Here is a 56,599-nt window from a genome sequence, read left to right as displayed (position 1 = left end):
ATCAACTGCACGAACTGACCCGCAACCTGCTCGCCCCCTGGGTGCACCAGGCCCAGGCCAACGCCAGGTTCTTCGCCAACCAGGGCCACTGGTGGTCGCAGATGCCCGGCGCTGATCGCCTGGCGGCGGTCAATGAACTCTTCCACCGCATCGGCAAGGATTACGAGAAGCCCGAGTGGGGCATCAACGAAATCGACGTCGATGGCGAACGCGTGCCGATCGTCGTGCACGAAGAAGTAAGCAAGCCGTTCTGCAAGCTGCTGCGCTTCAAGCGCCACAGCAATGAAGCCGACCAGCTGCACACCATGCTCAACCAGCCGTTCGTGCTGGTCGTTGCGCCGCTGTCAGGCCACCATGCCACGCTGCTGCGCGATACCGTGCGCACGCTGCTGCGCGACCACCGCGTGTACGTCACCGACTGGGTGGATGCGCGCATGGTGCCGGCCAGCGAAGGCGAATTCGGCCTGGACGACTACATCGCCTACATCCAGGAATTCATCCGCCACCTCGGCGTGGAGCGCCTGCACGTGGTGAGCGTGTGCCAGCCGACCGTACCGGTGCTGGCCGCGGTTTCGCTGATGGCCAGCCGTGGCGAACCGACGCCGCGCACGCTGGTGATGATGGGTGGCCCGATCGATGCGCGATGCAGCCCGACCGCAGTGAACAACCTGGCCACGCAGAACCCGCTGTCGTGGTTCGAGAACAACGTCATCCACACCGTGCCGGCCAGCTATCCCGGCGCCGGTCGCCGCGTGTACCCGGGCTTCCTGCAGCACGCCGGCTTCCTGTCGATGAACCCGAGCCGCCACTTCAGTTCGCACTGGGATTTCTATACCGACCTGGTCAAGGGCGACCTGGAAGACGCCGACGCGCACCGTCGTTTCTACGACGAGTACAACGCGGTGCTCGACATGCCGGCCAGGTACTACCTGGATACGATCCGCGTGGTGTTCCAGGACTTCCTGCTGCCGCGTGGTGAGTGGGTGGTCAACGGCGAGAAGGTCGATCCGTCGGCGATCCGCGATACCGCGCTGCTGAGCATCGAGGGCGAGCTGGACGATATCGCCGGCCTCGGCCAGACCGAAGCCGCACAGGCGCTGTGCACCGGCATCACTGCGGACCGCCGTGAGCATTTCATCGTCGAAGGTGCCGGCCACTACGGCATCTTCAGCGGCCGTCGCTGGCGCGAAGTGGTGTACCCGAAGGTGCGCGACTTCTTCGCCGCGCATGCCGAAGCACCGGCGGCGAAGGCCACGAAGAAGAAGAGCAACGTCACCCCGTTGCGGCGAAAGGCGGGCTGATTCCCGGCAGGGGTCGGATCCCTTTCCAACGGAAAGGGCTCTGACCCCAGCATGATGGGATCCGGGGTCAGAGCCCTGTTCTGCGAACAGGGATCCGACCCCTGGCCTGTTACAACCGCACCAGCAGGTTCTTGGCGATCAGCCCGTGCAGCTTGCCGATGCCGCGTGCCAGATGCATCGTCAGCAGCAGCAGCAGCGCGCCCGCCGCAGCAACCGTGATCGCCACCAGCGGCGATGCAGCCATCGGCAGTACGTTCACGCCATCGACGTACACGCCCGGAATGTCGCCACTGAAGATCGCCGCGACCGGCGCCCAGATCAGGCTCAGCGACAGCGACAGCAGCGTCACCGCGAGGGTGAAGTAGATGACGCCCAGCGGCAGCATCAGCACGAAGTACAGCAGGGTCAGCCAGGTGCGGCCATCGGTGAACATGTCGCCGATGCGCTGCAGCCAGGTGCGGCTGCGATCGGTGTAACGCGGACGGCGCGGCATGCGCTCGCCCAGCAGCGCTTCCACCAGCCGCCCTTCCAGCAGCGCCAGCCCGCGCACCGAGCCGAAGAACAGCACGGTCAGCGGAATGCCCACGATCAGGATCAGCAGGCCCAGCGACAGCGACAGGCCGGTCACCACCCAGGTGAAGAAGAAGATGCCGGTGGCCAGCGACAGCAGCATGTAGAACAGCGCACCGTAGGTGTGCGGATCGGTCACCACACCGAAGAAGCGCGCCAGCAGCGAGCGCTGCACCGGCGCCGGCGGCGGTGCGGCCGGCTCGACGCCACTGGCTTCGGCCGCTGCGCGCAGCACCGGTGCGGTATCCGCACGCGGCGTGCGCAGCGCGCGGTTCACCGTCACTTCGGTCTCGCGGTAGATCTCGGCCACTTCGTCCGGGGCGCCATAGCTGCCAGCGACGTCGGCGATCACCTCGGCCTCGCTGCGGCCGGGCTGCGCCGCCAGCTCCGAGCGCAGGTATTCCTCGGCGTCGTACAGGGCGTCCTGCACCATCGCCGGGTCGGCGCCTTCCAGCGCCGCGCGCAGCTGCGCCAGGTACTGCGGGATGGTCGTGGGCAGGGCTCGGCCTGCCAGGCTCGGGTCGTTCATTGCGGTACCCCCTCCAACACGGAATCGACGGAATCGCGGGTGGCCTGCCAGGCCTGGCGCCACTGCGCCAGCACCTCGCGGCCACGTTCATTGATGCGGTAGTAGCGCCGCGGCGGACCGCTGCTGGACGGCTCCACGTGGCTTTCCAGCAGACCGGCAGCCTCCAGGTTGCGCAGCACCGGGTACAGCGCGCTCTGCTTGCCGCTCAGCACGCCCTCGCCCACCCGCTCCAGCTCCTTGGCAATGAGGTAGCCGTACAGCGGCTCCCCGGCCCGGGCCAGCACCGCCAGCAGGGCCAGCGACACCGTTCCGGCGCTGAGCTCCTTCTGGAACTTCTTCAGCTGGACATCGTCATCGGACATGACCGGCCCTCCACTACGTTGAAGTCCACAGTAGTGCGAAGTTCGGTATAGCGAATGTGTCGTTAGTCATCGTGCCGGTTGGCGTGGCCGGGCCGCTCGCGCAGAATCGAAGCCTCGTTCATGTTCCGGGGATCCCATGCCGCACCTTCGTCGCCTTGCCCTGACCGCCCTCGCCCTGTCCTGCCTGCTGCCCGCCATGGCCAGTTCGGCCACGCCCTACCGCAGCCCGCAGCAGATCCTCGACGCATCGGCGGCCAGCGACTGGCGCACCCCGGACCCGGCCAACCTGCTGTACATGGACCTGCCGGCGGGGCGGGTGATCATCGAGCTGGCGCCGCAGTTCGCCCCGCGCCATGTCGCCAACATCCAGACCTTCGCCCATGAGCACTTCTGGGACGGCACCAGCATCTACCGCTCGCAGGACAATTTCGTGGTGCAGTTCGGCGATGCCGACGCCGATGACGCAGCCAAGGCCAGGCCGTTCGGCAGTGCCGCACGCAAGCTGCCGGCCGAGTTCGAACGCGCCAGCGCCGGCCTGAAGGTCAGCGTGCTGCCGGACCGCGATGGCTGGGCTGCGCAGACTGGTTTCGTCGACGGCTTCCCGGTCGGCCAGGACCCGCAGGCCGGCAAGGCCTGGCTGGCGCACTGCTACGGCATGCTCGGCGCCGGCCGCAGCAATGAAGAAGACAGCAGCATCGGCGCCGAACTGTACGTGGTGACCGGCCAGTCGCCGCGCCAGCTGGACCGCAACATCACCCTCGTCGGCCGCGTGCTGAAGGGCATGGAGCTGCTCAGCGCGATCCCGCGCGGACCGGCGCCGATGGGCTTCTACACCGACCCGAAGCTGCGTACGCCGATCGTGTCGATCCGCCGCGCCAGCGACGTACCGGCGGCAGAGCGCACGCCGATCCAGGTACTGCGTACCGACTCGAAGACCTTTGCCGATACGGTGGAGGCACGGCGTAATCGCGTGGATGATTTCTACAAGCGTCCGGCCGGGCATATCGATCTGTGCAATATTCCGGTGCCGGTGCGCTGACGGTTTCCTGCGCGTGACGCGTGCTGAAGGTGCTTCACTGTTCATGGGCGTCACTTTTCTTTTCGCGCGAAAAGAAAAGTAACCAAAAGAAACGCGCCGCCAGGTCGCGAGCCGCCGTGCTTCGCACGTCGGTCCCCTGCGCTTCTCGGTGAATCAGGGGACGGTGCCGAACTCGCTGCGCTCAGACATCGGCACCTCTTCGCCCCTGATTCCCCTGCGATGCTCGGCTCACTCAAGGCGGACCCAAGGTCAAGAGCCACAGCTGCACGACGATGCATGGTAGTGCCGGGCCGGGCCCGGCGAGCGAAGCGACCGCTTCTGCCTTTGATCTTGGATCCGCCTTGAGCGAGCCGAGCACCGCAGGTCCGGCGAGGGCGAAGAGGCGCGGGTGTCTGAGCGCAGCGAGTTCCCGCGCCGTCCCTCGACGGGCCGAGGAGCGCAGGGCACCGGTGCGCAGCACCGGCTCGCGGCCGGCGGAACGTTTCTTTTGGTTACTTTTCTTTGCGTACAAAGAAAAGTAACGCCCATGAACAGTGAAGCACCTTCAGCACGCGCAACGCGCAAAACGCCAATTCCTCAGCCCTTCTGGCTCACCGCCACGCTACCCAGAATCAACACACCCGCAATCAGCATCTGCACCGTCACCGGCTCCCCCAGGAACAACCACGCAAACGCCGCGCCGAACAGCGGAATCAGGTACGTCACCGTCGACGCCCGTGACGGGCCGATACGGCCGATCAGGCGGTAGAACATCAGGAACGCCAGCCCGGTGCAGGCCACGCCCAGTGCGATCGCCGCGCCCCACGCCTTCAGCGGAATCGCCGCCTGCGGCCAGTGGGTCACCGCCATCGGCAGCATCCACAGCGAGGCACACGACAGCGTTGCCGCCGCCGCGGCCGCCGACGGCAGGCCGGTCATGTGCCGCTTCACCAGGTTCACGCCCAGGCCGTACAGCAGCGAAGCCGCCGCACCGGCCAGCACCGCGGTGCCGATACTCAGGCCGGAAACCTTGGCGGTGGCCAGCACCACCACGCCAGCGAAGCCAACCAGCAAGGCACCGGCGCGGCGCATGCCGATCTTCTCGCCGAAGAACAGGAAGGCGATCAGCGCGGCGAACAGCACGGTCATCGCATTGCAGATCGCGCCGATCGCCGCCGGCGCCTGTTCCGCTGCATAGGCGAACAGCACGAACGGCAACGCCGAGTTGATCAGGCCGATCGGCGCCAGCCACAGCCAGCGCCGCGGCGGGAACTGCGCGCGGGCGCGCCACAGGAACGGCAGCAGCACCAGCGCACCCAGCACCAGCCGCACCTCGACCAGCGCGAACGGGCCGAACGACGGCACCGCCACCCGCATGAACAGGAACGAGCAGCCCCAGATGGCGCCCAGCAGGGTCAATTCCAGCGGCGTGCGCCAATCGCGCTCGGCCGCCTGTGGGACCGCATTCATGCCTTGCCTCCGTACATCGTCAATTCCTCGCCAAGGCGGACAGGATCAGGCGCAGACGCCCGCCGCACAAGCGCGTAGTATCGCTGCCAGCCACAAATATGGTTTGAGGCTCGACATGCTGCTACGCCCTTCCCTGCTACCCGCACTGGCCGTGTTCGCGGTCGCCGCGCGCCACCAGAACTTCGCCCAGGCCGCCCAGGAGCTGCACCTGACCGCCAGCGCGGTCAGCCACCACGTCCGCCGCCTGGAAGAAGTGCTGGAAGTACGGCTGTTCCTACGCCACGCCCGCGGAGTGCGCCTGACTGCCGAGGGCCGGCAACTGGCCGACGCCGCCAGCGCCGCCTTCACCGATGTCGCGGCCGTCGCCCATCACCTGCAGCCGGATGCCGACAGCGTGCCGCTGCGGATCACCACGCTGCGCTCGCTGTCCTACTGCTGGCTGCTGCCACGGCTGCCGCGCTTCACCCAGGCCTACCCGCACATCCGCATCGAGCTGCATACCGGCAGCGGGCTGGATCGCTATGACGACAACGGCCCGGAAGTGGGCATCCGCTACGGCCTGGGCCAATGGCCCGGCCTGCGTGCGCAGCACCTGATGGATGACTACCTGTTCCCGGTCGCCTCACCGGCACTGGCCGGCGTCGAAACGCTGGTCGATCCGGCGCGCATCGCCGACCTGCCGCTGCTCACCGACCTGTCGCCGCAGGGCTGGCGCGACTGGTTCCGCCACGCCGGCGTGCGCACGCCGTCGCCGCTGCCACCCATGCACACCTTCGCCGACAGCACCGATGCGATGCGTGCAGCGGTGTATGGCATGGGCGCGGTGCTGGCGCGCACCCACATCGCCCAGCCCTATCTGCAGCGCTACGAGGTGGTGCGCCTGCCCGGCCCGGCGCTGAAGGCGCGCTATGCGTACCACGTAGTGCATGCCGAAGGACAACCGCCCAGCCCGGCCGCACGCCTGTTCATCGACTGGCTGCTGGAGCAGGCGCAGGACGAACGCACACCGATTCCGGCATTGCCGGACAGCCTGCTCGGGCGCCCGGCCACACGCGCCTGACTGCACCCTCACCCGTTCTTTGCCCGGCGCTGGCTAGGCTGCAGGCAACTCCACAACGTACCTACGCCATGGCCATGCTGCGACTGCGCATCACCGGAACTGAAGACGACGCCCGTGCCATCAGCGACCTGCTGCTCGGCCTGGAGGGCATCGAGCATGTCGAGGAAACCGACGACCTGATGCCGCACATGGACGACGACGATTCCAGCTCGGCCGGGCTGTCCGACGACATCGGCCCGGGCATCCATGAGCTGGAAGTGGAAGTCGGCAATGAAAGCACCGCGCAGAAGGTGCGCGACGCAGTGCAGGAACTGGCGCTGGAGCTGGATGTGTTCGTCGAGTACGAGACCGACGAGGGCTGATGCCGGCGGGCTGCCGGCATCAGCCTCCACCTCAGAGGTTGGGCGGCAGCTTGCGACGGCGGCGGCGCCACCATGCACGCACACCCCAGGCCGCGATCAAGGCCAGCACCGCCACCGGCAGCAGCGCGGCGACGGCGCGGATCAGGAACGCAACGCTGGTGCTGAGGATGCTGCCCGACTCGCTCAGCGCCTCGCCGATCTCGCTGCGGCTGCGCTGGCCGGACGTGGTATCGAAATGGATCGTCACCAGCTGGGTATCGATGCGCCGGCGCTGCTGCGCGGCATCCTTGCTGGCCTGCTCGACACCCGCCTCGATCTCGGACAGCCGCGTGGTGATCGCCATCAGGTCCTCGATCTTCAGGTCCTTGCGGTCCTGGTAGGCCAGCAGCCGCGCGTGTTCCTTCTCCAGCCGCGCCTTGGTCAGCGCGGTGTCGGCCACGGCCTGCGCGAGGTCCTCGGCACGCGTGTTGCGCGACTGCAGCGTGCCGCCCTCACCGGCCAACGCGATCAACGGCTCGGTGCCCTTCGGTGCAATCCGCACCTTGACCTCGCCGCTGGGCTGCTCGCCGCTGCGCTGGTCTACCTGCAGCACCGCGCAGTCACCGAACTTCGCGCTCTGGCAGGCCTGTGCCACATGCTGGATGCGCGGTGCGATCTGCGCCGCTTCCAGTTGCACCTGCACGTCGTGTTCGTAGGCGAGGAATGCGCCTTCCGGTGAAGCGATGGCAGCCTCGGCCGCCGTGGCGCCCGCATCCGCCGCCATGTCGCCCTGCTTGGCGCAGGCGCCCAGCGCCAGCAGCAGCACCGGCATTGCTGCCATGCACGTCCACGCGCGCACCGGCCTCACAGTGCGGCCCCGTCGTAGGAGGTCACCGCCAGCGTGGCCAGATCCACTGCAGGCACGCAGCGCACGTTCACCGCCACCATCGGCATACCGCTGCGCGGATCCACCGCCTCGCTGTAGGGGGCAATGCCGCATTCGCGGCAATGGTGATGGTCGATGTGGGCCTTGTTGAAGTGGTAGGTGGCCACGTCCGCCGGATCGGTGCTCAGCTGGAACGCTTCGCGCGGGGCGAACCACAGCAGGCTGCCACGGCGGCGGCACATCGAGCAGTTGCAGTCGATGACGTCGCTGATCGGCGCCCCGGCCTGTACGGTGAATGCGATCCTGCCGCAATGGCAGCTTCCCTGGTATTCCATGTTCTGCGCTCCTTTGGAGGGTCCTTGTCTGCGCCCATGGTAATCCTATGGCACGGGGACAAAGCAGCCACGCGGCCCTATGCTCAGGGTTCGACCCCGTACAGGAACGCCGATGCGCCCGCATCTTCTTGCCCTCGCCCTGGTCGCCGCGCTGGCCGGTTGCCAGCCGGCCGACGCCCCGACCAACGCTTCCACCCCGGCCACCAGCCAGCAGGCCGGTGACGCGGCGGTCGATGCCGCCTTCGCCGACCTGTCCAAGCGCGCCCTGGACACCTGGATGCAGCTGTCGCCGGTCAGCGCTACCCAGATCGGTGACCACCGCTACGACAGCGAGCTGGACGACCTCAGTGCCGCCGGCCAGCAGAAGACCCTGGCAGCCTACAAGGCGCTGCTGGGCGAGCTGGACAAGATCGAGGTGGCCAAGCTGGGCCGCGAGAACCAGGTGGACGCAGCGATCCTGCGCAACCAGCTGCAGTCGGAAATCTGGAACGCCGAAGTGCTGCAGTCAGGCAAGTGGGACCCGCAGCTGTACAACGGCATCGCCGGCAGCGCGATCTACGGCCTGATGGCGCGCGAGTTCGCGCCGCTGCCGGAGCGCCTGAAGTCGGCCACCGCGCGCATGGAAAAGCTGCCGGCGATCTTCGCCCAGGCCCGCGAGAACCTGGATCCGGCGCGCGTGCCGAAGATCCATGCCGAGACGGTGGCCAAGCAGAACAAGGGCATCCTCAGCATCGTCGATACCTTCATCACCCCGCACATCGGTGAACTGCCGCAGGCCGACCAGCAGCGCCTGCAGGCCGCCATCGACGGCCTGAAGAAGGCGGTGGACGAGCAGCAGACCTGGCTGGACAAGACCCTGGTGCCGAATGCCAAGGGCGACTTCCGCATCGGTGCGGAAAAGTACGACCAGAAGCTGAAGTTCGCGCTGAGCTCCTCGCTGTCGCGCCAGGAGATCGGTGAGCGTGCACGCGCCGAACTCAAGCGCGTGCGCGAAGACATGTACGGCATCGCGCAGACCGTGCTGAAGGACAAGCCGGGTGCGCCGGAGATGCCGGCCCAGCCGACCGGCGAGCAGCAGCAGAAGGCCATTGAAGCTGCGCTGGAGCTGGCCTACGCCGACAAGCCGGCACGCGACAAGGTCGTCGACGATGCCAAGGCCGCACTGGAGCAGTCCACCGCGTTCGTGCGCGAGCACGATCTGATGACGCTGCCCGACGCGCCGGTGGACATCATCCTGATGCCGGAATTCCAGCGTGGCGTGGCCGTGGCCTACTGTGATTCACCGGGTCCGCTGGACAAGAACCTGAAGACCTTCTACGCCGTGTCGCCGATTCCGGACGACTGGAACGACAAGCAGGTCGACTCGTTCCTGCGTGAGTACAACTCGCGCATGATCCACCTGCTGAGCATCCACGAAGGCACCCCGGGCCACTACCTGGAAGGCTGGCATTCGGCCAAGTTCCCCTCCACCCTGCGTGCGGTGCTGCGTTCGGGCCTGTTCGCCGAAGGCTGGGCGGTCTACACCGAGCGCATGATGCAGGAGCAGGGCTACCTCAACAACGACCCGCTGTTCCACCTGGTGCAGCTGAAGTTCTACCTGCGCACGATCTCCAACGCGATCCTCGACCAGGGCGTGCACGTGGACAACTGGGATCGCGAGAAGGCAATGCACCTGATGACCCACGACGCGTTCCAGCAGGAAAGCGAAGCGGCGGGCAAGTGGGTGCGTGCACAGCTGACCTCGGCACAGCTACCGACCTACTTCGTCGGTGCGCAGGAACACTTCGACACCCGCAAGGCGGTGCAGGAGAAGCTGGGCGACAAGTTCAACCTGAAGGCGTACCACGACCAGGTACTGTCCTACGGCGCACCGCCGGTGCGTTTCGCACGCCAGCTGATGCTGGACCAGCCGATCGAGTGATCGGGGTGGTGTGAGTTGAAGCGGAGCGGCCCGGGGAAACCCGGGCCGATCTGTTTGTGGGGGATCGCCAGACCATCTCCGCATCACATGCCGGCAACATGGCCAGGCGCATCGTTCGCCGGATTCCCCCTTCCGCCGGTTTCCAATGTCTCTCCCCTTGCGCCTCGCCCTGCTGCCCACGCTGCTGGCCAGTGCGGGTGCCTTCGCCGCCTGCCCCGCGCCGCCGCCCGGCCAGCTGGACATCCGCGCGCTTGGCTACTACACCGACAAAGTCGGCTCGATCATCGACCCGGTACTGAACCAGCAGAACAAGGACGCCACTGCACCGCTGGACCGCTATGCCGCCGACGTGGCGCGCATGAGCGATGACTACCTGCGCAACGGTGACCCGGCAGCGGCACAGTGCACGCTGAGCTGGTTGGGTGCGTGGGCCGACGACGGCGCCATGCTCGGGCAGATGATCCGGGTCAACAACGATCAGTCGTTCTACATGCGGCAGTGGATGCTCGATGCGGTAGCAATGGCCTACCTGAAAGTGCATGACCAGGCCAACCCGCAGCAGCGTGCGCGTATCGATCCGTGGCTGCAGAAGCTGGCACGGGCCAATCTGGCGTACTGGGACAATCCGAAACGGCGCCGCAACAACCACTACTACTGGGGCGGGCTGGGCGTGCTGGCCACCGGACTGGCCACCGACGACGACGCCCTGTGGCAGGCCGGCCACGCCGCGTTCCAGAAGGGCATCGATGACATCCAGGACGATGGCAGCCTGCCGCTGGAGATGGCCCGCGGGCAACGGGCCCTGCACTATCACGACTACGCATTGGCGCCACTGGTGATGATGGCCGAGCTGGCGCGGCTGCGCGGCCAGGACTGGTATGCCAGCAAGGACCATGCAATTGACCGCCTTGCCCGCCGCGTCATCGAAGGCAGCAAGGACCCTGCATGGTTCAACCAGCACACCGGCGTTGCCCAGTTGCCCCTGCAGGCCAGCGGCTGGGTCGAGTTCTACCGGTTGCGATCACCGGATAGCGGCCTGTTCGATGCCGCGCATGCGCGCGGACCGTTCCACTCGCCACGGCTGGGCGGCGACCTTACGCTGATGGCCACGCATGGCATCGTGCGCACGCCGCTGCGTTAGCAGCGCGCCTCAGCGGGCTTTCGGATGCAGCAGGCGCTGGAACTCGGCGACGGTGCACCCCTGAGCCGCGCACCCCGGCACACGCAGCACGACGCGGCCCGGCGGCTGCGCGTTGGCCAGCGGCAGCGCATCGCGCAGCTGCGCGGTGGTCGGGTAGACGTAGGCCAGGCGGATCCGTTCCACCCCGCTGTGGCGATCACGCCAGCGTTCGAACTGCAGCAGGCCACCGATCGGTGTCTTCTCGTACTGCCCCGGCAGGCTGTAGTCGCTGATTCCCAACGCCGCCAGCACCGAGCCGATGTTGGAATCGTGACCGACCAGCAGGGTCACCTTCGGCGACGCCGGGTCGTCGAACAACGCATTCACTCTTGTCAGCAGCGGAGCGGCCACATCCCGCGCCACCTCGGGCGTTCCGAACAGGATGTCCTGGTAGCGGTTGCGGATCTGCGCCAACGCCTGCCACTGCGCCTCGGTGGTCAACCGGCCCCAGCCTTCGCGGGGGATGCCACTGCCCTGGTAGTGCTCCATCAACAAGGCATCGACCAGCCCGCTGGCCAGCGCCAGTGATCCGGACGCGCGGGGCTCCTTGCCCGGTTCCGTACTGAAGGTGGTATCGGCCAGTGCCAGATGGCAGTCGCTGTGCCCCTTGCATGCCGCCGACTGCGGATAGCGGGTGATCTCTTCCACCACGGACAGAGCCGGTGCCAGGTTCGCTGCGGCCAGCGCTCGCTGCATTGATTCCAGCGCGCGCGTGCGGAAGGTCGTGTCACCGTTGTGGATCACCGGATCGAACAACGGATCCATCGAGCCCAGCGGCATGCGCTGTTCGACCGCAACATGGCAGCCCGGGAAAGCACCGGCAACGAAGAACTGCGCGGTGGCCTGGGTGCGCTGCAGGCTGTTGGCGTACGCGTGGAAGTCATCCTCGTGCGGGCAACCCGACAGCGGCAACAACTGCGCCTGGCGCAGCCACTGGGCGATGTAGCGGCCCATGTAGACCTCCAGCACGCCTCCCTTGGTAGTCAGCTCGCCCGGTGCCACCTCCCAGCGCGGCCAAGTCTCAGGCGTCGCATTGGCCAGCGCGCCGGAGGCCACCACCGGCGCGCGCAGGTTGTGACGGCTGAGCAGGACGACCTGCTCGAGCTGGTCGCCGTCCATGGGTGCCGGCGCAGCCGTGGCAACCGTGGCAACCAGGCTGAGTGCCAGCAACAGGGAGCGCAGGGGGCGGATCATGCAGGTCTCCGGAAACACGCTGGGGTCAGAGCCCTTTCCTGCGGAAAGGGATCCGACCCCGAAGCGATCATTGATCGGCAGCAACAAATCCACCGGTCTGCCGCGCCCACAACCGTGCGTACAGGCCACCGGCCGCAATCAGCTCGGCATGGGTGCCGGTCTCCACGATGCGTCCCTGGTCCATCACCACCAGCCGGTCCATGCGCGCGATGGTCGACAGCCGGTGCGCGATCGCGATCACCGTCTTGCCGCCCATCAGCTCATCCAGGCTGTCCTGGATCGCCGCTTCCACTTCCGAGTCCAGTGCCGAGGTTGCTTCGTCCAGCACCAGGATCGGTGCGTCCTTCAGCAGCACGCGGGCAATGGCGATGCGCTGGCGCTGGCCACCGGACAGCTTCACGCCGCGCTCGCCGACATGTGCGTCGTAGCCGCGACGCCCCTGACCGTCCACCAGCGTGTCGATGAAGGCTTCGGCACGCGCCTTGGCCACGGCAGCGCGCAACTGCTCATCGGTCGCGTCTGGACGGCCGTACAGCAGGTTGTCGCGGATCGAGCGGTGCAGCAGCGAGGTGTCCTGGGTGACCACACCGATCTGCTGGCGCAGGCTTTCCTGGGTGACGTAGGCAATGTCCTGGCCGTCGATCAGGATGCGGCCGCTTTCCAGGTCGTACAGGCGCAGCAGCACATTGACCAGGGTCGACTTGCCGGCACCCGAAGGACCGACCAGGCCGATCTTCTCGCCCGGCTTCACCACCAGGTCCAGGCCTGCGATCACGCCACCCTTCTTGCCGTAGTGGAAGTGGATGTCCCGGAAATGCACGCCGCCACGGGTCACCTGCAACGGCACTGCATCCTCGCGGTCCTGCACGGTCAGCGGCTGGGCGATGGTCGTGATGCCATCCTGCACCGTGCCGATGTCCTCGAAGATGCCGTTGATGGTCCACATGATCCAGCCGGACATGTTGTGGATGCGGATCACCAGGCCGGTCGCCAGCGTGATCGCACCGACGGTGATGTGGCCGCCATTCCACAGCCACAGCGCCAGCCCACAGGTACCGGCGATCAGGAAACCGTTGACGATGGCGATGGTCAGGTCCATGCCGGTGGTCACCCGGGTCTGCGCGCGGTGCTTGACCGCCAGTTCCTGGATCGACTCGGCCACGTAGGCCTGCTCGCGCCCGCCATGGGCGAACAGCTTCAGCGTGGGAATGTTGGTGTAGCCATCGACGATGCGGCCCATCGCCTTGGAACGCGCTTCGGACGCAATCCAGGCCCGTTCCTTCGCGCGCGGCACGAAGTAGACCATGATCACCGCATAGGCCAGCAGCCACAGGATCAGCGGCACCATCAGCCGCCAGTCGGCCTGCGCGAACAGGTACAGCGCGGTGCCGGTATAGACCACGATGTACCAGAGCGAATCGACCATCTGCACCGCCGACTCGCGCAGCGAGGTACCGGTCTGCATCACCCGGTTGGCGACGCTGCCGGCGAAGTCGTTCTGGAAGAAGCTCAGGCTCTGCCGCACCACATAGTTGTGCATCAACCAGCGCGAGCGGTTGCTCAGGCCGGGCACGATGGCCTGGTTGACCAGCAGGTTGTGCAGGCCGACCAGGATCGGACGCGCGATGACCGTGATGAACAGCATCCAGCCCAGGTCGTTGGCATGGCGCTTGAAGAAGTCGGCACCGGGCTGCTCGGCGACCATGTCGACGATGCGGCCCAGGTAATCGAACATCGCCACTTCCACCAGCGCCAGCAGCAGGCCGGCGATGAGCGTGGCCAGCAGCACCGGCCACACCGGGCGCAGGTAGTGCAGGTAGAACGGCAGCACCTTGCGCGGAGGCATCCGCCCGTCCACGGGCGGGAACACCGGAATCAGGGATTCAAACCAACGGAACATCGCATTCCCTCGCCATCTTTAGCTGGCGGAGTATCCCATGCCGCATGTGTACGCCGGCCGACGATCGCTGCGGCTGCGGCTGCGGTCGTGCCGGCCGCTGGCCGGCACCCTTGCGACGCATCCGGGGATCATGAGGTCGCCGGCCAGCGGCCGGCACTACCCATCGGATTCGTCAAACGTCAGCGCCGGGCCACGCTCGGCGGCGTCATTTCACTGGGGTGAACAGCAGGTCCTGGAAATCGAAACTGAAATCGGTCAGGTCGGAAATCGGCTGCATGCGCACCTCGCGCACCTTGCCATCCGGGTCCAGGCTGAAGTTCACGAACGCGTCGGCGTTGAGCGAACGGTCGTCCCAGCGCACGATGAAGGTGTCGTGCTGCCAGTGCTCCAGGCGTCCGCTCAGCTGCGCGGTCTTGGCAAAGCGCAGGCGCAGTCCCTTGCCCTCGGCACTGACCTGCATGTCGCCATACCAGCGGTCGCGGAACGTGCCTGTGTAGCCGGCCAGCGCCAGCGACGGCCTGCTGCCCTTGTCGCGCGCGCTCTGGTGCTTGGCCCACGCCTCGTCGGCCTTGTCCTGTCCCTTGGCCACGGCCTTGGCATAGGCGTCCACCCAGTCATGCTTTTCACCGCCCAGGTAGGCATCGAGCACACTCAGGGTGATCGCATTGAACGCCGCGCCCACTTCCTGATTGGTCAGCACCACCACGCCCAGTTTCTCGCCCGGTACCAGGGTCAGCCGCGAAACCATGCCCGGCCAGCCACCGGTGTGCCAGACCAGCTTCCGCCCGTGGTAGTCGCTCAGGCTCCAGCCTTCGCCATAGCCGGCGAAGTTGGCCCGCGCCGGTGCCAGCTCCGGCACGCTCGGCGCCGGGATCGACTGCGGCGTGATCATCCGCCACATCTGCTGCTGGCTCTTCTCGGTGAACAACGGCGTGCCGTCGGCCAGTTTGCCTTCGGCCAGCTGCACCTGCATCCAGCGCGCCATGTCGTGCGCGCTGGAATAGATGCCGCCGGCGCCGGCATTGTTCGACCAGGTCAGCGGCGCGACGGTGCGCAGGTCCTTGAAATCGTACTTGGCGTGGCCGACCGCGGCCTTGTCGCCCGGCTTCAGGTGATCGGCGTTGTAGCGCGTGCCGGCCATGCCCACCTTGTCGAAGATGCGGGTCTGCAGGAACTGCTGGTAACTCATGCCGGAAACATGCTCGATCACCTGCTGGGCGACCGCGTACAGGATGTTGTCGTACGCATAGCCCTCGCGGAATCCACCCTTCAGCGGCACCTTGCCCAGCCGTTCCACCACTTCGGCATTGCTGTAGGAGGTGGTCGGCCAGAACAGCAGGTCACCGGCACCCAGGCTCAGTCCGCTGCGATGCGACAGCAGGTCGCGGATCGTCATCTGGCCGGTCACGAACGGATCGGACATGCGGAACGACGGCAGGTGGTCGATCACCTTGTCGTCCATCTTCAGCTTGCCGTCCTCGGCCAGCAGGTTCAGCGAGGTGGCGGTGAACGCCTTGGTGTTGGACGCAATGGCAAACAGCGTATCGGCCTGCACCGGTTCCGGCTTGCCCTGCTCGCGCACGCCCCAGCCGCGCTCCAGCACCACCTCGCCATCCTTGACCACCGCCACCGCAATACCGGGCACGTCGAACTGCGCGCGCACGCGCTCGACGGTTGCATCCAGCTCCTGCAGCTGCGCCGGGGTGGCAGCGCTCGCCATGGTCGTGCACGCCAGCAGCACGGCTCCTCCAATCCAGGGTTTCATCCAGCACGATCTCCGAACAGGGGTGGCGGCCATGTGCAGGCCGTCACCGGGGTTTCGCGGGATGGTAACGTTCTGCGTTGCACCCTGCCCTGTGCCATAGGAGGGGTGTCATGGGCGAGAACGGCCAACCGAGCAGCGGCTCCACCATCATTCCGTGCCTGCGCTACCGCGATGCGCAGGCTGCCATCGACTGGCTGCAGCGCGCCTTCGGCTTCCATGCCCAGGCCGTCTACGCCGATGGCGATACGGTGTTCCATGCGCAGCTGACCTTCGGCACCGGCATGATCATGCTGGGCTCGGCCAGCAACCAGAGCGCGTGGAGCGAGCATGCGGCGATGCCTGATGAGGTCGGCGGCCGCCAGACGCAGAGTGCCTGCGTGATCGTCACCGATGCCGACGCGCACTACGCCCGGGCCAAGGCCGCCGGTGCCCGAATCGTCATCGACATCGCCGACCAGGACTACGGCGGCCGTGGCTATGCCTGCGCCGACCCGGAAGGCTACCTGTGGTGGTTCGGCAGCTACGACCCGTGGCGCGCGGACCACGGCCAGTGACCGCCGGAGCGATCCGCTGCGGCATCGGTGGCTGGGTGTTTCCCGAATGGCGCGGCGGCGTTTTCTACCCCGTAGGCCTGCCGCAGCGTGAAGAACTGGCCCACGCCAGCCGTGCCCTGCGTTGCATCGAAATCAACGGCACCTTCTACCGCACGCCCACCGCCGCGCAGTGCGCGCAGTGGGCCGCACAAACGCCGGAAGGCTTCCGGTTTTCGATGAAGGCGCCACGCTACCTGGTGCAGCGCCGCGACCTGTCCAGCACGGTCGAGGCGGCCGCGCCCTTCCTGCAGGCGGCGACCGCGCTCGGTGACCGGCTGGGCCCGCTGCTGTGGCAGTTCGATCCACGGCATCCGGCCGACGCCGAAGCACTGGAACGGCTGATGGCACAGCTGCCGAAGCATCTGGACGGGGTGCCGCTGCAGCATGCGCTGGAGGTCCGCAACGCCGAGGCACATGGCCCGGCACTGGTCGACGCCGCCCGCCGCCACGGCGTGGCGCTGGTGATCGAGGACAGCGACGAGGCGCCATTGCACGGCGATGTCAGTGCCGGCTTCGTCTATGCGCGGATCAAGCGCAGCCAGGCCCGCTTGAACGAGGGCCTGCCGGCGCCCGTGCAGCAGCGCTGGGCCGAACGCGCACGCCGCTGGTCATGCGGTGAACCAGTGGATGACCTGCCCTGCCTGGCCGCGCCAGCTCCGGAAACCCCGCGCGAGGTCTACCTGCTGTGCATCGGCGCGGGCAAGGCACGCAACCCGGCGGCGGCGATGGCCCTGCAGCGGCGGGTTGGCCAGGGCAGCGATCCCGCACGCGGGTAGCGCTGCGACGTTCGCCTTGCCTCACAATAGGCGGATGAGCACACCCGACACCCGCAAAGCGCTGTGGCAGATCCACTTCTGTGTCCTGCTGTGGGGCGTCACCGCCATCCTCGGCAAGCTGATCACCCTGCCCGCATTGCCGCTGGTGTGGTGGCGCATGCTGCTGGTGACGGCGATGCTGGCCCTGCTGCCGCGGGTCTGGCGCGGGCTGCGCACCCTGCCCCTGCGGCTGGTGGCCGGTTACGCCGGTATCGGTGCGCTGGTCGCCCTGCACTGGCTGACCTTCTACGGCGCGGTGAAACTGGCCAATGCCTCGGTGGCCGCCACCTGCATTGCACTGGCCCCGGTGTTCACCTCGATCATCGAACCCTGGGTCGCCAAGCGGCCGTTCCAGCTACGTGAACTGGCGTTCGGCCTGGCGGTGCTGCCGGGTGTTGCGCTGGTGGTCGGTGGCGTGCCCGATGGCATGCGCCTGGGTGTCTTGATCGGCGCGATATCGGCGCTGCTGGTGGCGGTGTTCGGCTCGCTCAACAAGCGCATGGTCAGCCACGCCGATCCGCTCACGGTCACCGCCCTGGAGCTGGGTGCCGGCACCCTCACCCTGACCCTGCTGGCACCGCTGATGCCCTACCTGCTGCCAGCACTGGCCAGCCCGCTGTGGGTGGTCCCGAATCTGCACGACGGCATCCTGCTGCTGGTGCTGGCCGGGTTCTGCACGCTGCTGCCGTTCGCCCTGGCCCTGGTCGCGCTGCGCCACCTGAGCGCCTATACGGTGCAGTTGGTGACCAACCTGGAGCCGGTCTATGCGGTGGTGCTGGCGGTGGTGCTGCTGCGCGAGCAGCACGAGGTCACCCCGTGGTTCTACCTGGGCGTGGCGATCATTGTCGGCGCGGTGTTCCTGCATCCGCTGCTGAACCGCCGCAAGCCGGTGCAGCACCCGGAAATCCTTGGCACGGCCGAAGCACGCAACATCGCCGATTGAGTGCATCCGCGCATGGCGTAGATCTGCCGGATCCGGATCGATGTGTCAACGCTGCGGCCAATGCCAGGCCGGCGCATCCAGCAGGCCCTGCCCGCTCAGCAGCGTGCGGCCCTGTTCCTTGTGCAGATGCAGCGAGTGGCAGCCCGGCGCCTGCTCCAACGCCGCGATCAGCCGGCTGGCGTGTGACACCACCCACACCTGGCTGCGCGCACTGGCGGCGATGATCAGCCGCGCCAGCGCCGGCAGCAGGTCCGGATGCAGGCTGGTCTCCGGCTCGTTCAGCACCAGCAGCGGCGGTGGTCGCGGCGTGTGCAGTGCCGCGGCCAGCAGCAGGAATCGCAGGGTACCGTCAGACAATTCGGCCATCGACAACGGCCGCAGCAGCCCGGGCTGGTGGAATCGCAGGGCCAGTCGACCGTCCAGCTCTTCGAAGCCGACCGTGGCGCCGGGGAAGGCATCATCGACACTGCGTGCCAACGCAACCGGATCTCCGATCTCGAGAATGGTCACCCAGGCCGCCGCCAGATCCCGTCCGTCGTGATGCAGCACCGGCGTGCGCGTTGCCATCGCCGGTTGTCGCGCCGGGGCATCGGCGTCGCTGCGGAAATGATCGTAGAAGCGCCAGCGACGGATGTACTCACGCAGGGCGATGGTTTCCGGCATGCGCTGCGGATCGCCGACCTGGGTGAACAGGCTGTCGAACAGCGACAACCGGTCATCCACGAGATCCCAGCCGTGCGCATGGCGTTGCCGCACCATTGCCCCACGGCGATCGACCAGCAGGTTGGCGCTGCGCAGGAACGGCCCGGCCCAGATCGCCTCCGCCTTGATCTGCGGATCCAGCGCAAACGCGGAACGGCTGGGTGGCGGGTAGCCCAGGTCGATGGCATAGCCGAACTCGTCGGTGGTGAATCCCAGCTTCAGCCCCACTGACGCCTGCCGGGGTCCGCCCTGCAGCGGGATCTCGCCGGCCGCAACCCGGCGATCGATGGATTCGGGGCCGGCCCACAGCGCCGAACCAAGCCCGCCTTCGCGGGCCAGCACCGCCGCGACGCCGCCCTGGGCGGTTTCCGCCAGCAGGCGCAGCGCGCGGTACAGGCTGGATTTGCCACTGCCGTTGTCACCGGTGACCACGTTCAACGGCTGCAGCGGCAGTACCAGCCCGTGCAGCGAGCGATAGTGGGCGATGGCCAGGGTCTGCAGCATGGCTGGTGTCCGTGGAAACAGGGACGTCATGCTGGCCGGTTCTGATCGCAGGAGCTGCGACGCCAAGTGAAACGGGAAGAGCATCCACGCATGGCGTGGATCTACTGGAGCGGCATCGAATCATCCACGCGTCGCATGCGTTCAGCGCGCGAACCGCCGTGTTTCAGCCCGCCAGCTCCACCCGGTTGCGACCGTTGCCCTTGGCCCGGTACAGCGCCTTGTCGGCGCGCGCCAGCATCTCATCCACGCTTTCACCGGGCTGGTGCTGGGCCACACCAATGCTGATCGTGACCGGGAATCCCAGCGGCAGATCCGCCACGGCCAGGCGCAGGAACTCGCATTGCAGTTCGGCCGTGCGCAGATCAGTGCCCGGCATCACCGCCACGAACTCCTCCCCGCCATAGCGCGCGGCCATGCCACGGCCGGCAAAATGCGAACGCAGCAGCACACCCAGCTCAGCCAGTACCCGGTCGCCGGTGGCGTGGCCCTGGAAGTCATTGATGTGCTTGAAATGATCGATGTCCAGCAGGGCCACGCAGGCTACTCCCGGCTGCCCATCGATCTCCGCCACCGCCTCTTCCAGTGCCGCCGCCATCGCGCGGCGGTTGGGCAGGCCGGTCAGCGCATCGGTGCGGCTCTGTTCGGCCAGGTCGGCATTCTGCGCCAGCAGCACGTCCTGGTACTCCGACAGCAGGCGCTCGTAGTCATCGCGTTCCAGCATGTGCTTCTGGATGTCGAGCGCGAAACGACGCAGCTCCATCACCAGCATCACCTGCCGTGACAGCGCGGCCAGCGCCTCGGCCTTGTCGCTGGGCAGGTGCTGCGGCTGTGCATCGAACACGCACAGCGTACCCAGCGGCAGGCCATCAGAACTGATCAGCGGCGCACCGGCGTAGAAGCGGATGTGCGGGTCGCCGGTCACCACCGGGTTGTCGTGGAAGCGGATGTCCTGCAACGCATCCTCGACCACCATGATTTGGTGCGGCTGCAGGATGGCGTGGCCACACATCGATTCGCTGCGCAGGTTTTCCGCCGCGTCGATGCCCTGGATCGACTTGAACCATTGCCGTTCGACGTCAATCAGGGTCACCGCCGCCATCGAGGTACCGCAGACCGCCTTGGCGATCGCCACCAGGTCGTCGAATGACTTCTCGCGCTGCGAATCAAGGATCCGGTAGCGGTACAGCGCCTGGAGCCGAAGGGCTTCGTTGGCAGGCTTGTCGGGCTTGATCATGCAGCGTCACGTTCCGGCAGGTCACTGCAAAGTCTAGCTGATGCCGGCGCGTAAACCGCACAACGGGTAGTGCCGGCCGCTGGCCGGCATCCCGCGCTCTCTCGATGCCTGGAGCAGCCGGCCAGCGGCCGGCACTACCGCGCGTTACCAGTCCAGCTGCTTCGGCAGCAGGCCCTGCAGTTCCTGCTCGGTCAGGTTGCGCCACTGGCCCGGCTTCAGCGCGCCGATCTTGATGTTGTCGATGCGCACGCGGCGCAGCTGGGTCACGCGATAGCCGAATTCGGCGGCCATCAGGCGGATCTGCCGGTTCAGGCCCTGCTGCAGGGTGATACGGAAGCCGAACTTGGCGATGCGCGAGGTCTTGCACGGCAGCGTCATCTGGTCGTGGATGCGCACGCCGCGCGCCATGCCGCGCAGGAACTCATCGGTGACCGGCTTGTTCACCGCCACCAGATATTCCTTCTGGTGGCCGTTTTCGGCGCGCAGGATCTGGTTGACGATGTCGCCGTTGCTGGTCATCAGGATCAACCCCTCGGATTCCTTGTCCAGGCGGCCGATCGGGAAGATGCGCTGTTCGTGGCCGACGAAGTCGACGATGTTGCCCTTGACCGAAGTTTCGGTCGTGCAGGTGACGCCTACCGGCTTGTTCAATGCGATGTAGACGTGGCGGCGGGCGCCGGGCTTGCGTGCCACGCGGGCGCGCAGCGGCTGGCCGTCGACCAGCACCTGGTCTTCCTCGCCCACCACCGCGCCGGTACCGGCCGGATGGCCGTTGACGGTAACGCGGCGCGCGGCGATCAGGCGATCGGCCTCGCGGCGGGAGCAGAAGCCGGTGTCGGCGATATGTTTGTTGAGTCGGGTGGTCATCGGCCCATTATCCGGCATCGCCGCCCGCTGCGCTTCACGCCAGGGCGGGCGGATCGAGCTCCTCACCGTCGAAGACCCGGTCGCGGCCCGCCCGCTTTGCCACGTACATGGCATGGTCGGCGCGCCGCAGCAGCCCGGCCAGATCGTCCTCGCCCGGTCGCCACTGCGCCAGGCCGATGCTGGCGGTCACCTCCAGCCCCGGCACCTGCAGGGCCTGGCCAGCCTCGGTGATGCGCTGGCGCAGGCGGTCCAGCCGCGCCGACGCCGCCTCGCGCGGCATGCCGGGCATCAGCAGCAGGAACTCTTCGCCGCCCATCCGCACCACTTCGTCCTGGCTGCGTACCGCCGCGCGCAGGGCACGCGCCACCGCCACCAGCACCTGGTCGCCCACTGCGTGGCCGTGGCGGTCGTTGATGTCCTTGAACAGGTCGATGTCGAGGAAGCCGATCACCAACGGGCCGCGCTCACGGTCCACCCGTTCCAGATGGCGGGCCAGCTGCTGCAGTCCGGCGCGACGGTTGGGCAGCCCGGTCAGGCCATCGGTCTCGGCCAGCTGGCGAAGTTCATCACGCTGCTGGCGCAGCCGGCCCAGCCGCTGGTTCAACGCATACGCGGCCATCATCAACAGCCAGGTCACCGCCAGCTGCAGCGCCTCCACCCGGTATTCCAGCAGCCACGCCGCACCACAGGCATCGGCGATGATCAGTACCAGCATCGGTGCCAGCGCGGCCAGACCCGCCTGTGCCCAACGGTCGCCGCGCCAGCGTGCCCAGACGCCGACCATCAGTGCCAGGCCACATCCGGACAGATAGGACACCTGCAAGCCCTTCGCGACCCAGGCCAGATGCTCCCAGCGCAGCCACGGCACCAGCACGGCCAGCGCCATCAGGGTCCACAACACCGCCAGTTGGGCCGGGCGCGATCGAGGCAGCACGCGGTCGCCTCCGTTCAGCCGCCACAGCGCCGGCAGCACCAGTGCCTGGGTCGCAGCGGTCAGCGCCAGCAGCCACCAGGCGCCGTGCTCGCCCACCGGCAGCCAGGGTTCCGGATAGCCGCTCAGCCCGCCGAGGATGGCCTGCCACAGCACCATCACGGTGGTGCCGGCGATGTAGACCAGGAAACTGCGGTCCCGGGTGGTCAGGAAGGCCATCAACGCCGACAGCGCCAGCGCGATCGCCACCGCGATGCAGGCCGCGCGCACCAGCAGGCGGGCGGTGTCGTTCTGCTGCACCGGGCTGGGCGCGCCCAGCCGCAGGGTCGGTACCCAACGTGCCTTCAGCGGTGTCTGCCAGGAGACCAGGAACGGCTCATGGCTGCCGGCCGGCGGTACCGCTACCAGGCCGATGCCAGCCCGGAAACGTGAATCGCGGGTGCGCGCGTCGTGCATGTTGCCGCAGATCTCGCGGTCGCCATGCTGGACGCGCACTTCACCGGCAAAGACGTTGAACACGTCCAGCGCCTGCGGTTGCCCTGACCAGCCCTGCGGCGGAGCCGGTACCAGCACCTGCTGGCGGGCGCCGGACAGCATCTGCGGCGTGCATGCGCGGTGCGGCGTCGGCTCGTCGGTAGCGCCGCCGACCAGGAGATAATCATGGCCCGACACGGCCTCTGCAGCCTGAAGCGGCCACGGCAACGCCAACCACACCATCAGGACGGCCAGCACCGCTCCTGTTCCATACCGCCACTGCCTGCCGCCCACGCCACGTCCTGTTCCTGCTTACGTCCGCGCCCACTGCGCGCCGCCCCTGGCGCGCATTATCGCAGCCGGGCACGCCACGCATGTGTAGACCAAAGTCGGCGCCCGCGGTTCAGCCAGCCGCCGGCGGCCCCTTCACCGCGACCAGCCGTACCGGGCGCAGATCGACCAGGGTCAGCCGCTCCAGCGGCTGCGGCCGTTCGATGGCATAGCCCTGCAGCCCCTGCACGCCAAGCCGGGTCAGCGCACCGGCAACCTCGGCGGTCTCCACCCACTCGGCCACCACTTCCATCTGCAGCTCGCGCCCGAGCTCGCTGATCGCGCGCACCGTGGCGTGGCTGACCGGGTCGGTATCCATGTCGCGCACGAAGGCGCCGTCGATCTTCAGGATGTCCGCCGGCAACTGGCGCAGGTAGCCGAAGGAAGACAGGCCGGAGCCGAAGTCATCCAGCGCCATCCGGCACCCCCGTGCCTTCACCGCATCGATGAAGGCGCGGGCCTGGCTGAGGTTGCTGATCGCCGCGGTCTCGGTGATCTCGAAGCACAACTTGGAGGCCAGCGCGCGGTTGCGCTCGAGCAGGTCGCAGACGAAGGCGAGGAATCCCGGCTCGGCGATCGACTGCGCGGACACGTTGACGTTGCACAGGCCCAGCTGTCGCACGTGCGCCGGGCACACCTGCAGGTGGCGGAACAGCAGCCCGAGCACGTGCCGGTCCAGCGCCACTGCCATGCCATAGCGCTCCACCGCCGGCATGAACTGGCCGGGCAGATGCAGGCTGCCATCGGTACCACGCATGCGCACCAGCACCTCGTAGTGCAGGTAGGACGGATCGCCCACGCGGGCGATGCGCTGTGCATACAGCAGCATGCGATTCTCGGCCATCGCCAGGCTGACGCCCTGCAGGCGCTCGGCCTCCTGCCGCCGCTCCTCCAGCGCCATGCGGTTCTCATTGAAGCAGTGCACGCGGTTGCGCCCGGCCTGCTTGGCGGCATAGCAGGCGCTGTCGGCGGCACTCATCAACCAGTTCACGTCCGGCGCATCTGCACTGACCTCGACCACGCCGATGCTGCAGCTCAGCTGCGGGCTGCCCTCGCTGATCGGAAACGTGGCCTGGCCCAGGTTGCGGATCACCCGCTGCAGCACCCGCTTGGCTTCGTCCTGCCCGGCATGGGCGAGGAACACGGCGAACTCGTCGGCGCCCAGGCGGCCGACCCAGTCACCGTCACGCACGGCCGCCACCAGATAGTCGGCGAAACTGCGCAGCATCTGGTCACCGGCGGCATGGCCGAAGCTGTCGTTGACCAGCTTGAAGTGGTCCAGGTTGATGTAGCACAGCGCATGCGTACCGCCATCACTGCGTACCTGCAGCAGCGCACGCTCCAGCAGCCGCTCGATCTCGCGGCGGTTGATCAGGCCGGTCAGCGGATCGTGGCTGGCGTGATGCTCGATCTCACGTGCCAATGCATGGTTCTGGCTGACATCCTCGATGATCGCAAACACCGACAGGCCGCCTCCCGCGCTGCGCACGCCGGTGCCACTCCAGCGCCCCCACACCAGGCTGCCATCGCGGCGGCAGAAGCGCAGTTCACTCGGCCGCAGCTGCCGGTCCCAGTCGATGCGGCCGACGCCATCGATGACCAGTTCGCCTTCCATCAACAGATCGCCGAGCGACATCTGCAGCAGCACGTCGCGTCGGTAGTCGAGGATGTCGGCCATCGCCTGGTTGGCTTCGATCACCTTGCCGTCGGTGTCGAGCTTGAGCATGCCGACATTGGCCTGGTAGAAGGCCGCACGGAAGCGGCTTTCATGCTCGGTCAGGTCCTTGCCGACGCGGCGCGCGAGGGCCACCGCCATCAGGCTGATCGCCAGCACCGACAACCCGCCGACCACAAGCGTGGCGATCCGTACCATCGTGGCCATGCGCAGCAACGCTTGCGAAAATGCCTGCGCCTGCACCTGCAGCCGCCGGTCCAGATCACGCAGTTGTTGCAGGTACCGATCGCGGTCCGCCGCTGGCAGCACGCCTTGGGCGTGCCCCGACCGCAGCTCGGCAACCAGCCGCTGCACGGCCAACAGATCATCGTCGGTCTGTCGCCACAGCGTGGTTGCTTCCCGGAATGCACCGATGTCGCGTGCATAGCGGAACGAGAACACCAGGCGTGGGATATCGGCGCGCGCGTTGCCACCCTGCAGGAAGCCCTGCCTGGCCTTCTCCTCGTCCGGTACCGCCTGTTCCAGCGCCAGCCGGGCCTGCAGATCGCCCAATGGAATCCGCAGCGCCTGGCGCGCGTCATCCAGGTCCTGGGCATGGCCACGCGCCAGGTAGCGGCTCAGCGCAGCGGTTGCATCCTGCTGCCCTCGTGACCAGTACCCCTGGCCGGCAATCCAGGCCGTCGAGGCTGCCTGCAGTTCCTGGATCAACGCGGACAACGCGACCAACCCGATCGCCATGCCCGTCAACAACGCAAAGCGCAATCCCAGCCCACGGGTCATCGGCACCCGCCGGCTCTGCTGGTCCGTGCCACTTCTACCCATCCCGGATCCCCCCGAATGTGCTGCGGTGACAACCTGCCTTGGAACCGGCCCAGCCTATGACCGGCAATGTGTGGGCCATGCGAAAAAGGGGACGGAGGGGATTAAGTCGTTTTCGGCATAAGCGCATGGCCTGCCATTTACGACTTAATCCCCTCCGTCCCCTTTCCTGTACGCCAGCCCGGGGGCTGGCGTTGTTATGGACGGCTGCGGGTGAGGCTTAGAAGCTGCGCGGGCCGCGCGGCTTGAAGCCGTCACGACGCGGCGGCCGGCTGTCGCGGTCACCGCCGCGGTCGCCACCATGGCCACCCGGGCCACCCGGGCCACCACGACGCGGACCACCCGGGCCGCCCGGGCCACGCTTGTCGAAGCGCGGCTTGAACGGACGCGGGGCCGGGCTGGTGTCTTCACCCGGAGCCAGCGCACGCATCTGCAGCTGCTGGCCGGACACCCACACCTTCTGCAGGTGCGACAGCACGTCCGGCGGCATCTGTGCCGGCAGGTCCAGCAGCGAGAAGTCGTCGTGGATGTCGATGCGGCCGATGAAGCGGCTTTCCAGGCCCGCTTCGTTGGCGATGGCGCCGACGATGTTGGCCGGCTTCACGCCATGCTGGTGGCCCACCGAAATGCGGTAGGTCTCCATACCCTGCTCCGGTGCTCCACGCGGCGGAACCTCACGGCGCGGACGCTGCTCGAAACCACCTTCGGCGTCGTCGCGACGCGGGCCACGCTCGAAGCGCGGACCACGCTCGTTGCGGTCGAAGCGATCGCCACGCTCCGGACGGTCGCCACGGTCGAAACGCTCGCGCGGGGCGCGCTCTTCACGCGGGGCACGCACCGGCGGCTGCAGCAGGAACGGGGTGTCACCCTGCAGCATCTTGGCCAGCGCGGCGGCGATCTCGATGGCCGGCACGTTCTGCTCGTTCTCGAAGCGCTCCAGCAGCTGGCGGTAGAAGTCCAGGCCGCCGGCACCGAGGGTTTCGCTGATGCGCGAGGTGAACTTGTTGATGCGGGTGTCGTTGACCGCTTCCACGCTCGGCAGCTGCATCTCTTCGATCGGCTGGCGGGTGGCGCGCTCGATCTGGCGCAGCATGCCCTTCTCGCGCGGGGTGGCGAACAGGATCGCCTCGCCGCTGCGGCCGGCACGGCCGGTACGGCCGATGCGGTGCACGTAGCTTTCGGTGTCGTACGGAATGTCGTAGTTCAGCACGTGGCTGATGCGCTCCACGTCCAGGCCGCGCGCAGCCACGTCGGTGGCAACCAGGATGTCCAGCTTGCCTTCCTTCAGCATGGCGATGGTGCGCTCACGCTGGGCCTGCTGCATGTCGCCGTTGATGGCGGCAGCGGCCAGGCCACGGGCCTGCAGCTTGCTGGCCAGTTCTTCGGTGCCGGCCTTGGTGCGCGCGAAGATGATCATCGCGTCGAACGGCTCGACTTCCAGGATGCGGGTCAGCGCATCCAGCTTGTGCATGCCGCTCACCCACCAGTAACGCTGGCGGATGTTGGCCGAGGTGGTGGTCTTGGCCGCGATGGTCACTTCCACCGGGTCCTGCAGGTAGGTCTGCGCGATGCGGCGGATCTGCGGCGGCATGGTGGCCGAGAACAGGGCCACCTGGCGCTGCTCCGGCAGCTTCTTCAGCACCGCTTCGACGTCGTCGATGAAGCCCATGCGCAGCATTTCATCGGCTTCGTCCAGCACCAGGGTCTTCAGCTCGGACAGGTCCAGAGTGCTGCGGTCGAGGTGGTCGATCACGCGACCGGGGGTACCGACCACGATATGCACGCCACGGCGCAGCGCCGACAGCTGCTGCCCGTAAGGCTGGCCGCCGTACACCGGCAGCACGCGGAAGCCCGGGATCTTGGACGAGTAGGACTGGAACGCCTCGGCGACCTGGATGGCCAGTTCGCGGGTCGGCGCCAGGATCAGGGCCTGCGGCTTGATCTGCTGCAGGTCGATGTTGGACAGTACCGGCAGCGCGAACGCGGCGGTCTTGCCGGTACCGGTCTGGGCCTGGCCCAGCACGTCGCGGCCTTCCAGCATCGCCGGGATGGTGGCGGCCTGGATCGGCGACGGGGTTTCGTAGCCGATGGCGGTGACCGCCTGCATCACGGGCTCGGACAGGCCGAGCTGCGCGAACTGCAGCGGCGCTTGGGAATCTTGGGACATGGGGAACTCCGAAGGCACTGCCGTCTTCCTGGCAGTGCGATAAAAAAGGGATGGTCCGCGCTTTGGGCGCCCTTCTTATCGCGTGCCCTGGCGCTGCTCGGTCGGAGGAGATTTCACTCGCTCAGAGCGGGATGATACCGCATTGATGCTGAACGAGGCGTACAGCTTTCCGTGCGCGTGCCGTCATGCCCCGTGCTGGCGCACAATACGCGCCCTCTTCCCGGCCCGGCCGCTGGCCTGCGCCCCTCTTCCCAGGAACCCCGCTCCATGCAGATTCTCGAATTCGACCTCGACGGTGACTACGTCGAACTCAAGCAGCTGCTCAAGCTGGCCGACCTGGTCACCAGTGGCGGCGAGGCCAAGATGGTCATCAGTGACGGCCAGGTGCGGGTCGATGGCGAAGTCGAACTGCGCAAGGCCTGCAAGATCCGCGCAGGCCAGGTGGTCGAGTTCGCCGACAGCCAGATCCGGGTGCTGGCCGCCGGCTGATGTGAGGCTGTTCAGGCTACGCGCTGGGTCAGGTGCGAGGCAATCAGCTGCCTGAACGGTGCCACGCCCTGCGCCAGGCGCAGGCCGGCCGCCCGCAGCAGTCGCGCCGGGCGGCGATCGTCGGTGTACAGGCTGGCGATCGCATTGGTGGCCTCGTACAGCGGCCGCGACGCCAGCCGGTGACCCCGTTGGTAGCTGGCCAGCATGCCGGCGGCGGCAATGTCGGCACCGCGACGCTGCTGCGCGACGATGCCCTGCGCCAGCCGCTGTGCGCTGGCCAGGCCCAGGTTGAAGCCATGCGCGGTGACCGGGTGCATGCCGACGGCGGCATCGCCGATCAGCGCCGAACGCTCGCCAACAAAACGGTGCGCGTACACACCTACCAGCGGATACGCCTGCGGCGTGGCCACCGGCTGCATCCGACCCAGCCGATGTTCGAAGCAAGCACTGATGGCCTCGCCGAAGGCCACCTCGTCCATCGCCAGCAGCGCGTCGATCTGCCGCGGCGGCAGCGTGATCACCGCCGAGGCCTGGCCCTCGTTGAGCGGCAGCAGCGCCATCGTGCGGCCGTAGCCGAACCATTCCCAGGCAGTGTGGCGATGGTCGCGCTCGACCTGCATGCGGCACACCAGCATCGACTTGCCGAAGTCGCGCATCTGCGCACCGATGCCGAGCATGCGGCGGGTGGCGGAGAAGCGGCTGTCAGCGGCCGCCAGCAGCCGCGCATGCAGTTGGCTGCCGTCATCGAGTTTGACCACATGGCCCTGTGCATCGGCTTGCACGCCTTGCACCTTGCGCCCGTCGAACAGTTCCACGCCGTCCTGGCCCTGCACCGCATCCCATGCGGCACGGCGGATCAGATGGTTGGGTACCAGCCAGCCCAGCGGCTGGCCGTCGACCTGGCTGCTGGCGAAGGTCAGCGCGAACGGCGAGCCGCCGTTCATCACCTTGGCATCGCGCAGTTCAGCGACTTCGGCCTGCGGCAGGCGCTGCCACAGACCCAGTTGCTCCATGCTCTGCCGCGAGGCATGGGTCAACGCGATCTCCCTGCCATCGAAGGCGGCCTCGGCCAGGGCCTGGCGCGGCTGCACTTCGACCAGCCCGACCTGCAGCCCGCTGCCGGCCAGCGCGCGCGCGAAGCACAGACCTGCCGGTCCGGCGCCGACCACCACCACGTCCATCCTGCGCATGCGCGCCTCCTGCCGTTGATTCAGTCCGCGCCAGCATAGCGCCGCGCACCTGAGCGGCCTTGATCTGGATCAGGCCGACTTACAGAAGTGCGAACACCAGCGCCAGGATCGACAGCAGCGACACCAGCCACACCAGGCTGCGCACGTAGGGCACGCCTGCGGCGTACAGGGGCAGATAGACCACACGCGCCCAGAAGTAGGCCTGCGCCGCCAGTGCAGTGGTGTCGTTGCCGCGATCGGCCACGACCACCGCGATGGCGGCGGCGGCGAAGAACGGGAACGTCTCCAGGAAATTGGCCTGCGCACGCTGCAGGCGCCCGGCCAGCGCGCTGACCGGCTTTGCGTCGCCATCGCGTGCCGAGGCATTCCACTTCATCCCGCGCTCGCGGGTGACCACGGTGGAGGTGGCGAAGATGTAAACGAAGCCGAGCAGGACCGACCAGGCCAGCATCGTCAATTCAGTTGCCATCATTCATCTCCTCAGGGTGCCGACGCACGCAGGCTGTAACCGGCCAGGCGCCACACCTGGTCCTCGTCGAAACGGAACGAGACCAGCTCGCGCACCGGCTGCGCGCTGTTGGCGAAACGGGTCGGGAAACTGACGTTGATGTACAGCCCTTCCGGCACTGCGGCACCTGCGCTGTACTTGACCCGGGTGATGGTGGGCTGGCCACGCCCGGCCAGCGCACCCAGGCGCGTGCGCTCGGTGGTCAGCTGGCTGACGAATGCGGCCTTCGGTACTGCACGGCGCGCGACGGCGGAGGCGCCATCCCACAGTTCGCCGGCGCGGTTGGCATCGACCAGCTGCGCGGCTTTCAGTGCAGCAGCGCCCATCTCGGCATCCTGTTTCTGCACCTGGGCCTGCTGTGCAGCAGTCAACGCCGGGGCACCGGCGGTGGCTGGCTTCGCAGCCGCTGGCGAGGCCGGGGCCGGGCGTGCCGGAGCCGGTGCAGGCGTGGCCGGCGCAGGTGCCTGCGCCAATGCGGTCAGGGGCAGCAGGGACAGCAGCAGGAGCACGCGCTTCATGGACACCGCCGGTTTTCTGGAGAGAACCGCAGTCTACGCCAGCGCGGTGACTATGCCGTCAGCGTGCCGGGGCGTTGCCCTCCACCGCTGCCGCATCAGCCTGCGCGGCGGGCGCGGCGGTGTTCACTGGCGCCTGTTCGGCCACCGGCGGCGGCTCCGACGGTGCCGGTGGCAGCGTTGCCACATCGATCTCCGACAGTGGGCTTTCTTCCGGGCACACCGCATCCGGGAAACCGAAGCGCTGCTTCAGTGCCTGGCCGCAGCTGTTGATCGATTCCATGTCGGCGCCTTCGCGCTTGCACTGCTGGTCGAAGGCAATCAGGAACGCGTCCTTGCGTTGCACGAAGTCGTCACCACAGGCCCGCATCTGCTTGATCCGTTCCAGATCGTCCTGCACCGCGTTGGTGCCGTCCAGGCCGTACTGGCGCAGCTCATCCTGCGTAAGCAGGCGCAGGCTGCGGTTGGGCACGGTCATCATCAGGTCGGCCACACCCACCGCCACGCCGTTGCGCTGCAGGTAGTCCTTCACGTTGTCGTAGACCTCGTGCAGCTCGCGATTGAGTTCCGCGCGCGAGGTGGCCTTGGAGCTGATCCGCATCATGCGATGGATGCCGACCTTGCCCGACAGCAGGCGGTTGTCACCGGCGGCCAGCACGAACACGCAGGCACTGTGGCAGATCGAGCCCTCGCGCACCCAGATCGTCCAGCCCGATTCACCGATGCTGTCGCCGGCGACGATCGCCGATTCCACCTGGCCGCCGCTGGAATCCAGGTCGAGGATGCGCTTGTGGATCTTCTGCTCGTCAGCGACCACGGCCAGTCGCCACATCATCTCGGCGAAGCCCGGATTGATCTTGCCGGCGTAACGCACACGCATCAGGCCGCGCTCGGCGCACGGCGCCAGTGCCTGGGTGATCTGTTCGCGCTGCAGGCCCTCCAGCTCGACGCCATCGCCCGCCTCACCGGCGTACTCGGTACTGCAGCTGACCCAGGCGCGGCCATTCTCCAACTGCGCCTGCGGCCACGGCCGATCCGCCCGGCTGCGCGGCGGCGCCGGCGGTGGTGGTGCATCGGCGGCATTGATCGACACCATGTTCTCACCATCGCTGGCCGGCGCCCGCGCGGCCTTGTCGGCGGCGGTGACATTGCCCGGATTCTCCAGCTGGCTGCAGCCCGCCAGGGCCAGGCACAACAGGGGCAACCAGCGGAGTTTGGCGGACATCGGGCAACCGGTCTTCACGTGAGCAAGAGCCACAGTCTACCCGTCCGGGGCACGCATTCAGCGCGCGGCACTGAACCCCTTCTGACCCTTGGGAAAAGCGTGTCGACCAAGGTCGACACCTACCAACAGCCGCGCAGAACGCCGTCCCGACAGGTCGCAGGAACCTGTCGAAGGCGGGGTGGGTCCGGTTGCAGGGGCGTGAGCGCCATGGATGGCGCGATCGAGCTTACATGGGTGAGGGCGCTTTGCTTGCGAAGCACTGCTTCGCAAGCGCCCGAACGCACAGCCGCCAGCGGCTGGGCCGGGCCCCGGAAGGGTACTTGCAGCGTCCCCTGCAACCGGACCCACCCCGCCCTGCCGCAGGAAACCAGCTTCTGCTGTTGCCGTTGCCGGCCAGCGGCCGGCACTACCACGGGGGCAGGGCGCAGCCCGGCCTGACGCCCTTCAGCATCCATGTCCGAATGTGGCGAGTATCGCCGTCGCCAGAGGCCTAGACTGGCGCCATGGACACCGCCCTCGCCCTCGACACCGCCGCCTGCGACCGCGCCCGCCTGGCCCGTGACGCACGCTTCGACGGCGTTTTCTTCACCGCCGTGCGCAGCACCGGCATCTATTGCCGCCCCGTCTGCCCGGCGCCGCCGCCGAAGCCACGCAACATCACCTACTACCCGACCGCCGCTGCAGCCGCCGCCGCCGGCTACCGGCCGTGCCTGCGCTGCCGCCCCGAACTGGCACCGCAGGCCCAGCAGGCACTGGCCGGGCAGACCGTGCAGCGCGCCCTCGCCATCATCCACGGCGGCTTCCTGCAGGAGCAGCCCGTTGCAGACCTCGCGCAGAAGATCGGCCTCAGCGCGCGCCAGCTGCAGCGCCTGTTCGTCGAACATCTGGGCGCAACACCCGGACAGATCCATGCCACCCACCGCCTGCTGCTGGCCAAGCAACTGCTGACCGAAACCACGCTGCCGGTGACCGATGTTGCGCTGGCCGCCGGCTACAACAGTCTGCGCCGCTTCAATACCGCCTTCCTGCAGGGCTGCGGCATGGCACCGACGGCGCTGCGTCGCCAGCACCAGCCGCTGGCCGCCGATGACGGCGGTCTGGTACTGCGGCTCGTGTACCGCCCACCGTTGGACTTCCCGCGAATGCTGGCCTTCCTGCGCAAGCGCAGCCTGCCTGGAATCGAACTGATCGGCGAAGACAGCTACCAGCGCGTGCTCGGCACACCCGAGCGCCCCACCCTGCTGCGCGTCACCGCCGACCCGAAGCGCCCGGAACTGCGTCTGCAGCTGGGTGCGGTCGACCCGCGCCTGATCCCCGACATCGTGCGCCGTGTGCGTCGTGTGTTCGATCTGGACGCCGACCTGCAACAGGTCCATGCCGCCCTGGGCGAGGAACCGCTGCTGGCACGCGGCATCGCCGAACGCCCGGGGCTGCGCGTTCCGGGCGGCTGGGATGGCTTCGAGGTCGGCGTACGCGCCGTGCTCGGCCAGCAGGTCAGCGTCGCCGCCGCCACCACCTTTGCGCGGCGTCTGGTGGATGCGTATGGGGCGCATCTGCCGGGCATGCCGTCCGAGTTCGATCGCCAGTTCCCAGCGCCCGAGGTGCTGGCCGAGGCGCCGCTGGAATCGATCGGCCTGCCGCGCAGCCGCGCCGCCACGGTGCGTGCGCTGGCCGCTGCATGTGCCAGCGGCCAGCTCGACTTCGGACCCGGGCAGGCCCTGGAAGACTTTGTTGCGCGCTGCGTGGCATTGCCCGGCATCGGCCCGTGGACCGCGCAGTACATCGCCCTGCGCGGGCTCGGCCAGCCCGATGCCTTCCCCGCCGGCGACCTGGTGCTGCAGCAGGTGCTCGGCCACGCACAGGGCCAGCGCCTGAGCGAACGTGCAACTGAAGCGCGCTCGCAACCGTGGCGCCCGTGGCGCGCCTACGCCGTGCTGCACCTGTGGCACCTGTCCGGCACGTTCGTTGGAGAACCGACATGACCCTGTTGTTTGATCGCTTCGACAGCCCCATCGGCGTGCTGACCATCGCCGGTGATGAGCGTGGCCTGTCACATGTGCTGTTCCCGGAAAACCGCCATCCGGCACGCGGACGCGACGACTGGCACTACGCACCGGATGCCCTGCCGGAAGCACGCGAACAGCTGCTGCAGTTCCTGCACGGCGAGCGCAACAGCTTCGACCTTGTGCTGGCGCCACGTGGCACGCCGTTCCAGCTGCGCGTATGGCAGGCGCTGGCACTGATTCCGTTCGGCCAGACCTGGAGTTACCTGCAGCTGGCGCAGCACCTCGGCCAGCCCAGTGCGACCCGCGCGGTCGGCGCGGCCAACGGGCGCAATCCGCTGCCGATCATCCTGCCCTGCCATCGCGTGATCGGCAGCAACGGCGCATTGACCGGTTTCGGCGGCGGGCTGGAAACCAAAGCGGCACTGCTGCGGCTGGAACAACGCCAGGCCCCGCTGTTCGCCTGAGAGGGCTGGCCGGGCTGCGCCCGGCACCCGCAGAGGCTAGAGCAACAGCAACAGCGGGCTTCCTGCGGGGAGGCAGGGTGGGTCCAGTTGCAGGGGACGCTGCAAGTACGTCCCTGTAAGCTCGGTCGCGCCATCCATGGCGCTCACGCCCCTGCAACCGGACCCACCCAGCCTTCGACAGGTTCCGGCGATCTGTCCGGACGTCATTGTGCGCAACTGTTGGTAGGTGTCGACCTTGGTCGACACGGTAGATCCACGCCATGCGTGGATGGAATCATCAGGGACATGTCTGGAGAAAAGCCCCCCCTTCCTTTTGAATGGGGCGCGCCGACAGGCGCGGGGATAAGGAAAAATGCGCGGACACGGCGCGCGATAGCGCGCCGTGTCTTGGGCGCGTCATTGCGCGGGCTTATCATGCGTGGATGACTTCCGTACGCCTGACCTGCGCGCTGGCGCTGCTGCTGCCATTGGCGGCCTGCACCACCGCGCCCGCCCCTTCCGCCTCCGTTCCCGGTTCCGCCGCTGCGGCTTCGCCTCCGAAGCTGCTGCTGATCTCCATCGACGGCCTGCGCGCCGATGCGCTGGACCGTGGGCTCACTCCGAACCTGCAGCGACTGATCGACGGCGGCGTGCGTGCACGCTGGATGACGCCGTCCTATCCGTCACTGACCTTCCCCAACCACTACACCATCGTCACCGGCCTGCGTCCGGACCACCACGGCATCGTCAACAACAGCATGGACGATGCAACCCTGGGCCGTTTCGAACTGAGCAACCGCGACGCAGTCACCACCAGCGGCTGGTGGGGTGGCGAACCGATCTGGGTCAGTGCCGAGAACGCTGGCGTACGTTCGGCCACCACGGCGTGGCCGGGCAGTGAGTCTGAAATCCGCGGCGTGCGCCCCAGCAAGTGGCGCGTATACGACGGCAAGGAACCGCTGGAGCAGCGGGCCGGCATCGTGCTCGACTGGCTGGCACAGACCGATGCTGATGCACCGCGCCTCACCACGCTGTACATGGAACACGTGGACAAGGCCGGCCACAACTACGGCCCCGGGTCGAAGCAGTACGCCGACGCCATCGTGCGCGCCGACCAGATCGTCGGCCAGGTGCTCGACGGGCTGCAGCAGCGCGATCTGGCCAAGACCACCAACGTGATCGTCGTCTCCGACCACGGCATGGCCAGCGTCGCCGACGGCAACGTGATCGCCACCGAGTCGATGGCCGACCCGGCCATTGCACGCAATATCAGCCAAGGCCAGTCAGTGGGTTTTGCGCCGGTCGCCGGCCGCGAAGCGGAAGCCGAACGCGCCCTGCTCGGACGCCACGCGCACTACGAATGCTGGAAGAAGGAGAACCTGCCGGCACGCTGGCACTACGGCACGCATCCGCGGGTTCCGGCCATCGTCTGTGTCATGGATGAAGGCTGGGATGCCCTGCACCAGGAGAAGATCGCCAAGCGTGCGAAGCAGGATCGAGGTTCGCATGGCTACGACAACGCACTGCCTTCCATGCGCGCAGTGTTCGTGGCCGGCGGTCCGTCGTTCCGCCAGGGCCTGGTGATCGATAGCTTCGACAACGTCGATGTCTATCCGCTGCTGGCCCACCTGCTGCAGGTACCGGCCGCGCCGAACGATGGCAATCCGGAAACGCTGAAGAAGACACTGCGCTGATGCGGTTGTAGAGCCGAACCCACGCTCGGCTCACCGGACAGGCATAAAAAAACGCGGCGCCAGGCGCCGCGTTTTTCATTGAACCGGTCGCTCGACCGGATCAGGCCTTGGCGACGGCCTTCTTCGCCACAGCCTTCTTCGCCGGAGCCTTGGCCACGGTCTTCTTGGCAACCGGAGCGGCGGCGCCTACGGCGACCTTGCTGGCGGTGTGCGAACGGGCGTTGCCATAGCTGGCGTTGTAGCGCTTGCCCTTGGCGGTCTTGCGGTCACCCTTACCCATGTCTTCAACTCCTCAAATGTGAAATCTGGTTACCCCGTACTGACACGGGTTCGGCGGGGCCGCCTTGCTGGGCGCCCCCGCGCACGATCGAAAATCCTATCACGGAGCGCCTAGTGCGCGCAGCTGGCGTCGTGCACGTGACCGTGGTTGAGGCGCAGGTTGACCAGATGGGCCACACCCACCAGCAGGCCACCGATGGTCATCACCACCGCGTGCGGCACCGCATTGTGGTGCAGCGGGTCATACAGCACGCCGGCCCACAATGCGACCAGGCCGGGAACCAGGAAGCCCAGCGCACGCAGCGCACCGTGCCGGCGGTAGCCCCAGACCAGGCTGAACAACCCCAGCAGGGTCACGAACACCACCAGCGCCTGTTCCACGCCGTCGCTCAGCCAGAACGACAGACCCAATGAAGGCGCTGCGGCCAGCAGCACCGGGATCACCGCGCAGTGCACCGCGCACAGCATCGAACCAGTGGCGCCGAAACGGTCGAGCAGGTGGCGCAGGCGTGAGGACAGGGACATGACTTCCAGCAGGGTCGGCGAATCGTTATGGAATAATATAACATCCCTCTCCGACCCGCACGGTTTCCCTCCCCCTGTCCCATCGACTGGATTCGTGCGCCCCGCGATTGATACATTGTAACAAAGGACCCGTCCATGCCCGCCCACACCCCTCGGCTCAAGCCGCATTCCCTGGCCCTGGCGCTCGCCGCCCTGCTGCCGTCCGTCGCCTTTGCAGCCGGCCAGGACACCGCCCATCGTGACCGCCACCTGACCGAGCTGTCGTCGGTGCAGGTCACCGCGTCGCCATTGCAGGGTGATGCCGAATCCCTGGCGCGCCCGGTGGAGGTGCTGGCCGGTGAACGCCTGGACGAGCAGAAGGCCGGCACCCTCGGCGATACCGTGGCCAAGCTGCCCGGCGTGCAGAGCACCTTCTTCGGCCCCGGCGTCGGCCGCCCGATCATCCGTGGCCAGGAAGGCCCGCGCGTGGCCGTGCTGTCCAACGGCATGGGCAACATGGATGCGTCCACGGTCAGCGCCGACCACGCCACCAGCATCGAACCGTTCCTGGCCGATCAGATCGAAGTACTGAAGGGCCCGGCCACGCTGCTGTTCGGCAGCGGCGCCATTGGTGGTGCGGTCAATGTGGTCGACGGGCGCATCGCGCGCGAGCTGCCTGAGCGGCCGCTCAGCGGTCGTGCCGAACTGCGCGGCAATTCGGTGAACAACGAGCGCAGCGGCATGTTCCGCCTCGATGGCGTCAGCGGCAACGTCGTGCTCCATGTGGATGGCCTGGTCCGCAATGGCGACGACTACCGCATTCCCGGCTACGCGGTGATCGACAGCCTGGAAGACCACCACGACGACCACGATCATGATCATGCGGGCGAGGAAGGCGAAGAGCCGCGCCGCGGCCGCCTCGACAACAGCTCGATCCGCACCCGCGCCGGTGGCGTCGGCGCAACGTGGCTGGGCGACGGCGGCTACTTCGGCGTATCGGCCAGTACCTACCGCACCAACTACGGCATTCCCAATGGCGCGCACGTGCACGCCGATGGTGACGATCATGGCCATGACCACGGTCACGACCATGGCGACGAAGAGGAAGGCGGCGACGAGCACGACGTGCGCATCGACATGGTGCAGAACCGCTTCGAGACCAAGGCCGGCATCTACAACCCGGTCTCGTTCCTGAAGAACATCAACGCACGCGTGGCCTACACCGACTACGAACACGTGGAGCTGGAAGCCGGTACGCCGTCGACCCGCTTCACCAACCGCGGCATCGAAGCGCGCCTGGAAGCGGTGCAGCAGCAGATCGGCGGCTGGGACGGCGCCTTCGGCCTGCAGTTCGGCAACAGTGATTTCGGTGCCAAGGGCGAAGAGGCGTTCGTTCCGGATACCGGCACCAAGAACATCGGCCTGTTCGTGCTGCAGGAAAAGCAGTTCGGCCCGTTCAAGCTGGAACTGGGCGGCCGCCACGATCAGGTCAAGCTGGACCCGAGCGGTGACTACCGCCGCCGCACGTTCGGCGCCACCAACCTGTCTGCCGCTGGCATCTGGAAGCTCAACGATGCCGTTGACCTGCGCATCGGCGTGGACAGCTCCGAGCGAGCACCGACCAACGAAGAGCTGTATGCCGCCGGCGCGCACATCGCCACCCGTTCGCTGGAAATCGGCGACGCCAACCTGAAGACCGAGCGCGGCCAGCGCGTGGAACTGGGTATCCACACCCACAGCGAGCACCTGGACTTCTCCGCGTCGGTCTACCAGACCAGGTTCAAGGACTTCATCTACCTGGCCGACACCGGCATCACCGAGGGCCTGCCGGTGCGCACCTGGACGCAGCAGGATGCGGTGTTCCGCGGTGCCGAGGCCGAAGCGCTGGTGCACCTGTTCGAGGGCGGCGCCGGTGACTGGGATCTGCGCCTGTTCGGCGACTACGTGAAGGCCAAGCTGGATGGCAGCGGCAGCCGCAACCTGGTCATCGCCGTGCCGCATGGCGACCACAACCACAACTACACGGTGGAACTGGCCAACACTGGCTATCTGCCGCGTATCGCACCGGCCCGCGTCGGCGCCGACCTGCGCTGGTCGAAGGACGGCTGGCGCGCTTCGGTCGGTGCGGTCCGCTACAGCCGCCAGAAGGACGTCGCCCAGAACGAAGCCCCGAGCGACGGCTACACCCTGGTCGACGCGCACCTGGCCTACCGCTGGGATCGCAACGCCAGCAACAGCTACGAGGTGTTCCTGGATGGCAGCAACCTGACCAACCGCGAAGTGCGCCCGCATACCTCGCTGCTGCGCGACTACTCGCCGCTGCCAGGCCGTGGTGTCGCATTCGGCATCCGCGCGTTCTTCTGATCGCGCACGGGGGGGTCGGAGTCCTTTTCGAAGGAAAGGGCTCTGACCCCCACGCCATTCCGCGGGGGCCTTCGGGCCCCCGTTTTCATTTCGACCCACTCCATCACGCATCCGTCACAAAGATGTGCGTACCACAACAAGCGGACAATCCCGTCACCCAATGTCTCGCCAATCGGACACTTTTGTCCGAAAATAATTCCATGACTGCCCAACGTGCCGATGCTGCTGCCCGCCGTGCCCTCATCCTCGATGCCGCCGATCATGTGTTCGGCCAACATGGTGTCACCGCCCCGCTGGACCTGGTGGTCGAACGCGCCCAGGTAGGCCGCGCCACCCTGTACCGCAATTTCCCCGACCGCACCGCGCTGATCCAGGCGCTGCTGCAGCGCACGGTCGACCGCATCCGGCGCCAGGTCGAGCAGCTCGGTGACCGCGACGACGCCCTGTTCGAGGTGTTCGAGGGCATGGCCCAGCGCATCATTGATTCGCCGGCATTGGCCGATTACTGGCGTGCGGTCGATTCGGACGTGCCGTCCATGCGCGCCGCGCGCGAGACCGTGCGCGACCTGCTGGAGGAACCGATCGCGCGCGCCAAGGCCGCCGGGCTGTGCCGTGCCGACCTGGAAAAGACGGATATTTCACTGATCTCGGGCATGCTGGGTGCGGCCCTGCGCGGCAAGACCCGCGACGAGCGCGCCCAGTTGGCCGGGCGCGCCCTGCAGCTGCTGCGCGGGGGTCTCCAGGGAGCAACCAGCGAGGCTCGCTGATGGTCCAGCCGTATCTGAAGCCGGTTCCGGATTGGGAGGAGCACGAAAAGCCGACCATGCCCGGTTCGGCATCGATGCCCTGGCACCCGCCGTATCGGCGCGCGGCCTATGCGCTGGTATCACTGCTGGTGGCGATCACCGGCGGCCTCGGCAATGCGCTGGTTACCGCCAACCTGCCGTTCCTGCAAGGCCAGCTGGCACTGACCCCGACCCAGGGCAGCTGGCTGGTGGCGGCCTATGCCATGGTGAATGTCACCGCCAACCTGTTGGCCTTCAAGTTCCGCCAGCAGTACGGCATCCGCCTGTTCGCCGAGATCGGGCTGGGCCTGTACGCAGCGCTGGCGGTACTGCACCTGTTCGTCGGCAGCTTCGAGACCACGATGCTGACCCGCGCCGCCAGCGGCTTCGCGGGTGCGGCCTGTTCGACACTGGGCACGCTATACATGCTGCAGGCGCTGCCGCGCCGCTTTACCGGCAACCTGCTGGTGGTCGGCGTCGGCCTCTCGCAGCTGGCGGTGCCGATCGCCTGGATCGTTTCACCAGGCCTGGTCGATACCGGCCAATGGCATCAGCTCTACTCATTCGAAGCCGGGCTGGCACTGTGCGCGTTCGCGGCAGTGGTGGTGCTGAAGCTGCCGCCCGGCATCCAGGTGAAGGCCTTCGAACCGCTGGACTTCCTCACCTTTGCCCTGCTCGCACCGGCCGTCGCGCTGCTGGTGATCGTGCTGGCGCAGGGCTACACCCGCTGGTGGCTCAACACGCCGTGGCTGGGCTGGGCCCTAGTCGCCTCGATCGTGCTGTCCACCACCGCCTTCGTCATCGAGCACTACCGGCGCAATCCGCTGCTGCAGACACGCTGGCTGGCCAGCCTGCCCGTACTGCATTTCATCGTCGGCGCCTTCCTGATCCGCTTCCTGACCACCGAGCAGTCCTACGGCGTGGTCAACCTGATGCGCACGCTCGGCATGGGCCCTGATCAGTTGCGGCCGCTGTTCGTGGTGATTCTTGCCGGCGTGATCACCGGTATCGCCGGCACTGCACTGACCTTCGGGCCCAAACGGCTGATCCCGCAGCTGCTGATGGCGATCCTGCTGCTGGGCGCCGCCGCGTTCTTCGACCAGCACCGCACCAGCATGGATCGGCCGCACGACTTCTACGCCAGCCAGTTCCTGGCCTCGGTCGGTGCCGGCATGTTCATGGGCCCGTTGATCATGCTCGGCATTTCCGCCGCGCTGAAACAGGGCGTGGACCACATGATCACCTTCCTGGTGACGCTGTCGATCACGCAGACGCTGGGCGGCCTGGCCGGCTCGGCCGTGCTGGGGACCTTCCAGCTGCATCGCGAGCAGCTGTATTCCAGCGCGCTGACCAGCCAGCTCGACCCGGCCGACCCGGTGGTGGCACAGCGCCTGCGCATCCAACAGCAGCTGTACGTCGCCCAGATCACCGATCCGGTGCTGCGCAGCGCGCAGGGCAGCGCGCAGTTGGCGCAGACGACGCGCCGCGAAGCCAACGTACGCGGCTTCAATGATGTGTTCACGCTGAGCGGTTGGTTGGCCATCGGCTTCCTGTGCTGGTTGCTGCTGCTGTCGCTGCGCACCGCCGTGCTCAAGCAATGGCGCAAGCGCCACCCCACTTCCCCCGCTGTGGCCACGCCGGCCGCGCCCCGCTGAGTTCTCGACCATGCCTCCCGTCCCGCCCCGACCCGACGACGCCGACAACGTAACCCCACCGCCGCCGACCGACGCGGCGCCTGCCCCTACGCCGGTAGAACCCGCTGTCGCGCCGAAGTACCTCAAGCCCAGCGCGCGCAGCGTGGTGGTGATGGTGGTGGTGGCCCTGCTGGGCATTGCGCTGATCCTGCGCGCCTGGCACCTGTGGCCGTTCACCAGCAGCGTGATGGTGACCGACAACGCGTATGTACGCGGACAGATCACGGTGATGGCGCCACAGGTCAACGGCTATGTAACCGAGGTGCTGGTGAAGGACTTCCAGCACGTGAAGGAAGGCGAGCCGCTGCTGCGCATCGATGACCGCATCTATGCGCAGCGGGTCGCCCAGGCGCAGGCGACGCTGGACAGCGCACGCGCGGCCCTGGCCAACTCGGACCAGTCGCAGGCGCAGAACCGTGCGCAGATTGCCTCCGCCCGCGCCACGTTGTCGGCCGGGCAGGCGGAGCTGCAACGCTCACGCAACGAGACCAAGCGCTACGAGGAACTGGCTGCGCAGCAGCTGGTGTCGATCAACGATCGCGACAAGTTCCGCACCGCGCAGGCCTCGGCGCAGGCCAGCGTGCAGCAGTCGCAGGCGCAGATCCGCATCGCCGAGGAGACCCTGGTATCGACCCAGGTAGCGCGCAAGAGCCTGGAGGCCCAGGTGGAGAGCGCGCAGGCGCAGCTGGAACTGGCGCGCATCGATCTGGCCAACACGGTGATCCACGCGCCGCGCGACGGCCAGATCAGCGAAGCCAGCGTACGCGTGGGCCAGTACGTCGCCGCCGGTTCGCAGCTGCTGTTCCTGGTACCCGACACGCTGTGGGTGGTGGCCAACTACAAGGAAGGCCAGACCTGGGGGATGGCGATCGGCCAGCCGGCCACGTTCTCGGTGGACGCGTTCCAGGGGCAGGTGCTGCGGGGCCGCGTGCAGGAGATCGCGCCCGCCACCGGGTCGGAATTCAGCGTGCTGCGCCCGGACAATGCCAGCGGCAACTTCACCAAGGTGGTGCAGCGGCTACCGGTGCGGATATCGATCAACAGGGATCAGAAGCTGGCAAAGCAGCTGCGCCCCGGCATGTCGGTGATCGTGCGGGTGGATACCCGCTCCAAGCCGATGGACTAGGACGCAGGCCCTGTCGCACCGCTTCCAAAATGCCGGCCAGCGGCCGGCACTACCGTTGCGTTAGCCGGCGCAGCGCGCGCAGAGGCCATGCACTTCCAGGGTCTGCGCCTGCGGCTGGAAACCCAGCTCCTTGGCACGCTTCTCCAGCTGGGTGACGATCTCGCGGTCTTCCAGCTCCACCGCGCTGTGGCAGCTGTTGCAGATCAGGAACGGCACCGAGTGCGCGGCGCTGCTGGGATGGTGGCAGGCCACGAAGGCATTCACCGATTCCAGCTTGTGCACGAAGCCATTGGCCATCAGGAAATCGAGGGCGCGGTACACGGTGGGCGGGGCATCAGCACCCACGCCCTTGCCGTTGCGCACCCACTCCAGCAGCTCGTACGCCTTGACCGGCTTGCCGGCCTCGGCGATCAGCTTCAGTACGTTGGCGCGGATCGGGGTCAGGCGCAGCCCGCGTTCGCGCGAGACGCGCTCGACCACCGCCACGAAGTCCGATGCGTCGTGGACGTGGTGGTGCGGGGCGGTACAGGCAGTGGCGGTCTTGGCGGGCATGCGTGTTCTCCGGTTCGGGCCTGGCAAGGATGCCTCAGGCCGTTGCTACCTTGGTGATGGCCACATCAATGCGTTTCAAGGCCTGCTCGCGGCCGGCCAGGTAAACGGTATGGGAAATGTCAGGGCTGACCTGGGTGCCGGTGATGGCCACGCGCAGCGGCTGGGCAACCTTGCCCATGCCGATTTCCAGCGCTGCGGCCGCGTCGTGCAGGGCGACGCCCACCGACTCGGCGGTCCATTCCGGCAGGGCGGCCAGCAGCTCGCGGGCCTTGCCCAGCGCCACCTCGGCACCGGCCTTGAAGTGCTTGGCCACCGCCGCTTCGTCGTACTCGGTCAGCGGCTGGTACCAGACCACGGCCTTCTCGGCCATTTCCTTCAGGGTCTGCACGCGTTCACGCAGGGCGATCACCACGTCCTCCGGGGCCGGGCCAGCGGCCACGTCCAGGCCCAGCTTCTGCAGCTGGTAGACCAGGTGCGGCACGATCGCGGACACGTCCTCGGTCTTCAGGAAGTGCTGGTTGACCCAGCCCAGCTTGGCCATGTCCAGGCGCGAGGCCTTGGAATTGCAGTCCTTCACGTCGAACAGGTCGATCAGTTCCTGGCGGCTGAACAGCTCCTGGTCACCGTGCGACCAGCCCAGGCGGGCCAGGTAGCTCAGCAGCGCGTCCGGCAGGTAGCCGGCGTCCTTGTACTGCATCACGTCGGCCGCGCCGGTGCGCTTGGACAGCTTGGCGCCCTGCTCGTCCAGGATCATCGGCATGTGGCCGAACTTCGGCACCGGGGCCCCGATGCCTTCGTACAGGTTGATCTGGCGCGGGGTGTTGTTGATGTGGTCGTCGCCGCGGATGACCTCGGTGATGCCCATGTCCCAGTCGTCCACCACCACCGCGAAGTTGTAGGTGGGGTAGCCGTCCGGGCGGAAGATGACCATGTCATCCAGCTCGCTGTTGGCGATCTCGATACGGCCCTTGATCAGGTCGTCGAACACCACCGTGCCTTCCAGCGGGTTCTTGAAGCGGATGACGCGGTTCGGATCATCCCTGCGCGGCAGGCCCAGGTCACGCGCGGCACCGTTGTAGCGCGGCTTCTCCTGCCTGGCCATGGCGGCCTCGCGCATCGCGTCAAGCTCTTCGCGGGTCTCGTATGCGTAATACGCCTTGCCGTCGGCCACCAGCTGTTCGGCCACTTCCAGGTAACGGGCGACGCGGTCGGTCTGGTAGATCGGGCCTTCGTCATAGTCCAGGCCCAGCCACTCCATCGCCTCCAGGATCGCGTCGATCGCGCCCTGGGTGCTGCGTTCACGGTCGGTGTCCTCGATGCGCAGCACGAACTCGCCGCCACGGTGGCGGGCCTCCAGCCAGCAGTACAGCGCAGTGCGGGCACCACCGATGTGCAGGTAGCCGGTGGGACTGGGGGCGAAGCGGGTGCGGCAGGTCATGGACGGCTCGAGGAACGGGAATCCCCCGATTTTACCAGCCCTCCGCCCCCGACGGAAAAAGGGGACGGAGGGGATTAAGTCGCGATTGCCCAGCCTGGGGCGCTGCAACCGGGAAACGGAGGGGAGAAACGACTTAATCCCCTCCGTCCCCTTTTACGGTTCCACCTTGCGCGGGAACGGCTGCTCGCGCATCGCGGCGTTGTAGGCGAACGAGGCGACGATGGCTGCGGCCTGCTTGAGGTCCTCCGGTTCGGCGTGGTCCCAGGTGTCCAGGTGGCTGTGGTGGACATTGGTGAAGTAGTCCAGCCGGTCCTGGATGAACTGGAAGCCCGGCAGGCCGATGCGGTCGAAGCTGATGTGGTCGGTGCTGCCGGTGTTGCGGGTGGCCACGGTGGTGGCGCCCACGTCATGGAACGGCGCCAGCCAGGCTTCGAAGATCGGCATCGCCGCCAGGTTTTCCTGCGCATAGATGCCGCGGAAGCGACCCGAGCCGTTGTCCATGTTGAAGTAGACCTGGAACTTGCCGTAATCGCGGGTCTTCTGCAGCGCGCCGGTGGGCTCGCGCAGCGAGGCCGGCAGCGCCTTCTGCGCCGGGTCGGTGGGTTCCGGGAAACGACCGAAGTGCTTGGCCACATAGGCCTGCGAGCCGATCAGGCCCTGTTCCTCACCGCTCCACAACGCCACGCGGATGGTGCGCCTGGGCTTGGCGCCGGTGGCCTTGAGGATGCGCATCGCCTCCATCATCACCGCCACGCCAGCCGCGTTGTCGGCCGCACCGGTACCGCTGTGCCAGGAATCCAGGTGCGCGCCGATCATCACCACTTCATCGGGCTTGCTGCTGCCACGGATCTCGGCCAGCGTGTTGTAACCGGGCTGGTCGGCCTCATCGGTGAAGCGTGCTGCCACATCCACGCGCAGGCGTACCGGCTGCTTGGCATCCAGCGCGCGCACCAGCGGATTGAAGTGCTCGGCGATCATCGCCAGTTCCGGGATGCCCACCGATTCGCCGGCCTTGCGCGAACCGCCGCCGGCGACGCGGATGATGCCGTTGTCCCAGCTGCTGATGCTGATCGCGGCCAGCGCGCCCTCTTCGACGAAGAAGGCGTTGACCTTGGCGGCCAGCTCCTGGCGTTCCTTGTATTCCTTCACCCGCTTGGCCCGCTCGGCGGCGACGTCCTTGGGCAGGGTGAATTCCTGCAGGCCCTCCAGCGAGGTGGCGTCATGCCGGTGCGAGTCCGGCTCGGTGCCGCGCTTGTACTCGCGCGCCTCGTCCAGCAGCAGGATCTTGCCGCGCAGCTTGCCGCGGTACTTCTCGATGTCTTCGGGCTTCTTGATCTCGACCTGGACCAGCTCGCCTTCAACCGGCCCCTTGGTGCCCGGCGTCCAGGCCTTGGGCAGTGCATGCAGCGGCTGCACGCGGTCGCCCAGCATCTCCACGCTCGCCGAAGTGAACTCCCAGCCGCGCCCGAAGTCGTCGAAGGCCTCGTCGTGGACGTTGTCCAGCTTCCATTCGTTGAACTTGCCGCGGGTCCAGGCGTTGGCGCGACCCATGGCCGGCGAGTTGGTCAGGCGCGGCCCGATGCGCTCGGTGAGATAGCTGAAGGTGTCCATCACCTGCGAACGGTGGAAGGCCTCCTGGCGGATGCGGCTGACCATGTCCAGGTCCACCGTCTCGCGCTGCTGCGCTCCAGCGTTGCCACCCATCGCCAGCGCTGCGGCCAGCATGCCCCACTTCAACACATCGCACCCCTGCCCTTCGGCTCGATCATCAACTCGTCGAGTCTAGCCATCAGGGGCGCGGGGATACCGTCCCATCGGTCATGGGCGGGAGCGTGCGAACCAAGGTTCGCACCCACAACAGTAGATCCACGCCATGCGTGGATGAACAGCCCAATCACCCGCTCCATCCCAACCACAACTGTGCCCGTTCCGGCAGCAGCAGCAACCAGTGCCGCCGGTCGATGCTGCTGCAGCCGTACACCGCCGCGTGTGCGGGCCAGTCATCCAGAAGGCCACCGATACCGATCTCGGCCAGCGCCTCCGCCCCGGCCTTCCATGGCCGGTAGCGCGGCACCCGGCCAGCCACCGCGCCGCGTCCCTGCCGCGCGCCCTGCAGCCAGCGCAATCCCTGCGCCTGCAAACCTTCGCAGGTCACCGCCGCCAGCTGGAAGCGGACCAGGCCGGGGGCGATCCGCGCCCCCGGCAGGGCCGCCAGCACGCCATGTGCCTGCAGCAGTGCATCCACTTCCAACAGGGCCGGAATGCCCTGCCGTGCCCGTTGCCGCAATCCCTGGCGCCAGCCCATGGCCTGCTCCTTACTTCAGTTCCGCGCCGAGCGCGTACCAGTCGACCCGGCGGGTCACCCACATCGCCAGCGCCAGGATCACGAACAGCAGCAGCGAACCCATCAGCAGCGCGTTGTTCTCCGACACCAGCAGGCCATACAGCGCGCCATACAGCACGGTCAGCAGCGCCGCGAAGCCGAGGCCGCGCTTCCAGTGGCCCAGCACATTGGCCAGGTACACCGCCTGCAGGCCGATACAGGCCACCGCCGAGACCAGATAGGCCTTCCAGAACGCGATGTGCTCGGACAGGCTGATCAGCAGCAGGAAGAAGATCGCCAGCGCCAGGCCCACCATCAGGTACTGCAACGGGTGGATACGCAGCGACTTGATCAGCTCGAACAGGATGAAGCCGACGAAGGTGAGCAGCACGAACAGCACGCCGTATTTCGAGGCACGGTCGGCCTGGGTGTAGGTATCGACCGGATCGACCAGCGACACCGTCACCGCCTGCGATTCGACCGCACCATCATTGCGCAGCTGGCGCTGGGCATCGGAGGCCAGCGAGGACACCGCCCAGCGTGCATCGAAGCCCTGTGCATCAACGCGTCGCTCATTGGGCAGGAACGCCCCGCTGAACGACGGGTGCGGCCAGCTCGAACGCAGCGCGATATGCGTATCGTCGCCCACCGGCACCACCGACAGCATGCGGCTGCCGTCCAGGCGCAGTTCCAGCTCCACGGTGCTGGCGGCCAGCGTGCCGCCGTGGTCTTCGGCAAACCCGATCACCGGTGCATGCAGACCGCGGCCGACTTCGCTGGCAGCGCCCACGCCGGGCAGCAGCCGCAGCTGCTTGCCATCCACGCGCAGATTCGGCGTACCGACCAGGCCACGCACATCGGAAATGCCCACGGCTACATACGGCTGGCCGTAACTGCGGCCGGCCTTCACCGGATAGTCGTCTTCGGCGAACGTCGCCTTCATCTGGCCGTTCCAGCTGTAGACCGGCACCTTGAACAGCCCGACCTCACGCTGGCTCGGCAGCATCTCACCGCCCACCTCCAGCGACGCCGGCATCTGCAACCAGTGCCCCTCGGTGACCTGCACCTCGGTCTTCTTGACGCCCAGCGGATCGACCAGTTCAACCTGCTTGCGCTCCACCCACGGCACCACCCGCACCGGCCCGACCAGCTGCTGCGCACCGGCGCGGCTGTCGGCCACCCGCGAGAAGGCCTCATCGCGGTACGCACTGCGTTCGTTGATGACCCCGCGGATCATCGTCAGCGGGATCAGCAGCAGCAGGATCAGCCCGCCGACAATGGCGAACCGCAGCAGCATCTTCAGGGATTTCATGGTCCATCCTCGTTGGAGAGGACTGCAGGATGGACCGCTGCAGTGAGCAGGGTTTGTGGCGAATTTGAAGCGAGTGTGAAGTCAGCGGCGCGGGCGCTGGCCCGGTGTACCCAGCGGCAACCACAGGCTGGCTACGGTACCGCCGCCGTCGCGTGCATCGACATTGGCGCGCCCATCGTGCAGGCGCGCGACCTCCCGCACGAACGGCAGGCCCAGGCCGGAACTGCGCCGCCCGCTGCCGGGGCGCGCCAGCGAATAGAAGCGTTCGAACACCCGCTCACGCGCGTAGTCGGGAATGCCGGCGCCACGGTCGGCCACCTGCAGGCGCACGCCCTGCCCGTCCACCTCGGCCTGCAGCGCGATCTCCGCGCCCGCCGGCGAGAAGGCAATCGCGTTGTCGATCAGGTTGTGCAGTGCCTGTCGCAGCAGGTAGCCGTCGCCCTGCACCTGCAGGTCGGGCACGCTGCCGATGCGGACCTGCACGCCCGCCGCTTGTGCGCGCACCTGCGCGGCAGCGGCCGCATCGGCCAGCAATGCCGGCAGCGCGATCCGGTCGCGGGTCTGCAGCCAGCCGTGCTGTTCCACTTCAGCCAGTGCCAGCAGCTTGTCGATGGTCTCGGTCAGCCGCTCCTGCTGGTCGACAATGCTACGCGCGAAATGCACGCGATCGGCTTCGGGCAGCGGCTCCTGCAGCAGCTCGGCGGCACCGCGGATGGCCGCCAGCGGGCTCTTCATCTCATGCGTCAGCGACTGCACGTACTGCTCGACGTAGGCCTTGCCTTCCAGCTTGCGGCGCATTGTTTCCAGCGCCTGGCCGAGATCGCCGATCTCGTCGCGGCGGCGGCGCGGCGGCGGCACCGGTTCGCCGGCGCTGACCGCACGCGCATAGCGGCTGAGCTGGCCCAGGCCGGTGGTCAGCCACATCGTTACCAGCACACCGACCAGCGCCGACAAGCCGATCAGCCAGGCCCCGCGCTCGATGATGGCGCGCTGGCTGGCGGCGATGAACGGATCGATGCTGCGGTTGGGCTGGGCCAGGCTGAGCACGCCGATCAGGGTGCGGCCATCGGCCGGGTCGTATACCGGCGCCGCCACATGCATCACCGTATCGCCTTCCTCGCCCGGAATCTCGGGGCTGGAACGGGCGCCGTACTCGCCACGCAGGGTGCGGTAGACATCATTCCAGCGCGAGTTGTCGCGCCCCAGATCGCGGCCCAGCGAGTCGTAGATGACGATGCCCTTGGCATCGGTGATGGTCACCCGGTAATCCAGCGAGCGCTTCGGGAAGCGCCAGACCATCGCCTTCAGGTCACGCTGGCGTGCCTTGGCGAGGTTGCGGGTGAAGCTGCCGCTGCGGATGGTGCCGGCCTTGACGTCGGCGGCGGCCATTTCGGCCAGCACGTTGGCCGCATCGACCAAGGTCGATTCCATCGCCTGGCGCACACCGGGCTTCACTTCGTTGACGAACACGCGCATCACGAAGAACGCCGCGATGCCGGTGATCAGGAAGAAGCCCAGGAACAGCTTCAGTACCAGGCGCATCGGCTAGACCTCCAGCGCGTAGCCAAGGCCACGGTGGGTACGGATCGGGTCTTCGCTGGCACCGGCCGCGCGCAGCTTGGCGCGCAGCGTCTTTACATGCGTATCAACGGTGCGGTCGGCGCTGTCGGCGCTGCTGTCCCAGCCACGGTCCATCAGCTGGGCACGGCTGAGGATGGCGCCCGGGCGCTGCAGCAGCGCTTCCAGCAGCGCGTACTCGTAGCGGGTCAGGTCCAGTGCCTGGCCACGGAAGCGGATGCGCCGGCCTTCGCGGTCGATGGCAAAGGCGCCATGTTCCTGCCAGCCGGCATCGGCGCCGGGTGCTGCCACGACCGGTGCCGCGCGGCGCAGGCGCGCACGCACCCGTGCCACCAGCTCGCGCGGCGAGAACGGCTTGGTCATGTAGTCGTCGGCGCCCAGCTCCAGGCCGAGCACCCGGTCCACTTCGTCGTTGCGGGCGGTCAGGAAGATCACCGGCAGCTGCGCCGACGGCCCGGACTGCGCGCGCAGTCGCCTGCAGACCTCGAAGCCGCCCAGGTCGGGCAGGCCCACGTCCAGCACCACCACGTCGATATCCCCGGCCTGCAGCCGTTGCAGGGCCTCGCCGCCCAGCAGGCAGTGGCTGGCGGCATAGCCCTCGCTGCGCAGCGCATAGAGCACGGTTTCGGCGATGGCGGCTTCGTCCTCGACCACCAGGACATGGGCAACAGGAGCTGTCATGGCGCGCAGCATAGCCGCTGCGGCCGCCGCCCCGTACACTGCCGCCCATGAACTATCGCCACGCCTTCCATGCCGGCAACCACGCCGACGTGCTCAAACACATCGTGCAGTTGGCCCTGATCGACAGCTTCAAGCGCAAGGACAGCCCGTTCTTCGTGCTCGACACCCACGGCGGTGCCGGCCGCTACCTGCTGGCCAGCGAAGAGAGCCGCAAGACCCTGGAGGCCGAATCCGGGATCATGCGGCTGATGGCCCAGCCCAAGCTGCCGGAGGTGGTCGAGCGCTACCTGAAGGCGGTACAGGCCGACAACCCGGTGGGCGCCCTGACCAATTATCCGGGCTCGCCGCTGCTGAGCGCGCAGGCCATGCGCCCCCAGGACCGCATGGCGGTCTGTGAGCTGCAGGAAGCCGAAACGGCCACGCTGAAGGCCCTGTTCGCCCATGACAGCCGCGTCGACGTTCGGGCGGGCGATGGCTATGCCCTGCTGCGTTCGCTGCTGCCGCCGAAGTTCAACGGCAGCAAGATCGGCCGCGGCCTGGTGCTGATCGACCCGCCCTACGAAGCCCAGGATGCCGAGTACCAGGCGGTGCTGGCCGCCCTGGCCGAGACCCTGGCACGCTGGCCGCAGGCCACCTGCGCGGTCTGGTTCCCGATCAAGCAGCGCCGCACCATCCTGCATTTCCTGCGCAAGGCCACCGCCCTGCCGGTGAAATCGGCGATGACGATCGAGTTCCTGGTGCGCCCGGACGACTCGCCGCTGCGCCTCAACGGCAGTGGCATGTTGCTGCTCAACCCGCCCTGGCAGTTCGACCGGGTGGTCGGCCCGGCCCTGCCGGCGCTGCGCCAGCACCTGGGCGAACCGGGTGCCAGCACCCGCCTGGATTGGCTCAAAGCCCCCGAATAACGGCCTTCACGAGGCTGTACCGCCGTGAGCCTTTCGTTCACGGAATGCAGCCCCGGTGATGCCACAATCGATGGACCACCAAGGAATCACCCGGTATGGCCACTCGCAACCGCATGCCGCCCTGGCATGAGATCTTCAAGGCTCCCAGCGGCCACGAGCTGCTGATCCGCCCCATCCGCCCGGAAGATGGCGCACCGCTGCAAGCGGCGTTCAGCCTGTTCGGACCGGAAGAAATTCGTGATCGTTTCCTGCAGGCGGTGACCGAGCTGTCGCCGGAAACCACCCAGCGCCTGACCCACCCGAATCCCAAGACCGAGATCACCCTGGTCGCTGCCGAATCCCTGCCTGCTGGCGAAGCAGTGGTCGGTGCGGTCGCCCGGGCCTCGATCATCCCCGGTACCCGTGAAGCCGAGTACGCGATCCTGATCAGCCGCTTCCTGATCGGCCAGGGCCTGGGCCGGCAGCTGATGCGCAAGCTGGTGAAGTGGGGCCGCGGCAAGTACCTGGACCGCCTGTACGGCGACGTTGCCGCCGAGAACGAGCCGATGAAGCAGCTGGCCGCCTCGCTGGGCTTCAAGCCGGTGCCGCACCCGACCGGTGCCGAAGGCCTGGTGCGGATGGTGCTGGAGCTGGACAACTGACGGATGCGCCGGGCCCTGCCCGGCCATGCCTCCCGGTAGTGCCGGCCGCTGGCCGGCATTGTGTTCCCCCAACGGCACGTGAGGCCGTCGGCAAACGGCCGGCACGACCCACCGGGCTTCGATCGGGCTTCTGCTAAAATCCGGGGTCCATGTCGCGTACCTCATACCCCGCCCCGCCGCTGCCGCGCGCCGGCCAGCTCCGCGCCTGGTGGCGCGCCCCCGCCTCGCCGACCGCCCTGGCCTGGTACCTGGCCCAGGCCGCGCGTGCGCATGACGCCCCGCTGCTGGTGATCGCCCGTGACAACCACGGTGCCAACCAGCTCGAAGCCGACCTGCAGACCCTGCTTGGCGGTGACCCGGCCCTGCCGGTGGTCGCCTTCCCGGACTGGGAAACCCTGCCGTACGACCGCTTCAGCCCGCATCCGGACATCATCTCGCAGCGCTTGTCCGCCCTGCACCGCCTGCCGGCGCTGAAGCGCGGCCTGGTGATCGTGCCGGTGCAGACCCTGCTGCAGCAGCTGGCCCCGCGCAGCTATGTGATCGGTGGCAGCTTTGACCTGAAAGTCGGCCAGCGCCTGGACCTGGAAGCCGAGAAGCGTCGCCTGGAAAGCGCCGGCTACCGCAACGTGCCGCAGGTGATGGACCCAGGTGACTTCGCGGTGCGCGGCGGCCTGCTCGACGTGTTCCCGATGGGCGCCGACGAGCCGCTGCGGGTAGAACTACTGGACGAGGACATCGACTCGATCCGTGCCTTCGATCCGGAAAGCCAGCGTTCGCTGGACAAGGTCGAGGCGGTGCACATGCTGCCCGGCCGCGAAGTGCCGATGGACGAGGCCAGCATCGCACGCGTGCTGGCCACGCTGCGCGAGCGTTTCGATGTGGATACCCGGCGCAGTTCGCTGTACCAGGATCTGAAGTCCGGGCTGGCCCCGGCCGGCGTCGAGTACTACCTGCCGCTGTTCTTCGAACGCACCGCAACCCTGTTCGACTACCTGCCCGACGGCAGCCTGCCGGTGGTCTGTACCGGTGCGTATGAAGCGTCCGTCGCGTTCTGGGCGCAGACCGCGGACCGCTATGAGCAGCGCCGCCATGATGTGGAGCGCCCGCTGCTGCCGCCTTCGGCGTTGTACCTGTCGCCGGAGCTGCTGCGCGAGCGCCTGAACGATGCCCCGCGCATCGAGGTGTGGTCGGCTGACCACGCGCGCATCGCCGATGCCCACGCGCTGGGTGACCAGCCGCTGCCGCCGCTGCCGGTGGCCGCGCGCGAGGCCCCCGCTGGCGACGCGCTGAAATCCTTCCTCGGCCACTATCCGGGCCGGGTACTGATCGCCGCCGATTCGCCCGGGCGTCGCGAGGCCCTGCTGGAAGTGCTGCAGGCCGCCGAGCTGAAGCCGCCGGTGGTGGCCGACCTGCCCAGCTTCCTCGCCGACGATGCGCGCTTCGCGATCGCGGTGGCACCGCTGGAAGATGGCTTCGCACTGGACGATCCGCGCATCGCGGTGCTGACCGAGCGCCAGCTGTTCCCCGAGCGCGCCGGCAGCACCCGCCGCACGCGCCGTGCCGGCCGCGAGCCGGAAGCGATCATCCGCGACCTCGGCGAACTGACCGAGGGTGCACCGATCGTGCACGAGGACCATGGCGTCGGCCGCTACCGTGGCCTGATCGCGATGGACGTCGGCGGCATGCCCGGCGAGTTCCTCGAAATCGAATACGCCAAGGGCGACCGCCTGTATGTGCCGGTCGCCCAGCTGCACCTGATCAGCCGCTACTCCGGCGCTTCAGCGGAAACCGCGCCGCTGCATTCGCTCGGTGGCGAGCAGTGGAGCAAGGCCAAGCGCAAGGCCGCCGAAAAGGTTCGCGACGTCGCTGCCGAACTGCTGGAGATCCAGGCCCGTCGCCAGGCGCGTGCCGGCCTGGCACTGCAGGTGGACCGTGCGATGTACGAGCCGTTCGCAGCCGGATTCCCGTTCGAGGAAACCCCCGATCAGCTGGCCGCCATCGACGCCACCCTGCGCGACCTCGCCAGCAGCCAGCCGATGGACCGTGTGGTCTGCGGCGACGTCGGCTTCGGCAAGACCGAGGTGGCGGTGCGTGCGGCATTCGCCGCCGCCAGTGCCGGCAAGCAGGTGGCCGTGCTGGTGCCGACCACGCTGCTGGCCGAACAGCATTACCGCAACTTCCGCGACCGCTTCGCCGATTACCCGCTGAAGGTCGAGGTGCTGTCGCGCTTCAAGAGCACCAAGGAGATCAAGGCCGAGCTGGAAAAGGTCGCCGCCGGCACCATCGACGTCATCGTCGGCACCCATCGCCTGCTGCAGCCCGACGTGAAGTTCAAGGACCTGGGCATGGTCATCGTCGACGAAGAGCAGCGTTTCGGCGTGCGCCAGAAGGAAGCCCTGAAGGCGCTGCGCGCCAACGTGCACCTGCTGACCCTGACCGCCACGCCGATCCCGCGCACCTTGAACATGGCCATGGCCGGCCTGCGTGACCTGTCGATCATCGCCACGCCGCCGCCGAACCGGCTGGCGGTGCAGACCTTCATCACCCAGTGGGACAACGCGCTGCTGCGCGAAGCCTTCCAGCGCGAGCTGGCACGTGGCGGCCAGCTGTACTTCCTGCACAACGACGTGGAAAGCATCGGCCGCATGCAGCGCGAGCTGTCCGAGCTGGTGCCGGAAGCGCGCATCGGCATCGCCCACGGGCAGATGCCCGAGCGCGAGCTGGAAAAGGTGATGCTGGACTTCCAGAAGCAGCGCTTCAACGTGCTGCTGTCGACCACGATCATCGAATCGGGCATCGACATCCCCAACGCCAACACCATCATCATCAACCGCGCCGACCGCTTCGGCCTGGCCCAGCTGCACCAGCTGCGTGGCCGCGTGGGCCGTTCGCACCACCGTGCCTACGCCTACCTGATCACCCCCGACCGCCGCGCGATCACCCCCGACGCTGAGAAGCGCCTGGAAGCGATCGCCTCGATGGACGAGTTGGGCGCCGGCTTCACCCTGGCCACGCACGATCTGGAGATCCGCGGTGCCGGCGAACTGCTCGGCGAGGACCAGAGCGGGCAGATGGCCGAGGTCGGCTTCAGCCTGTACACCGAGCTTCTGGAGCGCGCGGTACGCAGCATCAAGCAGGGCAAGCTGCCCGACCTGGATGCCGGCGAGGAAGTGCGTGGTGCCGAGGTCGAGCTGCATGTGCCGGCATTGATCCCGGAAGACTACCTGCCGGACGTGCATACCCGCCTGACCCTGTACAAGCGTATTTCCAGCGCGCGCGACAGCGATGCGCTGCGCGAACTGCAGGTGGAGATGATCGATCGCTTCGGCCTGCTGCCGGATGCGGCCAAGCACCTGTTCGCCATCGCCGAGCTGAAGCTGAAAGCCAACGCGCTGGGCATCCGCAAGCTGGACCTGGGTGAGAACGGTGGCCGCATCGTGTTTGAGTCCAAGCCGAACATCGATCCGATGGCGGTGATCCAGCTGATCCAGAAACAGCCAAACCTCTATGCCATGGAAGGGCCCGACAAGCTTCGCATCAAGCATCCGCTGCCGTTGCCGGAGGACCGCTTCAACGCGGCCCGCGCCCTTCTGACCACCCTCGCCCCGGGTTGATCGCCCCCGAACACCCCGCACCGGTCCCCACCCGGTGCGGGCGGATGACCATGTTTCCTGACGCCGTACCCGCCCCCGACCTGCTGCATGCACAGGCCTGCCTGATCGATGCCCTCTCGATGTCGCTGCAGATGCGCGACGCTTACACCCGCCACCATTGCGACCGCGTTGGCCTGCTCGCGCAGCGCCTGGCCACGCACTGCGATCTGGATGACGAGGCCAGTGCGCAGATCGGCCTGGCCGCACGCTTCCATGACATCGGCAAGATCGGCATTCCCGATGAGGTGCTGCTGGCCCCGCGCCGGCATACCGACGAGGAGCGCGCGATCATGCGCGAGCATCCGGTGCGCGGTGAACACATCTTCCTGGCCACTGGCCGCAGCGACGCGGCACCGGTTGCGCGGCTGATCCGCGCCCATCACGAGGCGTTCGATGGCAGTGGCTATCCCGATGGGCTGCGCGGCGAGAGCATTCCGTTGGGCTCACGCATCGTCACCGTTGCGGATGCCTATGACGCGATGACCAGCGTGCGTCCCTACCGTGCCGCGATGGAACACGAGACGGCACTGCGCATCATCGACGAGCAATCCGGTGGTCTGATCGACCCTTACGTTCTGCAACGCTTCCATCGCCTGCTGGCGCAGGAACCTGAGCTGGCCTGAGATCTCCCCGCACGTGAAACGACCCGGCGGTAGAGTCGACTGTTAGTCGACTGCTCCTCGGATCGAAAAAATCCCGCGCTGCGCGCGATAGTCGACCAACGGTCGACTCTACCAAGCGGACTCCGTCGAACCGGTTGGTCGACTCCCGGCACGTCAAACGACCCGCCGGTAGAGTCGACTGTTAG

The 56,599-nt window shown here is 67.5% G+C and carries 48 protein-coding genes (1 of these 48 cut by a window edge); 21 read left to right on the top strand and 27 right to left on the bottom strand.

Features of this window, described 5'->3' with window-relative positions:
- Nucleotides 1–1,301 carry the 3' portion of a polyhydroxyalkanoate depolymerase gene (locus AC5P78_RS11395; RefSeq protein WP_005408728.1) on the top strand. It extends 7 nt beyond the left edge of the window, so only the last 1,301 of its 1,308 coding nucleotides appear in the window; the start codon falls outside the window, past its left edge; it ends in the stop codon at nt 1,299–1,301.
- 109 nt (nt 1,302–1,410) lie between these two features.
- Here AC5P78_RS11395 and AC5P78_RS11390 read toward each other — a convergent pair whose 3' ends face one another.
- Complete coding sequence (locus AC5P78_RS11390) at nt 1,411–2,400, bottom strand: sensor domain-containing protein (protein ID WP_012479602.1); 990 nt, start codon at nt 2,398–2,400, stop codon at nt 1,411–1,413.
- Nucleotides 2,397–2,762: a PadR family transcriptional regulator gene (locus AC5P78_RS11385; protein ID WP_111197962.1), complete on the bottom strand. Its 366-nt coding sequence runs from the start codon at nt 2,760–2,762 to the stop codon at nt 2,397–2,399. The genes AC5P78_RS11390 and AC5P78_RS11385 overlap by 4 nt, the downstream gene beginning before the upstream one ends.
- Nucleotides 2,763–2,898: 136 nt before the next feature.
- Here AC5P78_RS11385 and AC5P78_RS11380 point away from each other — a divergent pair, with 136 nt between their 5' ends.
- A complete protein-coding gene (locus tag AC5P78_RS11380) occupies nt 2,899–3,801 on the top strand; it encodes a peptidylprolyl isomerase (RefSeq protein ID WP_005412728.1) in 903 nt (300 codons plus the stop codon).
- Nucleotides 3,802–4,377: 576 nt separating this feature from the next.
- Here AC5P78_RS11380 and AC5P78_RS11375 read toward each other — a convergent pair.
- Nucleotides 4,378–5,250 carry a DMT family transporter gene (locus AC5P78_RS11375; RefSeq protein ID WP_111173846.1) on the bottom strand — a complete coding sequence of 291 codons (873 nt, stop codon included), beginning with the start codon at nt 5,248–5,250 and terminating at the stop codon, nt 4,378–4,380.
- 115 nt (nt 5,251–5,365) lie between these two features.
- Between AC5P78_RS11375 and AC5P78_RS11370 the strand changes: the two genes are divergently transcribed.
- Both AC5P78_RS11370 and AC5P78_RS11365 read left to right on the top strand, forming a co-directional pair.
- On the top strand, nt 5,366–6,310 hold the full coding sequence (locus AC5P78_RS11370) for a LysR substrate-binding domain-containing protein (protein WP_005408722.1): 945 nt from the start codon (nt 5,366–5,368) through the stop codon (nt 6,308–6,310).
- 68 nt (nt 6,311–6,378) lie between these two features.
- The gene (locus AC5P78_RS11365; RefSeq protein WP_005408721.1) at nt 6,379–6,672 is read left to right on the top strand and encodes a hypothetical protein; all 294 of its coding nucleotides are present in this window, start codon (nt 6,379–6,381) and stop codon (nt 6,670–6,672) included.
- A 31-nt stretch (nt 6,673–6,703) separates the two neighbouring features.
- On the opposite strand, the gene AC5P78_RS11360 is transcribed toward AC5P78_RS11365, so the two are convergent.
- Nucleotides 6,704–7,492 carry a DUF4349 domain-containing protein gene (locus AC5P78_RS11360; protein ID WP_099497550.1) on the bottom strand — a complete coding sequence of 263 codons (789 nt, stop codon included), beginning with the start codon at nt 7,490–7,492 and terminating at the stop codon, nt 6,704–6,706.
- A 23-nt stretch (nt 7,493–7,515) separates the two neighbouring features.
- Nucleotides 7,516–7,872: a GFA family protein gene (locus tag AC5P78_RS11355; RefSeq protein ID WP_012479600.1), complete on the bottom strand. Its 357-nt coding sequence runs from the start codon at nt 7,870–7,872 to the stop codon at nt 7,516–7,518.
- 112 nt (nt 7,873–7,984) lie between these two features.
- On the opposite strand from AC5P78_RS11355, the gene AC5P78_RS11350 reads away from it, so the two are divergent.
- Both AC5P78_RS11350 and AC5P78_RS11345 read left to right on the top strand, forming a co-directional pair.
- Nucleotides 7,985–9,793, top strand: coding sequence for a DUF885 domain-containing protein (locus AC5P78_RS11350; RefSeq protein WP_099497551.1), 1,809 nt, complete (start codon nt 7,985–7,987; stop codon nt 9,791–9,793).
- Between the two features lie 145 nt (nt 9,794–9,938).
- Entirely contained in the window at nt 9,939–10,934 is a 996-nt protein-coding gene (locus tag AC5P78_RS11345) for a polysaccharide lyase (protein WP_414498353.1), read from the top strand.
- A 9-nt stretch (nt 10,935–10,943) separates the two neighbouring features.
- Here AC5P78_RS11345 and agp read toward each other — a convergent pair whose 3' ends face one another.
- The 3 genes from agp to AC5P78_RS11330 form a co-directional block, all read right to left on the bottom strand.
- Complete coding sequence (agp, locus tag AC5P78_RS11340; RefSeq protein WP_414498354.1) at nt 10,944–12,167, bottom strand: bifunctional glucose-1-phosphatase/inositol phosphatase; 1,224 nt, start codon at nt 12,165–12,167, stop codon at nt 10,944–10,946.
- Between the two features lie 67 nt (nt 12,168–12,234).
- Nucleotides 12,235–14,067: a multidrug efflux ABC transporter SmrA gene (smrA, locus tag AC5P78_RS11335; RefSeq protein WP_111197960.1), complete on the bottom strand. Its 1,833-nt coding sequence runs from the start codon at nt 14,065–14,067 to the stop codon at nt 12,235–12,237.
- Nucleotides 14,068–14,272: 205 nt separating this feature from the next.
- Complete coding sequence (locus AC5P78_RS11330) at nt 14,273–15,832, bottom strand: serine hydrolase (protein ID WP_062607482.1); 1,560 nt, start codon at nt 15,830–15,832, stop codon at nt 14,273–14,275.
- Between the two features lie 110 nt (nt 15,833–15,942).
- Here AC5P78_RS11330 and AC5P78_RS11325 point away from each other — a divergent pair, with 110 nt between their 5' ends.
- The 3 genes from AC5P78_RS11325 to AC5P78_RS11315 are packed head-to-tail and all read left to right on the top strand — an operon-like array spanning nt 15,943 to nt 18,183.
- Nucleotides 15,943–16,386, top strand: coding sequence for a VOC family protein (locus AC5P78_RS11325; protein WP_005408713.1), 444 nt, complete (start codon nt 15,943–15,945; stop codon nt 16,384–16,386).
- Nucleotides 16,383–17,201 (top strand): DUF72 domain-containing protein, encoded by an 819-nt coding sequence (locus AC5P78_RS11320; RefSeq protein ID WP_049454693.1) that lies wholly within the window; start codon nt 16,383–16,385, stop codon nt 17,199–17,201. Before AC5P78_RS11325 ends, AC5P78_RS11320 begins: the two co-directional genes overlap by 4 nt.
- Before the next feature lie 34 nt (nt 17,202–17,235).
- Nucleotides 17,236–18,183, top strand: coding sequence for a DMT family transporter (locus tag AC5P78_RS11315; protein ID WP_012479593.1), 948 nt, complete (start codon nt 17,236–17,238; stop codon nt 18,181–18,183).
- 45 nt (nt 18,184–18,228) lie between these two features.
- On the opposite strand, the gene AC5P78_RS11310 is transcribed toward AC5P78_RS11315, so the two are convergent.
- The 6 genes from AC5P78_RS11310 to AC5P78_RS11285 form a co-directional block, all read right to left on the bottom strand.
- Nucleotides 18,229–19,389, bottom strand: a complete 1,161-nt coding sequence (locus AC5P78_RS11310; protein WP_024956273.1) for an AAA family ATPase — start codon at nt 19,387–19,389, stop codon at nt 18,229–18,231.
- A 163-nt stretch (nt 19,390–19,552) separates the two neighbouring features.
- A complete protein-coding gene (locus AC5P78_RS11305; RefSeq protein ID WP_012479591.1) occupies nt 19,553–20,623 on the bottom strand; it encodes a sensor domain-containing diguanylate cyclase in 1,071 nt (356 codons plus the stop codon).
- Between the two features lie 144 nt (nt 20,624–20,767).
- Entirely contained in the window at nt 20,768–21,490 is a 723-nt protein-coding gene (locus AC5P78_RS11300) for a pseudouridine synthase (RefSeq protein WP_005408708.1), read from the bottom strand.
- A gap of 34 nt (nt 21,491–21,524) precedes the next feature.
- Entirely contained in the window at nt 21,525–23,189 is a 1,665-nt protein-coding gene (locus tag AC5P78_RS11295; protein ID WP_049459834.1) for a sensor domain-containing diguanylate cyclase, read from the bottom strand.
- A gap of 109 nt (nt 23,190–23,298) precedes the next feature.
- Nucleotides 23,299–25,722 (bottom strand): putative bifunctional diguanylate cyclase/phosphodiesterase, encoded by a 2,424-nt coding sequence (locus tag AC5P78_RS11290; RefSeq protein WP_060380978.1) that lies wholly within the window; start codon nt 25,720–25,722, stop codon nt 23,299–23,301.
- A 217-nt stretch (nt 25,723–25,939) separates the two neighbouring features.
- The gene (locus tag AC5P78_RS11285) at nt 25,940–27,886 is read right to left on the bottom strand and encodes a DEAD/DEAH box helicase (RefSeq protein WP_099527832.1); all 1,947 of its coding nucleotides are present in this window, start codon (nt 27,884–27,886) and stop codon (nt 25,940–25,942) included.
- Nucleotides 27,887–28,153: 267 nt separating this feature from the next.
- On the opposite strand from AC5P78_RS11285, the gene AC5P78_RS11280 reads away from it, so the two are divergent.
- A complete protein-coding gene (locus AC5P78_RS11280) occupies nt 28,154–28,375 on the top strand; it encodes an RNA-binding S4 domain-containing protein (RefSeq protein WP_012479588.1) in 222 nt (73 codons plus the stop codon).
- Between the two features lie 11 nt (nt 28,376–28,386).
- Here AC5P78_RS11280 and ubiM read toward each other — a convergent pair whose 3' ends face one another.
- The 4 genes from ubiM to AC5P78_RS11260 all read right to left on the bottom strand — a co-directional run bounded on the left by ubiM (nt 28,387) and on the right by AC5P78_RS11260 (nt 31,813).
- Complete coding sequence (gene ubiM, locus AC5P78_RS11275; protein ID WP_099527831.1) at nt 28,387–29,565, bottom strand: 5-demethoxyubiquinol-8 5-hydroxylase UbiM; 1,179 nt, start codon at nt 29,563–29,565, stop codon at nt 28,387–28,389.
- A gap of 79 nt (nt 29,566–29,644) precedes the next feature.
- Complete coding sequence (locus AC5P78_RS11270; protein WP_076739145.1) at nt 29,645–30,034, bottom strand: MAPEG family protein; 390 nt, start codon at nt 30,032–30,034, stop codon at nt 29,645–29,647.
- A gap of 11 nt (nt 30,035–30,045) precedes the next feature.
- Nucleotides 30,046–30,591 (bottom strand): DUF4019 domain-containing protein, encoded by a 546-nt coding sequence (locus AC5P78_RS11265; RefSeq protein ID WP_005408699.1) that lies wholly within the window; start codon nt 30,589–30,591, stop codon nt 30,046–30,048.
- 58 nt (nt 30,592–30,649) lie between these two features.
- Entirely contained in the window at nt 30,650–31,813 is a 1,164-nt protein-coding gene (locus AC5P78_RS11260) for a COG3904 family protein (RefSeq protein WP_005408698.1), read from the bottom strand.
- Nucleotides 31,814–32,316: 503 nt separating this feature from the next.
- Here AC5P78_RS11260 and AC5P78_RS11255 point away from each other — a divergent pair.
- From AC5P78_RS11255 to AC5P78_RS11245, 3 genes are all read left to right on the top strand, one after another.
- Nucleotides 32,317–33,795, top strand: a complete 1,479-nt coding sequence (locus tag AC5P78_RS11255) for a DNA-3-methyladenine glycosylase 2 (protein WP_049395330.1) — start codon at nt 32,317–32,319, stop codon at nt 33,793–33,795.
- Entirely contained in the window at nt 33,792–34,283 is a 492-nt protein-coding gene (locus tag AC5P78_RS11250; protein ID WP_005408696.1) for a methylated-DNA--[protein]-cysteine S-methyltransferase, read from the top strand. Before AC5P78_RS11255 ends, AC5P78_RS11250 begins: the two co-directional genes overlap by 4 nt.
- A gap of 422 nt (nt 34,284–34,705) precedes the next feature.
- Complete coding sequence (locus AC5P78_RS11245) at nt 34,706–35,956, top strand: alkaline phosphatase family protein (RefSeq protein WP_099481208.1); 1,251 nt, start codon at nt 34,706–34,708, stop codon at nt 35,954–35,956.
- 100 nt (nt 35,957–36,056) lie between these two features.
- Here the strand turns inward: AC5P78_RS11245 and AC5P78_RS11240 are convergent, their stop codons facing one another.
- Nucleotides 36,057–36,236, bottom strand: a complete 180-nt coding sequence (locus AC5P78_RS11240) for a 30S ribosomal protein THX (RefSeq protein WP_004150462.1) — start codon at nt 36,234–36,236, stop codon at nt 36,057–36,059.
- A 110-nt stretch (nt 36,237–36,346) separates the two neighbouring features.
- On the bottom strand, nt 36,347–36,760 hold the full coding sequence (locus tag AC5P78_RS11235) for a MerC domain-containing protein (protein WP_060380373.1): 414 nt from the start codon (nt 36,758–36,760) through the stop codon (nt 36,347–36,349).
- Nucleotides 36,761–36,895: 135 nt separating this feature from the next.
- Here AC5P78_RS11235 and AC5P78_RS11230 point away from each other — a divergent pair, with 135 nt between their 5' ends.
- The 4 genes from AC5P78_RS11230 (at nt 36,896) to AC5P78_RS11215 (ending at nt 42,708) form a co-directional block, all read left to right on the top strand.
- Entirely contained in the window at nt 36,896–39,103 is a 2,208-nt protein-coding gene (locus AC5P78_RS11230; protein WP_099497555.1) for a TonB-dependent receptor, read from the top strand.
- A gap of 200 nt (nt 39,104–39,303) precedes the next feature.
- Entirely contained in the window at nt 39,304–39,870 is a 567-nt protein-coding gene (locus tag AC5P78_RS11225) for a TetR/AcrR family transcriptional regulator (protein WP_005408692.1), read from the top strand.
- The gene (locus tag AC5P78_RS11220; RefSeq protein ID WP_049407113.1) at nt 39,870–41,543 is read left to right on the top strand and encodes an MFS transporter; all 1,674 of its coding nucleotides are present in this window, start codon (nt 39,870–39,872) and stop codon (nt 41,541–41,543) included. The genes AC5P78_RS11225 and AC5P78_RS11220 overlap by 1 nt, the downstream gene beginning before the upstream one ends.
- 10 nt (nt 41,544–41,553) lie before the next feature.
- A complete protein-coding gene (locus tag AC5P78_RS11215; RefSeq protein WP_049397507.1) occupies nt 41,554–42,708 on the top strand; it encodes an HlyD family secretion protein in 1,155 nt (384 codons plus the stop codon).
- Between the two features lie 60 nt (nt 42,709–42,768).
- Here the strand turns inward: AC5P78_RS11215 and AC5P78_RS11210 are convergent, their stop codons facing one another.
- From AC5P78_RS11210 to creB, 7 genes are all read right to left on the bottom strand, one after another.
- Nucleotides 42,769–43,260, bottom strand: a complete 492-nt coding sequence (locus AC5P78_RS11210) for a Fur family transcriptional regulator (protein WP_004150412.1) — start codon at nt 43,258–43,260, stop codon at nt 42,769–42,771.
- 34 nt (nt 43,261–43,294) lie between these two features.
- Nucleotides 43,295–44,698, bottom strand: a complete 1,404-nt coding sequence (gene gltX, locus AC5P78_RS11205; RefSeq protein WP_099479451.1) for a glutamate--tRNA ligase — start codon at nt 44,696–44,698, stop codon at nt 43,295–43,297.
- A 153-nt stretch (nt 44,699–44,851) separates the two neighbouring features.
- Nucleotides 44,852–46,423 carry a M20/M25/M40 family metallo-hydrolase gene (locus tag AC5P78_RS11200; protein WP_414498635.1) on the bottom strand — a complete coding sequence of 524 codons (1,572 nt, stop codon included), beginning with the start codon at nt 46,421–46,423 and terminating at the stop codon, nt 44,852–44,854.
- Between the two features lie 169 nt (nt 46,424–46,592).
- Nucleotides 46,593–47,003: a hypothetical protein gene (locus tag AC5P78_RS11195; protein ID WP_111173828.1), complete on the bottom strand. Its 411-nt coding sequence runs from the start codon at nt 47,001–47,003 to the stop codon at nt 46,593–46,595.
- A 10-nt stretch (nt 47,004–47,013) separates the two neighbouring features.
- Nucleotides 47,014–48,333, bottom strand: coding sequence for a cell envelope integrity protein CreD (gene creD / locus AC5P78_RS11190; RefSeq protein WP_227415600.1), 1,320 nt, complete (start codon nt 48,331–48,333; stop codon nt 47,014–47,016).
- An 81-nt stretch (nt 48,334–48,414) separates the two neighbouring features.
- Nucleotides 48,415–49,875 (bottom strand): two-component system sensor histidine kinase CreC, encoded by a 1,461-nt coding sequence (gene creC, locus AC5P78_RS11185; protein ID WP_227415599.1) that lies wholly within the window; start codon nt 49,873–49,875, stop codon nt 48,415–48,417.
- A 3-nt stretch (nt 49,876–49,878) separates the two neighbouring features.
- On the bottom strand, nt 49,879–50,604 hold the full coding sequence (gene creB / locus AC5P78_RS11180; protein WP_114618496.1) for a two-component system response regulator CreB: 726 nt from the start codon (nt 50,602–50,604) through the stop codon (nt 49,879–49,881).
- A 35-nt stretch (nt 50,605–50,639) separates the two neighbouring features.
- Here creB and AC5P78_RS11175 point away from each other — a divergent pair, with 35 nt between their 5' ends.
- The 4 genes from AC5P78_RS11175 to AC5P78_RS11160 all read left to right on the top strand — a co-directional run bounded on the left by AC5P78_RS11175 (nt 50,640) and on the right by AC5P78_RS11160 (nt 56,414).
- The gene (locus AC5P78_RS11175) at nt 50,640–51,497 is read left to right on the top strand and encodes a 23S rRNA (adenine(2030)-N(6))-methyltransferase RlmJ (RefSeq protein WP_109814381.1); all 858 of its coding nucleotides are present in this window, start codon (nt 50,640–50,642) and stop codon (nt 51,495–51,497) included.
- 95 nt (nt 51,498–51,592) lie between these two features.
- The gene (locus AC5P78_RS11170; RefSeq protein WP_004150340.1) at nt 51,593–52,138 is read left to right on the top strand and encodes a GNAT family N-acetyltransferase; all 546 of its coding nucleotides are present in this window, start codon (nt 51,593–51,595) and stop codon (nt 52,136–52,138) included.
- Between the two features lie 149 nt (nt 52,139–52,287).
- Entirely contained in the window at nt 52,288–55,752 is a 3,465-nt protein-coding gene (gene mfd, locus AC5P78_RS11165) for a transcription-repair coupling factor (RefSeq protein ID WP_005412695.1), read from the top strand.
- A 44-nt stretch (nt 55,753–55,796) separates the two neighbouring features.
- Complete coding sequence (locus tag AC5P78_RS11160) at nt 55,797–56,414, top strand: HD-GYP domain-containing protein (protein ID WP_005412694.1); 618 nt, start codon at nt 55,797–55,799, stop codon at nt 56,412–56,414.
- The last annotated feature ends 185 nt before the right edge of the window (nt 56,415–56,599 follow it).

It is taken from the genome of Stenotrophomonas sp. YJH_SMC_133, from assembly GCF_059370655.1.
Note: the sequence above shows the minus strand (reverse complement) of the source record. Positions and strands in the feature narration are given on the sequence as shown.

Excerpts from the sequence above, each read along its gene's own strand:
- AC5P78_RS11390 (WP_012479602.1), bottom strand. The coding sequence starts at position 2,400 with ATGAACGACCCGAGCCTGGCAGGCCGAGCCCTGCCCACGACCATCCCG.
- AC5P78_RS11385 (WP_111197962.1), bottom strand. The coding sequence starts at position 2,762 with ATGTCCGATGACGATGTCCAGCTGAAGAAGTTCCAGAAGGAGCTCAGC.
- AC5P78_RS11380 (WP_005412728.1), top strand. The coding sequence starts at position 2,899 with ATGCCGCACCTTCGTCGCCTTGCCCTGACCGCCCTCGCCCTGTCCTGC.
- AC5P78_RS11375 (WP_111173846.1), bottom strand. The coding sequence starts at position 5,250 with ATGAATGCGGTCCCACAGGCGGCCGAGCGCGATTGGCGCACGCCGCTG.
- AC5P78_RS11370 (WP_005408722.1), top strand. The coding sequence starts at position 5,366 with ATGCTGCTACGCCCTTCCCTGCTACCCGCACTGGCCGTGTTCGCGGTC.
- AC5P78_RS11365 (WP_005408721.1), top strand. The coding sequence starts at position 6,379 with ATGGCCATGCTGCGACTGCGCATCACCGGAACTGAAGACGACGCCCGT.
- AC5P78_RS11360 (WP_099497550.1), bottom strand. The coding sequence starts at position 7,492 with ATGGCAGCAATGCCGGTGCTGCTGCTGGCGCTGGGCGCCTGCGCCAAG.
- AC5P78_RS11355 (WP_012479600.1), bottom strand. The coding sequence starts at position 7,872 with ATGGAATACCAGGGAAGCTGCCATTGCGGCAGGATCGCATTCACCGTA.
- AC5P78_RS11350 (WP_099497551.1), top strand. The coding sequence starts at position 7,985 with ATGCGCCCGCATCTTCTTGCCCTCGCCCTGGTCGCCGCGCTGGCCGGT.
- AC5P78_RS11345 (WP_414498353.1), top strand. The coding sequence starts at position 9,939 with ATGTCTCTCCCCTTGCGCCTCGCCCTGCTGCCCACGCTGCTGGCCAGT.
- agp (WP_414498354.1), bottom strand. The coding sequence starts at position 12,167 with ATGATCCGCCCCCTGCGCTCCCTGTTGCTGGCACTCAGCCTGGTTGCC.
- smrA (WP_111197960.1), bottom strand. The coding sequence starts at position 14,067 with ATGTTCCGTTGGTTTGAATCCCTGATTCCGGTGTTCCCGCCCGTGGAC.
- AC5P78_RS11330 (WP_062607482.1), bottom strand. The coding sequence starts at position 15,832 with ATGAAACCCTGGATTGGAGGAGCCGTGCTGCTGGCGTGCACGACCATG.
- AC5P78_RS11325 (WP_005408713.1), top strand. The coding sequence starts at position 15,943 with ATGGGCGAGAACGGCCAACCGAGCAGCGGCTCCACCATCATTCCGTGC.
- AC5P78_RS11315 (WP_012479593.1), top strand. The coding sequence starts at position 17,236 with ATGAGCACACCCGACACCCGCAAAGCGCTGTGGCAGATCCACTTCTGT.
- AC5P78_RS11310 (WP_024956273.1), bottom strand. The coding sequence starts at position 19,389 with ATGCTGCAGACCCTGGCCATCGCCCACTATCGCTCGCTGCACGGGCTG.
- AC5P78_RS11305 (WP_012479591.1), bottom strand. The coding sequence starts at position 20,623 with ATGATCAAGCCCGACAAGCCTGCCAACGAAGCCCTTCGGCTCCAGGCG.
- AC5P78_RS11300 (WP_005408708.1), bottom strand. The coding sequence starts at position 21,490 with ATGACCACCCGACTCAACAAACATATCGCCGACACCGGCTTCTGCTCC.
- AC5P78_RS11290 (WP_060380978.1), bottom strand. The coding sequence starts at position 25,722 with ATGGGTAGAAGTGGCACGGACCAGCAGAGCCGGCGGGTGCCGATGACC.
- AC5P78_RS11285 (WP_099527832.1), bottom strand. The coding sequence starts at position 27,886 with ATGTCCCAAGATTCCCAAGCGCCGCTGCAGTTCGCGCAGCTCGGCCTG.
- AC5P78_RS11280 (WP_012479588.1), top strand. The coding sequence starts at position 28,154 with ATGCAGATTCTCGAATTCGACCTCGACGGTGACTACGTCGAACTCAAG.
- ubiM (WP_099527831.1), bottom strand. The coding sequence starts at position 29,565 with ATGCGCAGGATGGACGTGGTGGTGGTCGGCGCCGGACCGGCAGGTCTG.
- AC5P78_RS11270 (WP_076739145.1), bottom strand. The coding sequence starts at position 30,034 with ATGGCAACTGAATTGACGATGCTGGCCTGGTCGGTCCTGCTCGGCTTC.
- AC5P78_RS11265 (WP_005408699.1), bottom strand. The coding sequence starts at position 30,591 with ATGAAGCGCGTGCTCCTGCTGCTGTCCCTGCTGCCCCTGACCGCATTG.
- AC5P78_RS11260 (WP_005408698.1), bottom strand. The coding sequence starts at position 31,813 with ATGTCCGCCAAACTCCGCTGGTTGCCCCTGTTGTGCCTGGCCCTGGCG.
- AC5P78_RS11255 (WP_049395330.1), top strand. The coding sequence starts at position 32,317 with ATGGACACCGCCCTCGCCCTCGACACCGCCGCCTGCGACCGCGCCCGC.
- AC5P78_RS11250 (WP_005408696.1), top strand. The coding sequence starts at position 33,792 with ATGACCCTGTTGTTTGATCGCTTCGACAGCCCCATCGGCGTGCTGACC.
- AC5P78_RS11245 (WP_099481208.1), top strand. The coding sequence starts at position 34,706 with ATGACTTCCGTACGCCTGACCTGCGCGCTGGCGCTGCTGCTGCCATTG.
- AC5P78_RS11240 (WP_004150462.1), bottom strand. The coding sequence starts at position 36,236 with ATGGGTAAGGGTGACCGCAAGACCGCCAAGGGCAAGCGCTACAACGCC.
- AC5P78_RS11235 (WP_060380373.1), bottom strand. The coding sequence starts at position 36,760 with ATGTCCCTGTCCTCACGCCTGCGCCACCTGCTCGACCGTTTCGGCGCC.
- AC5P78_RS11230 (WP_099497555.1), top strand. The coding sequence starts at position 36,896 with ATGCCCGCCCACACCCCTCGGCTCAAGCCGCATTCCCTGGCCCTGGCG.
- AC5P78_RS11225 (WP_005408692.1), top strand. The coding sequence starts at position 39,304 with ATGACTGCCCAACGTGCCGATGCTGCTGCCCGCCGTGCCCTCATCCTC.
- AC5P78_RS11220 (WP_049407113.1), top strand. The coding sequence starts at position 39,870 with ATGGTCCAGCCGTATCTGAAGCCGGTTCCGGATTGGGAGGAGCACGAA.
- AC5P78_RS11215 (WP_049397507.1), top strand. The coding sequence starts at position 41,554 with ATGCCTCCCGTCCCGCCCCGACCCGACGACGCCGACAACGTAACCCCA.
- AC5P78_RS11210 (WP_004150412.1), bottom strand. The coding sequence starts at position 43,260 with ATGCCCGCCAAGACCGCCACTGCCTGTACCGCCCCGCACCACCACGTC.
- gltX (WP_099479451.1), bottom strand. The coding sequence starts at position 44,698 with ATGACCTGCCGCACCCGCTTCGCCCCCAGTCCCACCGGCTACCTGCAC.
- AC5P78_RS11200 (WP_414498635.1), bottom strand. The coding sequence starts at position 46,423 with ATGCTGGCCGCAGCGCTGGCGATGGGTGGCAACGCTGGAGCGCAGCAG.
- AC5P78_RS11195 (WP_111173828.1), bottom strand. The coding sequence starts at position 47,003 with ATGGGCTGGCGCCAGGGATTGCGGCAACGGGCACGGCAGGGCATTCCG.
- creD (WP_227415600.1), bottom strand. The coding sequence starts at position 48,333 with ATGAAATCCCTGAAGATGCTGCTGCGGTTCGCCATTGTCGGCGGGCTG.
- creC (WP_227415599.1), bottom strand. The coding sequence starts at position 49,875 with ATGCGCCTGGTACTGAAGCTGTTCCTGGGCTTCTTCCTGATCACCGGC.
- creB (WP_114618496.1), bottom strand. The coding sequence starts at position 50,604 with ATGCTGCGCGCCATGACAGCTCCTGTTGCCCATGTCCTGGTGGTCGAG.
- AC5P78_RS11175 (WP_109814381.1), top strand. The coding sequence starts at position 50,640 with ATGAACTATCGCCACGCCTTCCATGCCGGCAACCACGCCGACGTGCTC.
- AC5P78_RS11170 (WP_004150340.1), top strand. The coding sequence starts at position 51,593 with ATGGCCACTCGCAACCGCATGCCGCCCTGGCATGAGATCTTCAAGGCT.
- mfd (WP_005412695.1), top strand. The coding sequence starts at position 52,288 with ATGTCGCGTACCTCATACCCCGCCCCGCCGCTGCCGCGCGCCGGCCAG.
- AC5P78_RS11160 (WP_005412694.1), top strand. The coding sequence starts at position 55,797 with ATGACCATGTTTCCTGACGCCGTACCCGCCCCCGACCTGCTGCATGCA.